53 protein-coding genes are annotated in these 56,410 nt (G+C 59.6%); 28 read left to right on the top strand and 25 right to left on the bottom strand.

What is annotated here, in order from left to right:
* Positions 1 to 183: 183 nt before the first annotated feature.
* Positions 184 to 1,143 carry a MerR family transcriptional regulator gene (locus ASE80_RS07380; RefSeq protein WP_056858333.1) on the top strand — a complete coding sequence of 320 codons (960 nt, stop codon included), beginning with the start codon at positions 184 to 186 and terminating at the stop codon, positions 1,141 to 1,143.
* Between the two features lie 2 nt (positions 1,144 to 1,145).
* Here the strand turns inward: ASE80_RS07380 and ASE80_RS07375 are convergent, their stop codons facing one another.
* Both ASE80_RS07375 and ASE80_RS07370 read right to left on the bottom strand, forming a co-directional pair.
* A complete protein-coding gene (locus tag ASE80_RS07375) occupies positions 1,146 to 1,751 on the bottom strand; it encodes a hypothetical protein (protein WP_056858332.1) in 606 nt (201 codons plus the stop codon).
* A gap of 58 nt (positions 1,752 to 1,809) precedes the next feature.
* Entirely contained in the window at positions 1,810 to 2,277 is a 468-nt protein-coding gene (locus ASE80_RS07370; RefSeq protein ID WP_056858331.1) for a PAS domain-containing protein, read from the bottom strand.
* A gap of 129 nt (positions 2,278 to 2,406) precedes the next feature.
* On the opposite strand from ASE80_RS07370, the gene ASE80_RS07365 reads away from it, so the two are divergent.
* The 7 genes from ASE80_RS07365 (at position 2,407) to ASE80_RS07335 (ending at position 12,248) form a co-directional block, all read left to right on the top strand.
* Positions 2,407 to 2,862, top strand: a complete 456-nt coding sequence (locus tag ASE80_RS07365) for a flavodoxin (protein ID WP_056858330.1) — start codon at positions 2,407 to 2,409, stop codon at positions 2,860 to 2,862.
* 277 nt (positions 2,863 to 3,139) lie between these two features.
* Positions 3,140 to 3,922: a class II aldolase/adducin family protein gene (locus ASE80_RS07360; RefSeq protein ID WP_017135082.1), complete on the top strand. Its 783-nt coding sequence runs from the start codon at positions 3,140 to 3,142 to the stop codon at positions 3,920 to 3,922.
* Positions 3,922 to 4,824 carry an alpha/beta fold hydrolase gene (locus ASE80_RS07355; protein WP_056858329.1) on the top strand — a complete coding sequence of 301 codons (903 nt, stop codon included), beginning with the start codon at positions 3,922 to 3,924 and terminating at the stop codon, positions 4,822 to 4,824. Before ASE80_RS07360 ends, ASE80_RS07355 begins: the two co-directional genes overlap by 1 nt.
* Positions 4,825 to 4,942: 118 nt before the next feature.
* Positions 4,943 to 5,854, top strand: a complete 912-nt coding sequence (locus tag ASE80_RS07350; RefSeq protein WP_056858328.1) for an SDR family oxidoreductase — start codon at positions 4,943 to 4,945, stop codon at positions 5,852 to 5,854.
* 482 nt (positions 5,855 to 6,336) lie between these two features.
* On the top strand, positions 6,337 to 8,127 hold the full coding sequence (locus ASE80_RS07345) for a DUF1302 domain-containing protein (RefSeq protein ID WP_056858327.1): 1,791 nt from the start codon (positions 6,337 to 6,339) through the stop codon (positions 8,125 to 8,127).
* Between the two features lie 26 nt (positions 8,128 to 8,153).
* Complete coding sequence (locus ASE80_RS07340) at positions 8,154 to 9,512, top strand: DUF1329 domain-containing protein (protein WP_056858326.1); 1,359 nt, start codon at positions 8,154 to 8,156, stop codon at positions 9,510 to 9,512.
* Between the two features lie 240 nt (positions 9,513 to 9,752).
* Complete coding sequence (locus ASE80_RS07335) at positions 9,753 to 12,248, top strand: LuxR C-terminal-related transcriptional regulator (RefSeq protein ID WP_056858325.1); 2,496 nt, start codon at positions 9,753 to 9,755, stop codon at positions 12,246 to 12,248.
* Here the strand turns inward: ASE80_RS07335 and ASE80_RS07330 are convergent.
* Positions 12,245 to 13,120 (bottom strand): helix-turn-helix domain-containing protein, encoded by an 876-nt coding sequence (locus ASE80_RS07330; RefSeq protein ID WP_056858324.1) that lies wholly within the window; start codon positions 13,118 to 13,120, stop codon positions 12,245 to 12,247. The genes ASE80_RS07335 and ASE80_RS07330 overlap by 4 nt on opposite strands.
* A gap of 137 nt (positions 13,121 to 13,257) precedes the next feature.
* Here ASE80_RS07330 and ASE80_RS07325 point away from each other — a divergent pair, with 137 nt between their 5' ends.
* Complete coding sequence (locus ASE80_RS07325; protein WP_056858323.1) at positions 13,258 to 14,160, top strand: DMT family transporter; 903 nt, start codon at positions 13,258 to 13,260, stop codon at positions 14,158 to 14,160.
* Positions 14,161 to 14,268: 108 nt separating this feature from the next.
* Here ASE80_RS07325 and norR read toward each other — a convergent pair whose 3' ends face one another.
* On the bottom strand, positions 14,269 to 15,813 hold the full coding sequence (gene norR, locus ASE80_RS07320; RefSeq protein ID WP_056858322.1) for a nitric oxide reductase transcriptional regulator NorR: 1,545 nt from the start codon (positions 15,811 to 15,813) through the stop codon (positions 14,269 to 14,271).
* Positions 15,814 to 15,960: 147 nt separating this feature from the next.
* On the opposite strand from norR, the gene hmpA reads away from it, so the two are divergent.
* From hmpA to queC, 8 genes are all read left to right on the top strand, one after another.
* A complete protein-coding gene (hmpA, locus tag ASE80_RS07315) occupies positions 15,961 to 17,142 on the top strand; it encodes an NO-inducible flavohemoprotein (RefSeq protein WP_056858321.1) in 1,182 nt (393 codons plus the stop codon).
* Between the two features lie 212 nt (positions 17,143 to 17,354).
* Positions 17,355 to 17,861 (top strand): disulfide bond formation protein B, encoded by a 507-nt coding sequence (locus ASE80_RS07310; RefSeq protein ID WP_056858320.1) that lies wholly within the window; start codon positions 17,355 to 17,357, stop codon positions 17,859 to 17,861.
* A 793-nt stretch (positions 17,862 to 18,654) separates the two neighbouring features.
* A complete protein-coding gene (cyoA, locus tag ASE80_RS07305; protein WP_056858319.1) occupies positions 18,655 to 19,596 on the top strand; it encodes a ubiquinol oxidase subunit II in 942 nt (313 codons plus the stop codon).
* Positions 19,597 to 19,599: 3 nt separating this feature from the next.
* Entirely contained in the window at positions 19,600 to 21,618 is a 2,019-nt protein-coding gene (gene cyoB / locus ASE80_RS07300; protein WP_017135070.1) for a cytochrome o ubiquinol oxidase subunit I, read from the top strand.
* Positions 21,619 to 21,621: 3 nt separating this feature from the next.
* Positions 21,622 to 22,248: a cytochrome o ubiquinol oxidase subunit III gene (locus tag ASE80_RS07295; protein ID WP_056858318.1), complete on the top strand. Its 627-nt coding sequence runs from the start codon at positions 21,622 to 21,624 to the stop codon at positions 22,246 to 22,248.
* Positions 22,248 to 22,589 carry a cytochrome o ubiquinol oxidase subunit IV gene (cyoD, locus tag ASE80_RS07290; protein ID WP_010206434.1) on the top strand — a complete coding sequence of 114 codons (342 nt, stop codon included), beginning with the start codon at positions 22,248 to 22,250 and terminating at the stop codon, positions 22,587 to 22,589. The genes ASE80_RS07295 and cyoD overlap by 1 nt, the downstream gene beginning before the upstream one ends.
* 11 nt (positions 22,590 to 22,600) lie before the next feature.
* Positions 22,601 to 23,488, top strand: coding sequence for a heme o synthase (gene cyoE, locus ASE80_RS07285; protein ID WP_017135069.1), 888 nt, complete (start codon positions 22,601 to 22,603; stop codon positions 23,486 to 23,488).
* A 103-nt stretch (positions 23,489 to 23,591) separates the two neighbouring features.
* Positions 23,592 to 24,290 (top strand): 7-cyano-7-deazaguanine synthase QueC, encoded by a 699-nt coding sequence (queC, locus tag ASE80_RS07280; RefSeq protein WP_056858317.1) that lies wholly within the window; start codon positions 23,592 to 23,594, stop codon positions 24,288 to 24,290.
* 125 nt (positions 24,291 to 24,415) lie between these two features.
* Here the strand turns inward: queC and ASE80_RS07275 are convergent, their stop codons facing one another.
* Together ASE80_RS07275 and ASE80_RS07270 are read right to left on the bottom strand one after the other, a co-directional pair.
* Positions 24,416 to 25,294 carry a queuosine precursor transporter gene (locus ASE80_RS07275; protein WP_056858316.1) on the bottom strand — a complete coding sequence of 293 codons (879 nt, stop codon included), beginning with the start codon at positions 25,292 to 25,294 and terminating at the stop codon, positions 24,416 to 24,418.
* A complete protein-coding gene (locus tag ASE80_RS07270; RefSeq protein WP_082463577.1) occupies positions 25,281 to 25,886 on the bottom strand; it encodes a helix-turn-helix transcriptional regulator in 606 nt (201 codons plus the stop codon). The genes ASE80_RS07275 and ASE80_RS07270 overlap by 14 nt, the downstream gene beginning before the upstream one ends.
* A gap of 274 nt (positions 25,887 to 26,160) precedes the next feature.
* Here ASE80_RS07270 and glyA point away from each other — a divergent pair, with 274 nt between their 5' ends.
* Positions 26,161 to 27,516: a serine hydroxymethyltransferase gene (gene glyA, locus ASE80_RS07265; protein ID WP_056858315.1), complete on the top strand. Its 1,356-nt coding sequence runs from the start codon at positions 26,161 to 26,163 to the stop codon at positions 27,514 to 27,516.
* A gap of 96 nt (positions 27,517 to 27,612) precedes the next feature.
* Positions 27,613 to 28,692, top strand: a complete 1,080-nt coding sequence (gene ptaA / locus ASE80_RS07260; RefSeq protein WP_056858314.1) for a pyoverdine biosynthesis transaminase PtaA — start codon at positions 27,613 to 27,615, stop codon at positions 28,690 to 28,692.
* A gap of 136 nt (positions 28,693 to 28,828) precedes the next feature.
* On the opposite strand, the gene ASE80_RS07255 is transcribed toward ptaA, so the two are convergent.
* Both ASE80_RS07255 and ASE80_RS07250 read right to left on the bottom strand, forming a co-directional pair.
* Positions 28,829 to 29,545, bottom strand: coding sequence for a hypothetical protein (locus ASE80_RS07255; protein ID WP_056858313.1), 717 nt, complete (start codon positions 29,543 to 29,545; stop codon positions 28,829 to 28,831).
* 71 nt (positions 29,546 to 29,616) lie between these two features.
* Entirely contained in the window at positions 29,617 to 30,120 is a 504-nt protein-coding gene (locus ASE80_RS07250) for a DUF6622 family protein (protein WP_056858312.1), read from the bottom strand.
* Between the two features lie 199 nt (positions 30,121 to 30,319).
* Between ASE80_RS07250 and ASE80_RS07245 the strand changes: the two genes are divergently transcribed.
* A complete protein-coding gene (locus tag ASE80_RS07245) occupies positions 30,320 to 32,335 on the top strand; it encodes a c-type cytochrome (RefSeq protein ID WP_056858311.1) in 2,016 nt (671 codons plus the stop codon).
* On the opposite strand, the gene ASE80_RS07240 is transcribed toward ASE80_RS07245, so the two are convergent.
* Positions 32,332 to 33,582, bottom strand: a complete 1,251-nt coding sequence (locus ASE80_RS07240; RefSeq protein WP_056858310.1) for a 2-aminoadipate transaminase — start codon at positions 33,580 to 33,582, stop codon at positions 32,332 to 32,334. The two genes, ASE80_RS07245 and ASE80_RS07240, sit on opposite strands and share 4 nt — an antisense overlap.
* 223 nt (positions 33,583 to 33,805) lie before the next feature.
* On the opposite strand from ASE80_RS07240, the gene ASE80_RS07235 reads away from it, so the two are divergent.
* Positions 33,806 to 34,822 carry an amino acid ABC transporter substrate-binding protein gene (locus ASE80_RS07235; RefSeq protein ID WP_056858309.1) on the top strand — a complete coding sequence of 339 codons (1,017 nt, stop codon included), beginning with the start codon at positions 33,806 to 33,808 and terminating at the stop codon, positions 34,820 to 34,822.
* Between the two features lie 43 nt (positions 34,823 to 34,865).
* On the opposite strand, the gene ASE80_RS07230 is transcribed toward ASE80_RS07235, so the two are convergent.
* The 8 genes from ASE80_RS07230 to ASE80_RS07195 form a co-directional block, all read right to left on the bottom strand.
* The gene (locus ASE80_RS07230) at positions 34,866 to 35,879 is read right to left on the bottom strand and encodes a sensor domain-containing diguanylate cyclase (protein WP_056858308.1); all 1,014 of its coding nucleotides are present in this window, start codon (positions 35,877 to 35,879) and stop codon (positions 34,866 to 34,868) included.
* 190 nt (positions 35,880 to 36,069) lie between these two features.
* Complete coding sequence (locus ASE80_RS07225; RefSeq protein WP_056858307.1) at positions 36,070 to 36,378, bottom strand: XRE family transcriptional regulator; 309 nt, start codon at positions 36,376 to 36,378, stop codon at positions 36,070 to 36,072.
* Between the two features lie 10 nt (positions 36,379 to 36,388).
* Entirely contained in the window at positions 36,389 to 36,730 is a 342-nt protein-coding gene (locus ASE80_RS07220; RefSeq protein ID WP_177336509.1) for a type II toxin-antitoxin system RelE/ParE family toxin, read from the bottom strand.
* Between the two features lie 190 nt (positions 36,731 to 36,920).
* Positions 36,921 to 38,819 carry an alkaline phosphatase D family protein gene (locus tag ASE80_RS07215; RefSeq protein WP_056858306.1) on the bottom strand — a complete coding sequence of 633 codons (1,899 nt, stop codon included), beginning with the start codon at positions 38,817 to 38,819 and terminating at the stop codon, positions 36,921 to 36,923.
* Positions 38,820 to 38,928: 109 nt separating this feature from the next.
* Complete coding sequence (locus ASE80_RS07210; protein ID WP_056858305.1) at positions 38,929 to 39,114, bottom strand: hypothetical protein; 186 nt, start codon at positions 39,112 to 39,114, stop codon at positions 38,929 to 38,931.
* 141 nt (positions 39,115 to 39,255) lie between these two features.
* Complete coding sequence (locus tag ASE80_RS07205) at positions 39,256 to 41,484, bottom strand: ATP-binding protein (protein WP_056858304.1); 2,229 nt, start codon at positions 41,482 to 41,484, stop codon at positions 39,256 to 39,258.
* Positions 41,481 to 42,095, bottom strand: coding sequence for a biliverdin-producing heme oxygenase (locus ASE80_RS07200; protein ID WP_056858303.1), 615 nt, complete (start codon positions 42,093 to 42,095; stop codon positions 41,481 to 41,483). The genes ASE80_RS07205 and ASE80_RS07200 overlap by 4 nt, the downstream gene beginning before the upstream one ends.
* A gap of 194 nt (positions 42,096 to 42,289) precedes the next feature.
* Complete coding sequence (locus ASE80_RS07195; protein ID WP_056858302.1) at positions 42,290 to 42,670, bottom strand: response regulator; 381 nt, start codon at positions 42,668 to 42,670, stop codon at positions 42,290 to 42,292.
* Between the two features lie 181 nt (positions 42,671 to 42,851).
* On the opposite strand from ASE80_RS07195, the gene ASE80_RS07190 reads away from it, so the two are divergent.
* Positions 42,852 to 43,226 carry a c-type cytochrome gene (locus ASE80_RS07190; RefSeq protein ID WP_056858301.1) on the top strand — a complete coding sequence of 125 codons (375 nt, stop codon included), beginning with the start codon at positions 42,852 to 42,854 and terminating at the stop codon, positions 43,224 to 43,226.
* On the opposite strand, the gene ASE80_RS07185 is transcribed toward ASE80_RS07190, so the two are convergent.
* The 3 genes from ASE80_RS07185 to ASE80_RS07175 form a co-directional block, all read right to left on the bottom strand.
* Positions 43,227 to 45,248 (bottom strand): LTA synthase family protein, encoded by a 2,022-nt coding sequence (locus ASE80_RS07185; RefSeq protein WP_056858380.1) that lies wholly within the window; start codon positions 45,246 to 45,248, stop codon positions 43,227 to 43,229. It lies immediately after the preceding gene.
* A 72-nt stretch (positions 45,249 to 45,320) separates the two neighbouring features.
* Positions 45,321 to 45,932, bottom strand: coding sequence for a hypothetical protein (locus ASE80_RS07180; protein WP_056858300.1), 612 nt, complete (start codon positions 45,930 to 45,932; stop codon positions 45,321 to 45,323).
* Positions 45,932 to 47,200, bottom strand: coding sequence for a sialidase family protein (locus ASE80_RS07175; RefSeq protein ID WP_056858299.1), 1,269 nt, complete (start codon positions 47,198 to 47,200; stop codon positions 45,932 to 45,934). The genes ASE80_RS07180 and ASE80_RS07175 overlap by 1 nt, the downstream gene beginning before the upstream one ends.
* Positions 47,201 to 47,419: 219 nt before the next feature.
* On the opposite strand from ASE80_RS07175, the gene ASE80_RS07170 reads away from it, so the two are divergent.
* Complete coding sequence (locus ASE80_RS07170; protein WP_056858298.1) at positions 47,420 to 48,082, top strand: response regulator; 663 nt, start codon at positions 47,420 to 47,422, stop codon at positions 48,080 to 48,082.
* Positions 48,079 to 49,461, top strand: coding sequence for an ATP-binding protein (locus tag ASE80_RS07165; protein WP_056858297.1), 1,383 nt, complete (start codon positions 48,079 to 48,081; stop codon positions 49,459 to 49,461). Before ASE80_RS07170 ends, ASE80_RS07165 begins: the two co-directional genes overlap by 4 nt.
* On the opposite strand, the gene ASE80_RS07160 is transcribed toward ASE80_RS07165, so the two are convergent.
* Genes ASE80_RS07160 through ASE80_RS07150 form a run of 3 tightly spaced genes read right to left on the bottom strand, consistent with a single transcriptional unit; the run spans position 49,418 to position 51,359 of the window.
* Positions 49,418 to 49,888, bottom strand: coding sequence for a hypothetical protein (locus tag ASE80_RS07160; RefSeq protein ID WP_056858296.1), 471 nt, complete (start codon positions 49,886 to 49,888; stop codon positions 49,418 to 49,420). The two genes, ASE80_RS07165 and ASE80_RS07160, sit on opposite strands and share 44 nt — an antisense overlap.
* 4 nt (positions 49,889 to 49,892) lie before the next feature.
* A complete protein-coding gene (locus ASE80_RS07155) occupies positions 49,893 to 50,180 on the bottom strand; it encodes a colicin E3-like toxin immunity protein (RefSeq protein ID WP_056858295.1) in 288 nt (95 codons plus the stop codon).
* Positions 50,181 to 50,195: 15 nt separating this feature from the next.
* Positions 50,196 to 51,359: an S-type pyocin domain-containing protein gene (locus ASE80_RS07150; protein WP_056858294.1), complete on the bottom strand. Its 1,164-nt coding sequence runs from the start codon at positions 51,357 to 51,359 to the stop codon at positions 50,196 to 50,198.
* Between the two features lie 568 nt (positions 51,360 to 51,927).
* On the opposite strand from ASE80_RS07150, the gene ASE80_RS07145 reads away from it, so the two are divergent.
* A complete protein-coding gene (locus ASE80_RS07145) occupies positions 51,928 to 52,236 on the top strand; it encodes a DUF3077 domain-containing protein (protein WP_056858293.1) in 309 nt (102 codons plus the stop codon).
* Between the two features lie 298 nt (positions 52,237 to 52,534).
* Positions 52,535 to 53,170 (top strand): LysE family translocator, encoded by a 636-nt coding sequence (locus tag ASE80_RS07140; RefSeq protein WP_056858292.1) that lies wholly within the window; start codon positions 52,535 to 52,537, stop codon positions 53,168 to 53,170.
* A gap of 6 nt (positions 53,171 to 53,176) precedes the next feature.
* On the opposite strand, the gene ASE80_RS07135 is transcribed toward ASE80_RS07140, so the two are convergent.
* On the bottom strand, positions 53,177 to 53,929 hold the full coding sequence (locus tag ASE80_RS07135; protein WP_256598354.1) for an NBR1-Ig-like domain-containing protein: 753 nt from the start codon (positions 53,927 to 53,929) through the stop codon (positions 53,177 to 53,179).
* A gap of 169 nt (positions 53,930 to 54,098) precedes the next feature.
* On the opposite strand from ASE80_RS07135, the gene ASE80_RS07130 reads away from it, so the two are divergent.
* Both ASE80_RS07130 and ASE80_RS29930 read left to right on the top strand, forming a co-directional pair.
* Positions 54,099 to 54,905 carry a 2OG-Fe(II) oxygenase family protein gene (locus ASE80_RS07130; RefSeq protein ID WP_056858291.1) on the top strand — a complete coding sequence of 269 codons (807 nt, stop codon included), beginning with the start codon at positions 54,099 to 54,101 and terminating at the stop codon, positions 54,903 to 54,905.
* A 24-nt stretch (positions 54,906 to 54,929) separates the two neighbouring features.
* A complete protein-coding gene (locus ASE80_RS29930) occupies positions 54,930 to 55,589 on the top strand; it encodes a LysE/ArgO family amino acid transporter (protein ID WP_082463576.1) in 660 nt (219 codons plus the stop codon).
* Here the strand turns inward: ASE80_RS29930 and ASE80_RS07125 are convergent.
* Positions 55,539 to 55,868 (bottom strand): hypothetical protein, encoded by a 330-nt coding sequence (locus ASE80_RS07125; protein ID WP_017134664.1) that lies wholly within the window; start codon positions 55,866 to 55,868, stop codon positions 55,539 to 55,541. The genes ASE80_RS29930 and ASE80_RS07125 overlap by 51 nt on opposite strands.
* Between the last annotated feature and the right edge of the window lie 542 nt (positions 55,869 to 56,410).

The following is a 56,410-nucleotide window of genomic DNA, read 5'->3' as shown; positions in this document are numbered from 1 at the left end:
GAGCCGGGTAGGCGGCGCACACAGGTGGCGACCGGGTAAGGTCATCACCAAAAAACAGGCAAGGATTATTCCTGTTTTTAAAAAATACGCCAGTGACATTGGTCTGACAGGGGCGCCCTTGAAAAAGACAAGTCTAAAAGCGTTAAATGGGATCCACACTTAGATGGATGTTTCTGACCTCTGATGCCTGAAATAACTGCTCAAACTCGCGAAATGGCCCAGGCTCACATCGCTGACCCGGACGAGCTGTACCCGATTCGTGATGTCTCGAGAATGACAGGTGTCAACCCGGTCACCCTGCGTGCCTGGGAGCGTCGCTATGGCCTGATCCAGCCAACACGCACCGAAAGCGGGCATCGGCTCTATTCCAGTGCCGATATTGTGACCGTCAATCGCATTCTCGATTGGATTGAGCGTGGCGTGGCCGTCAGCAAGGTCGGCAAGATCCTCGCACGCGACGATCTACAGGCTGTGGCGCTTCATGCCGAGGGCAATGGCGCCGACGAACATGAGTGGTCACAGTGGCGGGCGCGGTTGCTGCAGGCGATCAGCGCCTTTGACGACCGCCAGTTGGAGAGCCTTTATGGCCAGGTTTTTGCGACCTACCCACTGAGCGTGGCATTCCAGGACATCTTTATGCCGCTGTGGGGTGACCTGCTGCGCCACCAGGGCCGTTTCGGCCAGGCCAGTGAATGGCTTTTTTACGACACCTTCCTGCGCATGCATACCTTTGAGCGCTTAAGACTCGCGAGCAGCTCTCTGGCGCCGCGGGTGTTACTGGCGGCCATGCCGGGCGAATGCCGTAAATTGGAACTGCTGGTGGCGGCGCTGATGCTCAGCCACGAGAACACGCCGGTTAAAGTGCTGGGCATGGGCCAGCCGTTTGATGAACTGACACTGGTGTGTGAAAAGATCCGTCCCCAGGCGCTGGTGATTTTCTCCAACCATGCGCACAACCATGAACTGGCAGCGCGCCTGAGTCGCCTGGCGCTGACACTGGATTGCCCGCTGTTGCTGGCCGGTGCCGCAGCGGACCTGGCCGAGCAGGACCTGGCCGGCTCGCCCATCGGCTGCCTAGGCAGCGAAGGGCGCCAGATGCAGAGCCGCTTGCAGCAGTTTCTCGCAGGCAGCCTGGATAGCTGATTTCAGGCGTGTACGTGCGGGTGGACCAACCGGTGCTGATGCAGAATGAACTGGCGTAGCCGTTCGATCTCATCCGCGTCACTCTGGCTCAAGCGATAAGCGAACAGGCCGCGCGCGGTTTCCCGTTCCAGCGTGCCGCGCAAGGCAATACGCTCGTAACCGGACGGGCTGAACCACAGGGAAAAGGTTTTCGGCGGTTTGACCCGCCCACGAATCTCCACCAGCACACCCTTGAATGACACTTCATGCACCCATAGCGCAGCAGGGTTGCCCCGCACGTTTTCCAACGCCACGGGGGCTTCAAGGGCCAGGCGCCATGGGCGGATCATCGGCCCGTCTTCAAAAATGCTCGGCACGCCCAGGCGCAGATGCACCGCATGAAACTCGTCTTCCACCAGGTGCAGCGGGAAGGTCAGTTGCTGGTTATCGAACTGCGCCTGGATGGTGACATGGTCGTGCGCCGCCAGCCGCGTGAGCAAATCGCGAATCTGCGCACCGCCATTTACTGTCAGGCTCGACCAGGCATCCCGCAGGTTGAGCTGCGGGTTGTGCTGCATGTCCTGGATAAAATCCAGCTCGTCCTGCGTCAATAGAGCGTCGCGGTGCATTGATGTAGCTCAAGGAGGAGGCATTAAAAAGCCATTATCGCCCTAACGGCCGCATTTTTTACACTTTGTTATTTCCGCTCGTCGTCTTCAGTGCTGCCAGCTCATCTTTAAGCTCGGCCACTTGCGCTTCCAACTGGGCGACGCGTTGCTGCGCCTTCACCTGAGCCGTGACGTCTTTTTGCACACCGACAAAATATGTTTGCTTGTCGGCCTCGTTGTAAACCGTGGAAAGCGACAGCTCATTCCAGAAGTGCGTGCCGTCCTTACGGTAATTGCGCAGGATCTCCCGGCAGGCACCCCCGCTGTCGAGGGCTTCACGAATGGCCATCAGAGCAGGCTGGTCACGGTCACCCGACTGCAGGAAGCGGCAGTCCTGATACAGGATCTCGTCCAGGGTGTAACCGGTCATGCGCTCGAACGCCGGGTTCACGTAGATCAGCGGCTTGTCCTGGCCTTCACGTTCGGCGACGACGATGCCGTCGTTAGAAGCGTTAATCACCAGTTGCATCAGTTTGGCGTTGATCATTGAGCAGTCCATCGCATGTTTTTAAAGTCTGAATTCTATGGCAACTTTTGAATGTCGCACGGTGTGCGCTGAAATAGTTGCGTCAGCTGCTAATATCCCACGCTTTCGCTCAACCACAGGATCAGATTGATGAAAGTCGCCATCCTTTCCGGCTCGGTCTACGGCACGGCTGAAGAAGTCGCTCGCCACGCCGCCGATATCCTCAATGCGGCCGGTTTTGAAGCCTGGCACAACTCACGCGCCACCCTGGCCGACGTGCAGGCCTTTGCCCCCGAGGCGTTCCTGGCGGTCACATCGACCACCGGCATGGGCGAACTGCCGGATAACCTGCAACCGCTGTATTCGACTATTCGCGACCAACTGCCAGCCGCCTGGCGCGGCCTGCCCGGTGCGGTGATCGGCCTGGGCGACGCCAGCTATGGCGACACGTTCTGCGGTGGCGGCGAGCAAATGCGCGAACTGTTCGGTGAGCTGGGCGTGCGCGAAGTGCTGCCGATGCTGCGCCTGGACGCCAGCGAAAGCGTGACCCCGGAAGCCGACGCCGAGCCCTGGCTGGCCGAATTGGTCACTGCGCTGCGCGCTTGACCGGGAACTCACGCAGCCAGGCGCCGTCATGCCAGATAAAGGCAATGCCCCAGGGCAAGCGGATGCCGGTGTTCTGGCTCGTGCTCACGGGCTTGCTCAACCTGTTTGCCGCGCCTTTATTGGCGGCACTTCTCTGACACCACTTGTACTATTCTCATGACTGACTCGCTCAGTCATCAAGCTGGCTGCCAAGGCAACTCCTTGCGTCACGGCGTCTGACTAGACTGGCCCCTCATCCAGAAAAATAATAAGAACACGAACCAAGGAGGTTGTTGCCGTGAGCCTAGCCCCTGTTCTATCGCCACAGAATGTCAAAGACCAGGTCAGCGCTGCCGAATGGCAGACCCGCGTCGACCTGGCGGCCTGCTATCGCCTGGTGGCGCTGCATGGCTGGGATGACCTGATCTTCACGCATATCTCCGCCAAGGTGCCGGGCACCGATGACTTCCTGATCAACCCTTATGGCTTGATGTTCCATGAGATAACGGCGTCGAGCCTGGTCAAGGTCGATCAGGCCGGCAACAAGCTGATGGACAGCCCCTACGAGATCAACCCCGCCGGCTACACCATCCACAGTGCCATCCATGAAGTGCGCCACGACGTGGTCTGTGTGCTGCATACCCACACCGCCGCGGGCGTTGCGGTATCGGCGCAGAAACAGGGCGTGCTGCCGATCAGCCAGCAATCCACCTTTGTCTTGTCCAGCCTGGCCTATCACGCCTATGAAGGCGTGGCGCTCAACCCTGAAGAAAAAGCCCGCTTGCAGGCAGACCTGGGCGACAACAATTTCCTCATGCTGCACAACCACGGCCTGTTGACCTGCGCCGGCTCGATCGCCGACACGTTTTTAATGATGTTCACCTTCCAGCGCGCGTGCGACATCCAGGTACTGGCGCAAAACGGCGGCGCCGAATTGATTGCCATCGAGCCGCAGATTCTGGCGGGGGCCAAGGCGATGGTGGCAGTTGTCACAAAGAGCGCCCAAGGTATGGGCGGTGCACTGGCGTGGCCGGCGCTGTTGCGTAAATTGGACCTGCAAGATCCCGGGTATAAAAGCTGATGCCACTCGCCGAGATACCGCTCAGAGCCTGGCGCAAACGTAGTCAGGAATTTCTCTTTCGTGGCCACGTGATCCGTTACTGGGTGGCGGGGCAGGGCGAGCCGTTGCTGTTGATTCATGGCTTTCCCACCGCCAGTTGGGACTGGCATTACCTGTGGCAGCCCCTGGCCCAGCGCAACTTGGTGATCGCCTGCGACATGCTCGGGTTTGGCGATTCGGCCAAGCCGCTGAACCACGATTATTGCCTGCTGGAGCAGGCGGACCTGCAACAGGCGCTGCTCGAACACTTGCGCGTGGAGCGGCCGGTGCATGTGTTGGCCCATGACTATGGTGACAGCGTGGCCCAGGAATTACTGGCGCGCCACTACGACGGCCGCTTTCGGATGGCCAGTTGCGTGTTCCTCAATGGTGGGCTGTTTCCCGAGACCCATCGCCCGGCGCTGGTGCAGAAACTCTTGCTCAGCCCACTCGGCTGGATGATCGGCCGCGCTTTTGGGCGCAATGCCTTGTCGGACAGTTTCAGCCAGATTTTCGGCCCGAACACGCGGCCCAGTGAAAGTGCACTGGATGACTTCTGGAGCCTGCTCAACTGCCATGATGGCCCGCGTATCCTGCATAAGTTGATTGCTTACATTCCCCAGCGCCGACGTATGCGTGAACGTTGGGTGGCGGCGATGCAACGCGAAGAGGTGCCGCTGCGGGTGATCGACGGCGAGGTCGATCCCATTTCCGGTGCGCATATGGTGGAGCGTTATCACCAGTTGGTGCCCAATGCCGACTCGGTGTCGCTGGCCAATATCGGCCATTACCCGCAGATCGAAGCGCCGGTGCTGGTGCTCAAGCATTACCTGGCGTTTCGGGAACGCATCGGTCAGCCGGCACCGCGTTTGGCCTATTCCTGAGCCGGGCAATCATCCCCCTGCCTTATTGAGCACCATTCAGCCTCGGCCGTATTTATTGTGACCAAAGGCTGCCTGCGTGACACTCAGCCCATTGCCATTGTCGCCAACGGAGTTCGGTATGAGTGAGTCAGTGCAGTTCCAGGATAAGGTCGTGATCGTCACCGGTGCCGGCGGCGGGTTGGGCCGTGCCCATGCGCTGCTGTTTGCCAGGCACGGGGCCAAAGTGCTGGTCAACGACCTCGGCGGTTCGGCCCAGGGCGAAGGCGCCAATGCCTCGGCCGCCGACCGTGTAGTGGCTGAGATTCGTGAGGCCGGCGGTATTGCCGAGGCCAACCATGACTCCGTAACCGATGGTGACAAGATCGTCCAGCACGCCCTCGACGTGTTCGGCCGTGTCGACGTGGTGGTCAACAACGCCGGCATCCTGCGTGACAAGACCTTCCACAAAATGGACGACAGTGATTGGGACCTGGTGTACCGCGTGCATGTCGAAGGCGCTTACAAAGTTACCCGCGCCGCCTGGCCGCACATGCGCGAGCAGGGTTATGGCCGCGTGATCTTTACCGCGTCCACCTCGGGTATCTATGGCAACTTCGGCCAGTCCAACTACGGCATGGCCAAGCTGGGCCTCTATGGTTTGACCCGTACCCTGGCGCTGGAAGGGCGCAAGAACAACATCCTGGTCAACGCCATCGCCCCCACCGGCGCCACGCGCATGACCGAAGGCCTGATCCCGCCGCAGGTCTTCGAGCGCCTCAAGCCGGAACTGGTCAGCCCGTTGGTGGTGTACCTGGGCAGCGAGGCGTGCCAGGACACCTCGGGGTTATTTGAAGTCGGTGGCGGCTGGATCGGCAAGACCCGCTGGGAACGCAGCCTGGGCGTGGGGTTTGACCCTGAGGCCGGCTTCTCACCCGACGATGTGGCCGCGCACTGGGCGCAGATCTGCGACTTCGAAGGCGCCGCGCACCCCAAGGACAACATCGAAGCGTTGAAAGAGATGATGGCCAATTTACAGAAGTTCAGCCTCTGATCGTTGCTTGAACACCGTTGAATGCTACGGGGCGCTAAAAGCGCCCCGTTTTATTTTGGGCATAAAAAAGGCCGCTGCAAACGCAGCGGCCGAAGTAAGACGTTGGATCAAGGAGCGACAAATCAACGTCAGTGAACAGCGGTAATAGATTGAAAAATTAGGCCAATCTATTGGAATCAGACTTTTCCTGGATTTACCCAAGCGGGCCATTCGCCCTGAAAGTGCGTTAAGAATAGTCGGTTGTAACAAGATGAGTAATAGCAGTTCAGGACAAGGACTGTTGCAATTTCAGTAATGATCGCCTGCGCGCTATCCATCCTCCTGATAATCCCCCATCTGCCTGATCCATGGCGGCGTGCAAACCGCGGCCAGAGCGCCTGTTCATCCTTTCGAGCGACGCCCCGAATACCCCTTTGGTGCGCTTATCGCTCCCGAGGGGCGGCAGTAGGGTGGGGCCTTCTGTCACTCACCGGGGAAGACGCATGACAAAAACAACAATGCGCGCCATCTTCACGCCACAGGCGCTGGCCACGGCAGTTGCGCTGGGCTGTTGCGCCCAGGCACAGGCTGTTTCATTCAACATCGGCGAGATCGAAGGGCAATTCGATTCCTCGCTGTCGGTCGGCGCCAGCTGGGGCATGCGCGATGCCGACAAGAAGCTGGTGGGCATTCCCAACGGCGGCACGGGGCAGGCGTCCACCGGTGATGACGGGCGGCTGAACTTCAAGAAAGGCGAGACCTTCTCCAAGATCTTCAAGGGCATTCACGACCTGGAGCTCAAGTACGGCGACAGCGGCATCTTTGTGCGCGGCAAGTACTGGTACGACTTCGAACTGCAGGACGAAAACCGCGAGTTCAAGCAAATCAGCAACAACCACCGCGACGAAGGCGCGCGCTCGTCCGGCTATGAGTTGCTGGATGCCTTCGTGTACCACAACTATTCCATCGGCGATTTGCCGGGCGCCGTACGGGTCGGCAAACAGGTGGTGAGCTGGGGCGAAAGTACGTTTATCGGTAACTCGATCAACAGCATCAACCCCATCGACGTCTCGGCGTTCCGCCGTCCGGGCGCCGAGATCAAGGAAGGCCTGATTCCGGTCAACATGTTGTTCGCGTCCCAAAGCCTCACCAACCAGCTGTCGGTAGAAGGTTTCTACCAACTCAACTGGGAAAACACCGTGGTGGATAACTGCGGTACCTTCTTCGGTAACGACGTGGTGGCCCACGGCTGCAACGGCAACTACACGGTCGGCAGCCCGGCGATTGCGCCGTTGCAACCGGTGGCCGCAGCGTTTGGCCAGGGCTTTCAGGTGACCCGCGAAGGCGTGGTGGTGCAGCGCGCCAACGACCGCGAAGCGCGCGATGGTGGCCAATTCGGCGCGGCGTTGCGCTGGCTCGGCGATGACACCGAGTACGGCCTCTACTTCATGAACTACCACAGCCGCACGCCCACCGTGGGCACGATCACCGCCAACACCAACCTGGCCACCATCGGCCGTATCGTCAGCACTGCCAACGCCATCGCGCCCGGCAGTGGCTCGGGCCTGGCCCAGAGCACCATGCTCGGGCGTGGCCAGTATTACCTCGATTACCCGGAAGACATCCGCCTCTACGGCGCCAGCTTTTCCACCACCTTGCCCACCGGCACGGCCTGGACCGGCGAAATCAGCTACCGGCCGAATGCGCCGGTGCAACTCAACACTACCGACCTGACCCTGGCGTTGGTTAACCCGATTGCCGGCCAAACCGCCTCGCCGATCCGCAGTTCGTTCGGCTCCGACAACTCAGGCTACCGCCGCAAGGAAATCACCCAGATCCAGAGCACCATGACCCAATTCTTCGACCAGGTGCTGGGGGCCGAACGCCTGACGCTGGTGGGCGAGGCGGCCTTTGTGCACGTCGGCGGGCTGGAAGCCAAGACCAAACTGCGCTACGGCCGCGATTCGGTGTATGGCGCCTATGGGTTTGGCGGCGATACCGACGGCTTCGTCACCGCCAACTCCTGGGGTTACCGCGCCCGCGCGATCCTCGACTACAACAACGTGTTCGCCGGGGTGAACCTCAAGCCCAACCTGTCCTGGTCCCATGACGTCAGCGGCTACGGCCCCAACGGCATTTTCAACGAAGGCGCCAAGGCGATCAGCGTCGGCGTGGATGCGGACTACCGCAACACCTACACCGCGAGCCTGAGCTACACCGACTTTTTTGGCGGTGACTACAACACCCTCACCGACCGCGACTTTATCGCCCTCAGCTTCGGCGTGAACTTCTGACTTGGTTTAAGGAAGGACAACAACCTATGCGTAAGCTATTTGCAGTGATGGCCCTGAGTGTACTGGCCGCCCACGTTATGGCCGCCGTCTCGCCCGAAGAGGCCGCCAAGCTCGGCACGACCCTGACGCCGGTCGGCGCCGAAAAAGCCGGCAACGCCGACGGCTCGATCCCGGCCTGGACCGGCGGCATCCCGAAAAATGCCGGCGCGGTGGACAGCAAAGGCTTTCTGGCCGACCCGTTCGCCAATGAAAAACCGCTGTTCGTGATCACCGCCGCCACGGTCGACAAGTACAAAGACAAGCTTTCCGACGGCCAGGTGGCGATGTTCAAGCGTTACCCCGAAACCTACAAGATCCCGGTGTACCCGAGCCATCGCACGGTCAACCTGCCGCCGGATATCTACGAGTCGATCAAGCGCAGCGCGCTGAACGTGCACGCGATCAACGACGGTAACGGCCTGGAAAACTTCACCGGCAACCGTTACTACGCGTTCCCGATCCCGAAAAATGGCGTGGAAGTGCTGTGGAACCACATCACCCGTTACCACGGCGGGAACCTCAAGCGCATCATCACCCAGGCCACCCCGCAAACGAATGGCAGCTACACGCCGATCCGCTTCGAAGAAGAAGTGGCGGTGCCGCAAGCCATCCCGGACATCGACGCGGCCAAGGCGGCCAACGTGCTGAGCTTCTTCAAGCAGTCGGTGACGGCGCCCGCACGCCTGGCGGGCAACGTGCTGCTGGTGCACGAAACCCTCGACCAGGTGAAGGAGCCACGCCTGGCCTGGATCTACAACGCCGGTCAACGCCGCGTGCGCCGTGCACCGCAAGTCTCGTATGACGGCCCGGGCACCGCCTCCGACGGCCTGCGCACCACCGACAACTTCGACATGTTCTCCGGCGCGCCCGACCGCTACGACTGGAAACTGGTCGGCAAAAAAGAGATGTACATCCCCTACAACAGCTACAAGCTCGATTCGCCGACCCTCAAGTACGACGACATCATCAAGGCCGGGCACATTAACCAGGACCTCACCCGCTACGAGCTGCACCGCGTGTGGGAAGTGGTTGGCACGGTCAAGCCAAGCGAGCGGCACATCTACGCCAAGCGCCACATGTACATCGACGAAGACAGCTGGCAGGTCGCACTGGTGGATCACTACGACGGGCGTGGCCAACTGTGGCGCGTTGCTGAAGGCCATGCGCAGTTCTACTACGACCACCAGGTGCCGGCCTACACCGTGGAAACCCTGTACGACATCATCGCCGGGCGCTACATCGCCCTCGGTATGAAGAATGAGGAAAAGCACAGTTTCGTGTTCGGCTTCGCGGCCAAGGCGGCGGATTACACGCCAGCGGCGTTGCGGTCCGAGGGCGTTCGCTGATCTCCATTTGAAATGCAATCAACCTGTGGGAGCTGGCTTGCCTGCGATAGCATCACCTCTGTATGGCTGTGAGACCGAGGTGTCTGCATCGCAGGCAAGCCAGCTCCCACACAAGCCAGCTCCCACATTTAGTTTTACGCATGGCCTTCAATCACCCCGCTGAATACTTCTTCAACAACCGCCAACCACAGGACTAGGGTGGCGTCAGGTTGCATAACAATAAAAACGCAGGATGCAGCAATGACTGCCATGACCCGCTGCCTGGACCGTCCTGGATTCATGCCACGGCTGTCCGCCCATCACCTGTTACGGCCGCAATTGACCGAGCCGTTGCTCGCAGCAACCGTAAGGGTGAAGTTGCTGTGCGCGCCGGGCGGCAGTGGCAAAAGTGCGCTATTGGCCGAGTGTGCCTTGCAGGCGCCCAAGGGTTGCCAGGTTTATTGGCTGCCACTCAATGGCGCGGCCTTGAGCCCCGATGAGTTGTGCCGGCGCTTGGCGCACAACCTGGGCCTGACATTTTTCGATGAAGCCACCTTGTTGCTCGACCTCAGCCGCTGGCAGCCCACGGCGTGGTTGTTCCTCGATGATTACTGCCGCCTGCCCGCGCCCGAGCTGGATGCTTTGCTCGACCGCCTGCTCAGTGTCGCCAGCCCGGCGCTGACCTGGTGGCTGGGGGCGCGGCGGCGCCCGGCGTGCAACTGGCCGCGGCTGTTGCTCGACGATGAACTGTTGACGTGCAGTGAGCTGAACTTCAGCCCGGCGCAGGTCCAGCAATTGCTCGGCCCCGAGCAAAGTCTCGACAGCGTGATGCAGTTCAGCGGCGGCTGGTGCGCCGGGGTGCGTATCGCCTTGTTGGGTGATGGTCACCCGGACAAGACCTTGCTCGACTACCTGCAACACGAACTGCTGCGCACCTTGCCGGTAGAGTTGGCTGAGGCCTGGCGGGTATTGGCGCACCTGCCGCGTTTCAACCCGAGCCTGTGCGAGCACCTGTTCGGCGCTGGCGACGGCGACCACTACCTGCGGGAATTGCAGGCTTTGGGCGCGTTTATCCAGCCCTGGGAAGACACCGCCGATTGGCTGCAGGTATTCCCGCCGCTCGCACGCTTGCTGCGCGATGAACCCTGGCCGGCCAAGCGCTCCTGGCATCGGCGCGCCTGCCAATGGTTTACCACCGAGTGCGACTGGCAAGCTGCGTTTGAGCAGGCCTTGCTGGCCGAAGCGTTTGAGGTGGCGGTGAGCCTGTTGCAGCACTTCAGTTTTGAAGACCTGTTCCGTCAGCAGAATGCGCAACTGCTGCTGCGCCTGCATGAGCAGCATGGCGATGAATTGATGCTGGGCTCGGCGCAACTGGTGGGGCTGGTGACGGCCGCATTACTGTTCGCCGGGCGCTTTGAGCAAGCGGGTGTGTGCATCGACCAACTGGCCCGGTTTGCACCGCAGCCGACGGCGGCGAAACAGCGGCACTTATTGGCGCGCTGGCAGGCGCAATGGGGCTGGTTGTTGCACCTCAATGGCGATGCCGAGCGCTCCCGCGAGCATTTTCTGGAGGCTTTGCAAGCGTTGCCCGACAGCGCCTGGACTTCCCGGCTGATGTGCCTGTCGGGCCTGACCCAGCAAGCCTTGCTGCGCGGCGAGTTGGACGTCAGCCAGGCCTTGAACCGCGAGGCGCTGTGCCTGGCGCGTGCCCATGGTTCATTGGTGCTGGAGGCATTGCTGGAGCTGGATCACGCCCAGTTGTTGGAGCAGCGCGGCGCACCGTATCGAGCGCAAAGCCTGCTGGAAAATGTGCAGGCGATGCTGGCGTGCCAGCGCCTCAAGGCCGGGCCACTGGTGGGACGCATCGCCCTGCGGCGCGGGCATCTGGCGCTGCGCCAAGGCCAGGACACGCTCGCCGGTGAATGTTTCGAGACCGGTTTGAGCCTGTGCCTGCACAGCCAGGACAAGCGCGTGCTCTACGGGTTTCTCGGCCTGGCGTTGCTGGCGGCCAACCATGGCGATTATGCCCAGGCGTTTGCCCAACTGCGCGAAGCGGAGCGCTTGATGCAGCAGCGCCATGTGCCGGACTCGGTCTACCGCGCGGTGCTGCTGTTGGTCAGTGGGCACTTCTGGTTGCAGCAGGGCCGTGCCGAACTGACTGTGGAGGCAGTACGCCGGGTGCTGCGCCACTTCCGTGGGCCACAGGCCCGGCAGGCACCGCCGGCTACGCTGGAGCTGATTCCACGGCTGGAGTACCTGCTGGTGTTGGCCGAAGTGAAGCTGGGTGTGGCCGTTCAGCCCATGGAACGCCTGTATGCCTTGCTCGACACCACCCAGCAACGCGGCATGCTCTGCCTGGAAACCGAACTGCATTTGGTGTTGGGCGAAGTGGCCTGGCAGTTGGGCGACTCGGCCGTGGCCCGGCGCGCCCTGCAAACCGGGTTGGAACTGGCGCAGCGCTGCCAGGTGCAGCAGGCGATTCGCGAGCTGCGTTTGCGTGCGCCGGGGCTATTGAGTGAGCTGGGCCTGGAAACCCCGGCGGCGCCCAGCGGCGTGGTGGAAAACCCGCTGAGCCAACGCGAACTGGAAGTGCTGCAGCTGATCGCCCAAGGCAACTCCAACCTGGAAATCGCCGACCGGCTGTTTATCTCGCTGCACACCGTCAAGACCCACGCGCGGCGCATCCACAGCAAGCTTGGCGTCGAGCGGCGCACCCAAGCGGTGGCCAAGGCCAAGACATTGGGCTTGATGGTCTAGGCGCAGAACGCCTGGCGGTATTCCCCGGGCGTGGCGCCCATGGCCTGGCGAAAACGGTGGGTAAAGTGGCTGGCGCTGGAGAAGCCACACCGCCAGGCAATTTCGCCAAGGGGCAGGGCGCCGCCACGCAGCAAGGCTTGCGCACGCGCCAGGCGACGCGCCAACAGGTACTGGTGGGGCGGCAGGCCGAAGCTTTGGCGGAACATCCGCGCAAAATGGTATTCCGACAGCGCGCACATGCCGGCCAGTTGCCCGAGGCTGATCGGGTCTTCCAGGTGGTGGTCGATAAATTCCACCAGCAGCCGGCGCTGATGTGCCGCCAACCCGCCTTTCAAGCGCAGGCCGTCGCGTGCGCCGACTTGGCTGAGCAAGGTGTGGCTGAGCATCTCGTGGGCCAGGCTGCTGGTCAGCAGGCGCTCGGCGGGCTCCTGCCAGTTGAGGGCGATCAGTTGGTGGAAGCGTTGGGCCTGGCTGGCGTCTTCGAGGAAGGTGCTTTCACGCAATTGCAATTCGCGCGGCTCGCGGTCAAGCAGCGTGACGCAACCGAGGGCAAATTGCTCCGGGCTGAAATACACGTGGGCCAGGCGAATCTCTCCGTTGATCACCCAGGCCGACTGGTGCTCGGCGGGCAGGATGCAGAGTTTGTCCGGGCCGCCCTTGGTGCCTGGCTGATCGCGCCGAAACGTGCCGGTGCCGCCGCCGATGTAGCAGGACAAGGTGTGATGGGTCGGTGCCTGGTAATCCTGTGAATCGTGATGGTTGCTCCACAAGGCCGCAGACAAGCCGTCACCGAGCTCGGCGCAGGCTTCCAGGCGTGCGTTGGGCGAGCGGTTAAGGGCTTGAAAGACTTGCAGGGATTCCAGATCAGGCATGGTTGTGCTCTCCGACGCCTTGCATCCTACTCCCGCCAGTGATGGCTGTGATCCCTGCGCCCGACAAAAGCGCAAGAATGTGCAAGAGCGCCGGCTGGCCGGCAAGGGACACTGTGGCTCAACCGACGGAGCCCGCTATGAACCTTTTCCTGTATTTACTCACCGTGCTGATCTGGGGCACCACCTGGATCGCCCTCAAGTGGCAATTGGGTGTGGTGGCGATTCCCGTGTCGATCGTCTACCGCTTTGGTTTGGCGGCGCTGCTGCTGTTTGCGCTGTTGCTGCTCAGCCGCAAGTTGCAGGTGATGAACCGGCGCGGGCATCTGATCTGCCTGGCGCAGGGGCTGTGCCTGTTCTGCGTCAACTTCATGTGCTTCCTGACTGCCAGCCAATGGATCCCGAGCGGTCTGGTGGCCGTCGTGTTTTCCACCGCCACGTTGTGGAACGCCCTCAATGCCCGGGTGTTTTTTGGCCAACGCGTAGCGCGCAACGTGTTGATGGGCGGCGCGCTGGGGTTGCTGGGGCTGGGCTTTCTGTTCTGGCCGGAACTGGCAGGGCACACCGCCAGCCCGCAGACCTTGCTCGGCCTGGGCCTGGCATTGCTGGGGACCCTGTGTTTCTCGGCGGGCAATATGTTGTCGAGCCTGCAACAGAAGGCCGGGCTCAAGCCGCTGACTACCAATGCGTGGGGCATGGCCTACGGCGCCGCGATGCTGGCGACTTACTGCGCGGTACGCGGCATTCCCTTCGACATGGACTGGAGTGCGCGGTATATCGGCGCGTTGTGGTACCTGGTGATTCCAGGGTCGGTGATCGGCTTTACCGCCTACCTCACCCTGGTTGGGCGCATGGGGCCGGAGCGGGCGGCGTATTGCACGGTGTTGTTTCCGGTGGTGGCGTTGAACGTGTCGGCGTTTGCCGAGGGTTACCAGTGGACCGCCCCGGCGCTGATGGGGCTGGTGCTGGTGATGTTGGGGAATGTGTTGGTGTTCAGAAAGCCTCGGTCGGTTCACCCAGTCTTACAGGCTAAGGCTATCTAATGTGGGAGCTGGCTTGCCTGCGATAGCGGTGGATCAGTCAAAGTTGAGCTAGCTGACCCACCGCCATCGCAGGCAAGCCAGCTCCCACAGTTGACTGAGTTGATCGTCCTATTTGAGGCCCAGGCGCTTGGCCATGCGCCCGAGGTTGGCGCGGTCCAGGCCGAGTTCGCGGGCGGCGCTGGCCCAGTTGTGCTGGTGGCGCTCCAGGCAAGCGCTGATGACCTGGCGCTGGTAATGCTCGGTGGCCTGGCGCAGGTCGCCGTTCACGGCCACCGGCGCTGGCAGCGGTGCTTCGATAGCCGGCGCGCTGACATCCGGCAGGTCCAGGTCCTGGGCGCTCAGGCTCAGAATTTTCGGACGCTCGCGGCAGTTACCCAGAGCTTTGAGCGCGCTGCGCCCGATCAAATGTTCCAGCTCCCGCACATTGCCCGGCCAGTTGTAGGCCAGCAGTGCAGCCTGGGCGTCGCTGGTCAGGCGCAGGCTGCCCAGCCCCATACGTGAGCGGTTCTGCTCCAGGAAGTAGCCCGCCAGCAGCAACACATCCCGCCCGCGCTCGCGCAGCGCCGGCACTTGCAGCGGGTACACGCTCAGGCGGTGGTAGAAGTCGGCGCGGTAGCGGCCATTGCGCACTTCTTCGGCGAGGTCGCGGTTGGTGGCGGCGATCAGGCGCACATCCACCTGGTGTTCCTTGTCCGAGCCGAGGCGTTGCAATTGGCCGCTTTGCAGCACGCGCAGCAATTTGGCCTGCACGGTCAACGACAACTCGCCGACTTCATCCAGGAATAGGGTGCCGCCATTGGCCAGCTCGAACTTGCCACGGCGTTCATTCAGCGCGCCGGTAAAGGCGCCGCGCACGTGGCCGAACAGTTCGCTTTCCACCAGGGTTTCCGGCAGCGCGGCGCAGTTGAGGCTGATCAGCGGCTTGTCAGCACGCGGGGAGGCGGCGTGGATGGCTTGGGCGACCAGCTCCTTGCCGACCCCGGTTTCGCCGGTGATCAGCACGGTCAGGTCGCTGCCGCCCACCAGCTTGATCTCCTCGACCAGACGCTTGTGCGCCTTGCTCTGGCCGATCATTTCCTTGTGCTGCTGGCCGCTGGCCTGGCGGTAGATCTCGGCACGCTGATGTTCGTCTTCGGCGCGCAATGCCAGGCGCTCGATGCGTTCGGCGACATTGACGGTGGCCGCCGCCAGGCTGGCAAAGGCTTGCAAGGCATCCAGCTCGACGCGTTCGAAACGTTCGGTGTCCAGCGCATCGAGGGTCAGCAGGCCCCAGGGCTGGTCGTCGATAAACAGCGGGCAGCCCATGCAGTCGTGGACTTCCAGGTGCCCGTGCAGACCATCAACCAAACCGTCGTAGGGGTCGGGCAGTTCGCTGTCGCTGTCAAAACGGGTAGGGCCGGCGCTGCTCAGCAACACTGCAAAACGCGGGTGTTCGCTGACCTTGAAGCGTCGACCGAGGGTGTCGGTGCTCAAACCATCCACTGCCAGCGGCACCAGCCACTCACCATCCAGGCGTAACAACGCGGCGGCATCGCACGGCAACAGCGCGCGCATGGCGTGCAGCAGGCGTCGATAGCGCTCGCCTTCGGACAGCTCGCGAGACAGGTCGGCGACCAGGGGCAGCAGAGTGGTGAGCAGCGATTGTGCAGTCATAATGACTCCTTGCAGTCCTTATGACTATAAAGTGTAGGCAGTCATACTGACTACATAATCTTTAAGCTATTGAAAAATAACGATTAATAAGTTGGCACGAATACTGAGAAGGTCCAGGCAATCAGTAAAGAGACCCAGGAGTCTGCCATGCTTAGTGCCCAAGACCGTGCCATCGTCAAATCCACTGTGCCCCTGCTGGAAAGCGGCGGCGAAGCGCTGATCACGCATTTTTATCGCATGATGCTCAGCGAATACCCAGAAGTTCGCCCGCTGTTCAACCAGGCCCACCAGGCCAGCGGCGATCAGCCCCGTGCCCTGGCCAATGGCGTGCTGATGTATGCGCGGCATATCGATCAACTCGACCAACTGGGTGATCTGGTCGCCAAGATCATCAACAAGCATGTGGCCTTGCAGATTCTGCCGGAACACTACCCGATTGTGGGCGCGTGCCTGCTGCGGGCCATCTCTGAAGTGCTCGGCAGCGAGATCGCCACGCCTGAGGTGATGAGTGCCTGGGGCGCGGCCTACGGCCAGTTGGCCGACATTCTGATTGGCGCCGAAGCCGCCATCTACGCTGAAAAAGCCCAGGCGCCGGGCGGCTGGCGCGGTGCGCGGCCATTCCTGTTGGTCAAGCGTGTGGAGGAGAGCGACGAAATCATCTCCTTCTACTTTGCGCCCGTGGATAACGGCCCGATCCTGCAAGCCGCGCCGGGCCAGTACATCGGCATGAAGCTGGTGCTGGACGGCGAAGAAGTGCGCCGCAACTATTCCCTGTCGGCCTTGAGCGATGCGGGCCTGTACCGCATCAGCGTCAAACGCGAGGCCGGTGGGCGGGTGTCCAACTACCTGCATGACCAGATGCACGTCGGTGCAACCATCGACCTGTTCCCTCCATCGGGTGAGTTCACCCTGGCGGACAGCGATAAACCGCTGGTGCTGATCAGTGGCGGGGTAGGCATTACCCCGACATTGCCCATGCTTGAAGCGGCCCTGGCAACCGAGCGCCCGGTGCACTTTATCCACTGCGCGCGCAACGGCGGCGTGCATGCGTTTCGTGATTGGGTCGACGCCCTGGCGGCCAGGCACCCGCAGCTCAAGCGTTTTTATTGCTATGCCGAGGACGATGGCGTGAGCCCGGCGGCCGACAAGGTGGGGCTGTTGAGCCAGGAGCAATTGGCGGCGTGGTTGCCCGAGGAGCGTGACCTGGACGCTTACTTCCTGGGGCCTAAAGGCTTTATGGCGGCGATCAAGCGTCACCTGAAGGCGCTGGGTGTGCCGGAGCAGCAGGCGCGCTACGAGTTCTTTGGCCCGGCGGCGGCGCTGGAATAACATTCGGCCTCACACCGAGGCGGCATCATCGCGGGCAAGCCCGGCTCCCACATTGGAATGCGATTCCCTGTGGGAGCCGGGCTTGCCCGCGATGGCGTCTGTTCAGGCGCAACAATTTCCTGGGATTAATCCGCAGTTAACCGCCCTCTGTTTTAACCATGCTCTGTGTGTAAACTTGCCGGCATTGGCACAACGACAAAGGGAAAATGGGGATGAGTGACGAATTGCGTTTAGGCAGGGAGCGGCGCTTTCTGGTGTTGCTGGGCATCATCTGCCTGGCGCTGATCGGCGGTGCGCTGTACATGCAAGTGGTATTGGGCGAGGCCCCGTGCCCGCTGTGTATCCTGCAGCGCTACGCTTTGCTGTTGATTGCGATCTTTGCCTTCATCGGCGCCGCCATGCGCCGCAAAGGTGCGGTCACCTTGTTTGAAGGGCTGGTAGTACTCAGTGCCCTGGGCGGCGTCGCTGCCGCAGGCCACCACGTGTATACGCAGTTTTTCCCGGAAGTGAGCTGCGGCGTCGATGTGCTGCAGCCGATTGTCGATGAGCTGCCACTGGCCAAGGTGTTCCCACTGGGCTTCCAGGTCGACGGCTTCTGCAGCACGCCGTACCCGCCCATCCTTGGGCTGTCCCTGGCGCAATGGGCGCTGGTGGCGTTTGTGCTGACGGTGATCCTGGTGCCGCTGGGCATCTATCGCAATCGCCAACGCCAGGCCTGAGCCTGTTCCCCAAAACGCCCCGGTCTTCCTTGAAGGAAGTCCGGGGCGTTTTTGTTCGTAGGGATTTGTGAAAGGGCCGTGACGAGGGGCAACAATAGGTGCGCGCAGCGTGCGACATGTTGTCACACGGACGTTGTCGCAGGACGTTTCTGACCCATCAAACCGCCGCCTGAATTTGCACCCGAAGGCTAAATTGTGCTGTCAGTTCATCGTTTGGGCGATGCCGCGAATGTCACGCCTTTCGAGCCGTTGGGTGATGTCCGAATGCCTTGTTTTATGGGGGCTTGGATCCGTTTTGCAAGCCCTTACAAGGTGTAAGGGAAGTGGCGTTCTGCCCAATAACACGGCAATTTTTGTGGTTTTTGTTGAGAATCGAACACGATAAGATCGCGAACCTTTGCAGGTTTAGTGAAGGATTGTTGCTGTAATCGATAAAAATTATTTCTTTATAAGACATGGTTTATACATCGCTAGCTAACTACAATCGCCCGCACTGAATGTCCGGTGCTGTTCAATATTTGAGCACCGGAGCGGTCGAGGGGCAGATGGACGGCTCTGTGCGACCCCAAGGTTCCGGCAGCCTTTCAACTATCCGCACCAAATGGAATTGGTCTGTAACAAGGCCTTTAACCACGAAATCGAATAAGAACTCACCGCAGGTCCGTGAAACGTACAGTTATGGCGTGACGGGCAGGCTCTTATTCAATCGAAGAGAAATGCCAACCCTTGGCAGGGTGAAGTGTTGGCGATCAAAACCCAACTGCATTGCGCAAGCTGCTTTAGAGGTCGTGAGATGAGTAAAAACAGGTACCCCCGATTACTAGGCTTTTTGCCGCTGATTGGCATGCTGTTAATGCTGGGAGGCTGCAAGTGGACCTTGATGGACCCAAAAGGACAGATCGGTCTGGATCAACGAAACCTGATCATCACCGCTACCCTGCTGATGCTGCTGGTCGTGGTCCCTGTGATCATCATGACCTTCGCCTTCGCCTGGAAATACCGCGCGTCGAACACCAGCGCTACCTACGCGCCCAAGTGGTCGCACTCCACCAAGATCGAAATCGCGGTGTGGCTGGTGCCGGTCCTCATCATCATCGCCCTGGGTTACATCACCTATAAGTCGACCCACGAGCTGGACCCTTACCGTCCGCTGGAATCCAACGTCAAGCCGATCAACATCGAAGTGGTCGCGCTGGACTGGAAGTGGCTGTTCATCTACCCGGACCTGGGTATCGCCACGGTCAACGAGATCCAGTTCCCTGAGAACACTCCGCTTAATTTCCGGATCACCTCCGATGCCGTGATGAACTCGTTCTTCATCCCTGCGCTGGGCGGCCAGATTTACGCGATGGCGGGCATGCAGACTCGCCTGCACCTGATCGCCAACGAAAAAGCTGAAATGGAAGGCATCTCCGCGAACTACAGCGGCGCTGGCTTCACCGGCATGAAATTCAAAGCGATCTCGACGAGCCAGGAAGACTTCAACGCCTGGGTAGCCGCAGTCAAGGCCGCACCTAAACAGCTTGATCAAGCTGAATACGACGCCCTGACCAAACCAAGCCAGAACAACCCAGTCGCTCTGTACTCCGCGTATGAGCCGGACCTGTTTCAGAAAATCGTCGACAAGTACGAAGGTATGAAGCCAGGCAAGCCGGTCAAGCACGAGAAGAAAGAAGTGGCCGTGGTTGAAGGTTCTGACACGGGCTCGCATTCAACTGCTGGGGCAGAGGAGTAAACGATGTTTGGTAAATTAAGTTGGGATGCGGTCCCGTTCCACGAGCCGATCGTAATGGTGACCATCGCCATGATCGCGCTGGGTGGTCTGGCACTGTTTGCTGCAATCACGTATTTCAAGAAATGGACCTACCTGTGGACCGAGTGGCTGACGTCTGTCGACCACAAGAAAATCGGTGTCATGTACGTCATCGTTGCCATGGTCATGCTGCTGCGTGGTTTTGCCGACGCCATCATGATGCGTACCCAGTTGGCCATGGCCACCGAGGGTTCGCCGGGCTACCTGCCGCCTGAACACTATGACCAGATCTTCACCGCTCACGGTGTGATCATGATCATCTTCATGGCGATGCCATTCTTCACCGGCTTGATGAACCTGGCCTTGCCGCTGCAGATCGGTGCGCGTGACGTTGCCTACCCGTTCCTGAACTCCCTGAGCTTCTGGCTGCTGGTTTCCGGCGTGGTGCTGATCAACCTGTCCCTGGGCGTCGGCGAATTCGCCAAGACCGGTTGGGTTGCGTATCCGCCATTGTCGGGCATTCAGTACAGTCCGGGCGTGGGTGTGGATTACTACATCTGGGCGCTACAGTTATCAGGACTCGGGACGACATTGACGGGGGTCAACTTCCTGGCCACCGTGCTGAAAATGCGCGCCCCTGGCATGAAACTGATGGACATGCCGATCTTCACCTGGACCTGCACCTGGGCCAACGTCCTGATCGTGGCTTCGTTCCCGATCCTGGCCGCTACCATGGCGCTGCTGTCGCTTGACCGTTACCTGGATTTCCACATTTTCACCAATGAACTTGGTGGCAATCCAATGATGTACGTGAACCTGTTCTGGGCATGGGGGCACCCTGAGGTGTACATCCTGATCCTGCCAGCGTTCGGTATCTTCTCTGAAGTGATCTCGACCTTTACCGGCAAGCGCCTGTTCGGTCACCACTCGATGGTTTACGCATCGGGCGCAATTTCCGTACTGGGCTTCATGGTGTGGCTGCACCACTTCTTCACCATGGGCTCGGGGGCCAGCGTCAACGCCTTCTTCGGCCTGGCGACGATGTTGATTTCGATCCCGACGGGGGTGAAGCTATTTAACTGGCTATTCACCATCTACCACGGCCGTCTGCGTATCACCAGCCAGGTTCTGTGGACCCTGGGCTTCATGGTGACCTTCGCCATCGGCGGCATGACCGGCGTACTGCTGGCCATTCCGGGTGCTGACTTCGTACTGCACAACAGCCTGTTCGTGATCGCGCACTTCCACAACGTGATCATCGGTGGTGCCGTATTCGGTTACATCGCTGGTTTCAGCTTCTACTTCCCGAAAGCGTTCGGCTTCAAGCTGCACGAAGGTTGGGGCAAGGCTGCATTCTGGTTCTGGATCTCGGGCTTCTTCGTCGCGTTCATGCCGCTCTACGCGCTGGGCTTCATGGGCATGACCCGTCGTCTGAACGCCACTACCAACCCTGAGTGGGTGCCGTACCTGTACGTCGCCATGTTCGGTGCGTTGATGATTGCTGCCGGTATCGCCTGCCAGCTGATCCAACTGTACGTGAGCATCCGTGACCGTAAGCAGAACGCTTGCGACTCCGGTGACCCATGGAATGGCCACACCCTGGAATGGTCGACCTCGTCGCCTCCACCGTTCTACAACTTCGCCGTGATTCCTACTGCGAACACCATTGATGCGTTCACCGAAGCCAAGGAAGACGGTACTGCGTACCAGCGTCCCAAGCACTACGAGCCGATCCACATGCCGAACAACACCGCCACTGGCGTGGTGATGGGCGCGCTGTTGACCGTGTTCGGTTTCGCGATGATCTGGCACATCTGGTGGCTGGCAATCGTGGGCCTGGTAGGCACTATCGGTTACTTCATCATTCACGCTGCCCGTGATGATCAAGGCTACATGGTGCCGGTCGAGACGATCGAACGCATCGAAGCCGAGCAACACGCTCGCCTGGTAGCCGAGAAGAAAATCCCGGCCAACCGTGTAGAAACCTCGTTGGAACAGGCTTAAACCATGTCGAACTTAGTGACCAATGCTGGACACGCCCATGTCGATGACCATGGGCACGATGACCATCACCACGACTCGGGGCCAATGACCGTATTCGGTTTCTGGCTCTACCTGATGACCGACTGCATCTTGTTTGCGTCGATCTTCGCGGTGTACGCGGTACTGGTAAACAACGTAGCGGGTGGCCCGTCGGGCCACGACATCTTCGAACTGCCTTACGTGCTCGGCGAAACCGCCTTGCTGTTGTTCAGTTCGATCACCTACGGCTTCGCCATGCTGGCCTTCTACAAGGGCAGCAAGAAGGGCGTACTGAGCTGGTTGGCACTGACCTTCCTGTTCGGCCTGGGCTTCATCGGCATGGAGATCAACGAGTTCCACCTGCTGATCTCCGAAGGCTACGGCCCGCACCGTTCCGGCTTCCTGTCCGCGTTCTTCACGCTGGTAGGCACCCACGGTCTGCACGTATCTGCCGGCCTGCTGTGGATGGCGGTGATGATGTATCAGGTCAATAAACACGGCCTGACCAACACCAACAAGACTCGCCTGAGCTGCCTGAGCCTGTTCTGGCACTTCCTGGACGTGGTCTGGATCTGCGTATTCACCGTCGTTTACTTGATGGGGACTCTGTAATGGCTAATGCACACTCCCATGACCATGACAGCCATGATGCGAGCCACGGCAGCGTAAAGTCTTACGCTATCGGCTTCATCCTGTCGGTCATCCTGACCCTGATCCCGTTCGGCCTGGTGATGTACCCAACCTTGCCGAAGTCGATCACCTTGATGATCGTCCTGGCGTTCGCGGTGATTCAGGTTCTGGTTCACCTGGTGTACTTCCTGCACCTGGATCGCTCGAAAGAGCAGCGCGATAACGTGATTGCGTTCGTGTTCGCAGGTCTTGTGATCCTGCTGCTGGTTGGCCTGTCGATATGGATCATGTTCAGCATCCATACGTTCATGATGGCGAAGTGAGGTAAGACCCGATGTCGCTTAAGCACTTTATCCAAATCACCAAACCGGGGATCATTTTCGGTAACGTGCTTTCTGTGGCAGGCGGTTTCTTCCTGGCCTCCAAGGGGCATGTCGATCTGGCCATCTTCTTGGCTGCGATGATCGGCACGTCCCTGGTGGTAGCTTCCGGTTGTGTGTTCAACAACTGCATCGACCGTGACATCGATTTGAAGATGGAACGCACCAAGAATCGTGTGCTGGTGCAGGGCCTTATCTCCCTGAAACTGGCATTGATCTATGCGACCGTCCTGGGTGTTGCCGGTGTGGCCCTGTTGTACAAGGTGGCCAACCCGTTGGCGGCGCTGTTTGCCGTGATCGGTTTTGTCATCTACGTCGGCCTTTACAGCCTGTACCTCAAGCGCAAGTCGGTTCACGGCACGCTGGTGGGCAGTCTGTCTGGGGCGATGCCGCCGGTGATTGGTTATGTGGCTGTGACCAATAGCTTCGACATGGCTGCGCTGGTGCTGCTGGTGATGTTCAGCCTGTGGCAGATGCCGCACTCCTATGCCATCGCGATCTTCCGCTTCAATGACTACCTGGCTGCGTCGATTCCGGTTCTGCCGGTTAAACGTGGCATTCAGGTGGCCAAGAAACACATTTTGCTCTACATCCTGGCCTTCCTCGTGGCGACCTTGATGTTGACCTTCAGTGGCTACGCCGGCATGAGCTACCTCGCCGTCGCCGCCGCCATGGGCATGTACTGGTTGTACATGGCCTGGACCGGCTACAAGGCGGTGGATGACACCGTCTGGGCGCGCAAGCTGTTCGTGTTCTCGATCTTCACCATCACCGCGCTCAGCGTGATGATGTCCCTGGATTTCCAAGTGCCGAAAGAGCTGTTGCTGACCTACGCACACTGAGTCATCGAGCAACAAAAAGCCCCGCCTTCGCAAGAAGCGCGGGGTTTTTTATGGCGTGGCCTTTAAACTATTCCCACATTCTACAAATGCAGGAAGCAACGTGATGACGAAAAAAGCCGTGATGGTATTCAGTGGCGGGCAGGACTCGACCACCTGCCTGATCCAGGCGCTGGGGCAGTATGACGAAGTGCACTGCATCACCTTCGATTATGGCCAGCGCCATGTCGCCGAAGTTGAAGTCGCGCACAAGTTGGCCAAGCAGCTGGGCGCCACCGTTCACAAGGTGATGGATGTGTCTTTGCTCAATGAGCTGGCGATCAGCAGCCTGACCCGCGACAACATTCCGGTGCCGACCGTGAACAGCTCGGGCGAAAGCCTGCCGAGTACTTTTGTACCGGGGCGCAATATCCTGTTTCTGACCCTGGCGGCGATCTACGCCTATCAGGTCAAAGCTGAAAGCGTGATTACCGGTGTGTGCGAAACCGACTTCTCGGGTTACCCCGATTGCCGCGATGACTTTGTCAAAGCGCTGAACACGGCGCTCCAACTGGGCATGGACTATAAGCTGCGCCTGGACACGCCGTTGATGTGGCTGAACAAGGCTGAGACCTGGGCTTTGGCAGACTACCACCAGCAACTGGACCTGGTTCAGCACCAGACCCTGACCTGCTACAACGGCATCATCGGCACCGGCTGCGGTAATTGCGATGCATGCAACCTGCGGGCGCGGGGCTTGAATGAGTATTTGCAGGACAAGGCGGGTGTGATGAGCAGCCTGAAGCAGAAGTTGCAGTTGAGCTAGTTGTAGGAGTCATACTCGGTCATGTGGGAGCTGGCTTGCCTGCGATAGCATCAACTGAATGTCACTGACATACCGAGGTGTCTGCATCGCAGGCAAGCCAGCTCCCACATTTAGAGCGCATTACATCAGGCAGCACTACCGGTAATCCAGCGTTTGAACAACGCCCGCGCGCCATAGGCCGGCAGGATATTGAAAAACGCAAAGCCGACTTTGATCGCGATCTGCACGTAGATCATGCTCAAGATGTCGCTGGTCTGCATCGCGCCATAGAACGCAATAAAGCAGAACAGGAAACTGTCGATAATCACCGCAAAGAACGTACTGAGGAAAATCCGCAGGTACAGGTATTTGGAGTTGGTCAGTTCCTTGATCTTGCACAGCAAGTAGGAATTTATATTCTCCGACACCAGGAACGACACCGAGGACGCGACCAGTACCGAGGACACCTGAATGATCACATCGTTGTAAGGGCCATCGAGTTTCCAGCCGGGCAGCCCGGGCAGAAACGTTGAGCCGAACAGCAGGATAATGATCATCGCGTTACTGGCGAACGCAAACAAAATGGCGCGTCTGGCCAACCGCAGGCCGAACTGCTCGTTGAGCAAGTCCACGATCAAAAAGGTCAGCGGGTACAGAAACGTGCCTGGCGTGACGATGATGCCCATCGACTCCAGGTAAATAGGCTTGGTCGCGGCAATGCTGGTGAAGATATAAAACGTGAACAGCAACAGGTTCAGGATGATGTAGATCATCCAGGAGTTTTCGTTGCGGTCGTTGATATCGTAGGCCGTCAGCGTCCCTCCCTGTGAATAGAACTTCTTGTACATGTTCTTAACTTCCATTTTATTGAGGTTGTCCATGATTTCGCTGTTGATGACTTCACTCAGCTTCATCTTGATGACCTTGCCGGTGGCGATCACCATGATCACCGCCAGGCTTTTGTCATTCTCAAAGCCCAGCAGTTTGTATTTGCTGTTTTCGATGCCCGCTTCATAGGTTGTCATTGAAGCGCTCCTCGATGATGTCGCCGATCACGCACAAGCGCTCTGAACCGACGCAGGCTTCAAGGGTGATAAACATCTTTTGGGTGGCCCGGTCGTACACCAGCTTTTCTTTGCCCAGCGTGGACGCGCCTTTTTTCACAATGAGCAAATCGCCCGGCTCGTTGATGCCGGGGATGCCACGTTCCAGGCGCACGCCGATCAGGTTGTAGGAAGAGCCGAAGTAGTAGGTCAGCGGATACAGCGTGGCCAATTCGCCAATGCGCTTGTCCAGGTTCTGGATAACCAGGCTTTCCTTGAGCACCGGCACGGCGGCCGGGTTCATGTTGCCCTGTGGGGAAACACTGCTCTCGATAATTTCCTTGGCTTCAAAATCGAGGGTCTCGATTTCATCGTAGGAGACGCCGAAGAAGTCCGAGATCTTGCGGACAGTGGACTGCTGCACGTTGACGACCTTGCCTTCCAGGATGTTGTAGATGGTGGTCCTGGTCAGGCCGGCGGCATTGGATAGCGACAGCTGAGTTTCGCCGCGGCTTTTGATCAAGTACTTGATGTTGCTCTTCAAGTGCTCGGTTTTTTCGCGTCTGTGTATCACGTGCTCACCACTTCCTTTTAGTCGTTAACGTCCGTTGTTTGCGCAACCACAACAGGGAGCGCCCGTTCCGGGGGCGCTTGTGGTTTTGCGGCGGCGGGAGTGTTGCATGCGTCGGGCCTAACAATAAAGTCCGGATGCGCTGCGGGCGTGCTTTTGATGGGGTAGGTACGGGAGAAATGAACATTTGATTTGGAAAATGTTTAATTTCCTGTTTAATTGATCCTCTCGGTTCAGGACGGACCGGCACGCAACGCCCAGGAAGGGACCCGCACTGATGGCATTCAATACCGTACCTCTGAAAGACCAGGCCGACCTGCTGCGTCGTGGCCTGGCGGATCTGCGTGCAGAAGACTTCGAGCTCGCCAGCCTGCTGGATGCTGAAGTCACTCGTCAGCATCGCACCCTCTCACTGGTGGCTTCCTCCTGTGCGGTCAAACCACGCACTCTGGTGGCCTGTGCCTCGGCCTTGGTCAATGTGAGCGCCGAAGGCACACCCGGCAAACGCCATCGCACCGGCTGCGAAAATGTCGATTTGGTCGAGTCCCTGGCTATCCGCAGAGCGCTTGAGCTGTTCGACGCGCATTACGCCGGCGTGCAGCCTCATTCGGCGTCCAATGCCATCTCCCAAGTGCTGTCGGCGCTGCTTGAGCCGGGCGATACGCTACTGGGGATGGCCCACGACCATGGCGGCGAACTCACCCTTGGCAGCCCGGCGGTGTTCACCGGCGCCTATTACAAGGCTATCCGCTACGGCACCACCGGCGAAGGCCTTATCGATTATGAGCAGGTGCGCAGCCTGGCCCTGGCCCATCGCCCACGCATCATTATTTGCGGTGCGGGTGCGTACTCAAGGGTGGTGGATTTTGAGCGGTTTCGCGCGATTGCCGACGAGGCGGGCGCCATCCTGTTGGCGGATATTTCCGCTATCGCCGGGTTGGTGGTGACGGGGCGCCACCCGAGCCCGATCAACGCTGCACACGTCACCATCACCTGCACGCACAAGCAATTGGGCGGCCCACGGGGCGGGTTGATTTTGTGCGGCCGCGACGCCGAGACCAAGGTGCCAGGCCTGCGGTCGACGTTCAGCCGTGTGCTGGATCAAGCCGTGTTCCCGCGCATGCAAGGGGCGCCGGCGGTCAATATGATCGCGGCAAAAGCGGCTGCCTTCGGGTATGCGAAGTCAGCGCAGTTTGATGCCTGCATGGGGCGTGGTCGTGCGCTTGCCGATGAAGTGGCCAGTGCGTTTGCGGCCCAGGGTTACGACGTGGTGGGCGGGCGCAGTGACAACCATACGGTACTGATCCGGTTGCAGGGTGCCATGACCGGCGCCATCGCCGAGGCGGCCCTGGAGTCTTGCGCCATTGTGGTGAGCAAGCACCGCGTACCGGGCGAGACACGCTCGAAGTTGGTCACCAGCGGTTTGTGTCTCGGCACCGGCTCAATGGCGCAACGCGAAATCGACAGCGACGGCTGTCGGCAGGTGATTGAGCTGATTTGTCGGGTGTTGGAAAACGTCACCCCGCTGGGCGAACAGGACTATCGGCTTGCGCCTGAGGTGCGCGAGCAGGTGCGCGTAGCGGTAGAAGCCCTGTGCATGAATTATCCGATCGCCGACTACCTGGAGAGCTGATCACCGCGCCGGTGGCTAAATCAGCTGGGCTCCACCTCGTCATACTTCTTTGTACGCACCGTGAGAAACCATCACCCGTCTACAAGGAGTCGCGCCATGTTCAGCGTAAGTCGTCGGTCTCTTCTCGCCTTTGGCGCGGCCCTGCCGGTGCTGGGCCGCCTGGACTGGGCGGTCGCCAGCCCGCCACCGGCCCCGGCGGACACGGTGCGGCTCAATTACAACGAAAGCCCCTACGGCCCTTGCGCCTCCGCCCGCGAGGCGATGCAGCGCGGCATCGCCCTCTCCGGGCTGTACCCCTATGGTTACATGTACGGCTTGGCCGAACAGTTCGCCAAGGCGCACGGGCTTGTCGAAGAACAGGTCGCTGTATTTGCCGGCTCCATGGCCGCCCTGCGCTACGCGGTGTTGGCGTTTACCAACCAGACTCGTGCTCTGGTGATGGCCACGCCGTCCTATGAAGTACCGCGTCAGGCCGCCGAAGCCTGGCAGGCGCCGGTGCACGAAGTGAGCCTTAATGCCAACCACGCCCATGACGTGCCGGCCATGCTCGCCGCGAATCCTCAGGCGGGCATGCTGTACCTGTGCAACCCCAACAACCCGACCGGCACCCTGACGCCCACCGCAGCGATCCGTCAGGCGCTGGCGAACAAACCCAAAGGCTGCGTGCTGGTGGTGGACGAGGCCTACATCGACTTCTGCGATGCCCCAAGCTGCGTGAGCTGGGTCAAGGATCACGACGATTTGCTGGTGCTGCGCACTTTCTCGAAAATCTACGGCATGGCCGGCGCGCGCCTGGGCTTGGCGGTAGGCCACCCAGCGTTGCTGGAACGCCTGGCAGTGTTTGGTGGCGACAATGTGCCGGCGGCGTCCACGTTACTCGGTGCCCGGGCAAGCCTGGAAGACCTCAAGCTGGTACCGCAACGCAAGGCGCTCAATGCCCAACTGCGTGACGAAACCGTGGCCTGGCTCAAGGCGCGGGGTTTTACCTGCACCGCGTCGCAAAGCAACTGTTTCATGATTAACGTAAAGCAACCTGCAGAACAGGTGATTGAGAAGCTGGCTGCACAGGGCGTATTGGTCGGGCGGGTGTGGAAGGGTTGGCCGCAGTGGGTGCGGGTGACGGTGGGCAACAAACAGGAGATGGCGCGGTTTCGTGAGGTGTTTGCGAGTCTTTAAATCAACACAAAACCCATGTGGGAGCGGGCTTGCTCGCGAAGGCGGTGTGTCAGTAAAAAATGTTCTGACTGATACATCGCTTTCGCGAGCAAGCCCGCTCCCACATTTTTAGTCCAGCTGTGTTGCAGGTAATGCGTTACTGCTGCGCGATGCTGTACCCATCAAACGCCGTCTGCTGCTGCAGTGCAGTAATTACACTCTTGCGGCTCAACGGCTGCTCGGCGCCGGCGTTATCCACAAAGCTTTCGGTTTCAAGCTCAGCCTCGTCACCTTCACCCACAAAGCTGAAGCCTAAAAACTCGAATGCCTCGCGGTCAACGTTGAGCTTGGAGCGCGGCGTGCGCAGCGGCAGGGTGACGCTGATGCCATCCTTGCTGATCACAAACACTTCGGCTTCTTTCTTGGCCCGTGCAGCCTTGCCCTTGCCGGCGCTTGGGTTGCTGATGGCCTGGTGAGACTGGTTCAGCACCTTGAGGGCCAGGCCGTAGACCAGCTCCTGAAACTCGGGGTCGTCCTTGAAACTGGAGAGGATGCGGCTGATCGAGAACTTACTGCTCAAGTCTTCCAGGGCGATATTGTCGGCCGCCTCGGCATCCTTGAGTTGCTTGAGCTGGCCCATCAGGTCGTAGGCCTTGTCGTCGTCGAAAGCGTCATGGGCCTGGCGAATGGCCACGCGCAGTTCACGGATCTGGTCGCTTTCCTTGGAGGTGTGGAACGCGTCCAGCACCATCTCGCTGATGATCTTGGCCGCAGGCACATGCTGTGAAAGATTGATGGCGTTTTCGTATTCGGCCTTCGAGTGCAGGGCGACTACGGATTCTTCGGCGGCGTGTTCGGTGTAAGAATCAGGCATTGAAATTTCACTACTTCAGTAAACGGGGGACAAAAAAGCGTCGCGCATTTTCGGCGGCCACGCAGGTCAGGTCAAGGCAGCACACTGCCCTTATCGCGGCGCAAGGCGCTCAGCGCCCGCTGCAAGCGCACGGCCCGCCCGCAGAACAGACCAACGGTAAACCCTGACACACCGCCCACCGCCATCAACATTTCAGGTGTGTTCAACAGCAATGGATGCACGGCCTGCTGATAGCCGAAGTAGTACTTCACCGCAAAGAACAGCTGCGAGATCAGCAGGGTTTTCCAGGTACCCGCCAGCACCAGCGTTTCGCCATTGGCATCGAGCCGGGCGCCGTCGGCGTTGAACAGCAGCAACCCCAGCAGGCTGCCCGCCAGCGCACCCGCGACCCAGGCGCTGCTCGACAGGATCGAGGGCGCCAGCGACATCAGCGACCACACCACCAGCACCACCGGCAAAATCATCAATGAGCGGCGATTCTCACGCCCGCCCAGGCAGGCCTTGATGCCGTAATAACAAATCCACAGGTAGATGGCGTACACCCACAGGGGCGTGCCTTGGAGGATATCGAGCATGGGTGCTTCCTTGCAGGGGCGGGATGCGCTGATAGTCTTTGAGCCATCATCGTTTTGTCCAATGATTTGCTGCTGACCCACATCAACACCCTCCACCGCAAAACCCGTTACAACACAACGGCCTGATGAACCCATAAAAACAACCGCTGGCCTGCGCCGAGGGGGCTACTCCACGCCAGGTTATTAAAGGATTAATGCGATGGCCTTTTCATTGTCCCGCCTGGCCTTGCTGGGGGCGACGCTGTGTCTTGCGCTACCTCTGCACGCCGCCCCAACCCAAATCGAGCAGGGTCAATACGTGGCCCAACTGGGCGACTGCATCGCCTGCCATACCGCCAGGCAAGGTCAGGTGATGGCTGGCGGGCTGGAGCTGAGCACGCCGATGGGCACGATTTATTCGAGCAACATCACACCGGACCGCGACACCGGTATCGGCAACTACAGTTTCGAGCAGTTCGACAAGGTGATGCGCGAAGGTGTGACGCCAGCGGGCATGAACCTTTACCCGGCGATGCCGTATCCGTCCTACGCGAAGATGAGTGAAGGGGATATGCGCGCCCTGTACGCCTACCTGATGCAAGGCGTCGAGCCGGTGCGACAGGCCAACCTTGAGGCGGACATGGGCTTCCCGTTCAATCAGCGCTGGGGCCTGGCGCTGTGGAATGTTGCCTTTCTCGACAAGCAGCCGTTCCAACCCGACCCGCAGCGTAGCGCGGTGCTCAATCGTGGCGCCTATCTGGTCCAGGGCCTGGGGCATTGCGGCTCGTGCCACACGCCACGGGGCATCGCTTTCCAGGAAAAGGCCATGAGCGATGCGGGCCGCAGTGGCCGGCATTACCTGGCGGGTGAAACCGTCGAACACTGGCGGGCCCTGAGCCTGCGCAACCTGTGGACGGTCGAAGACACTGTGCAACTGCTCAAGACCGGGCAGAACCGCTTTGCCACGGTCGCCGGCAACATGGCCGATGTGATCCACCACAGCACCCAGCATTTCAGTGATGACGACCTCACGGCCATCGCCAGTTACCTCAAGTCCCTGCCGCCGGGCAAAGACGACCTGCCAATGCCATCGGTCGCCCATGCACCTGCCGCGCCGCCAGCCGACCTGTTCACCAGCCGTGGCGGCCTGGGTTATATGCAGTTTTGCAGTGATTGCCACCGCAGTGACGGCACTGGTGTAAAAGGCCTGTTTCCACCTTTGGCCGGGAACCCGAGCATTGCCTCGAACAACCCGACTTCGCTGTTGCATATCACCCTGACCGGCTGGGAAACCGCGCAAACTGCCGCGCACCCACGGGTCTATACCATGCCCGGTTTCAGCCGACTGGCTGATCAGGAAATCGCCGAAATTCTCACGTTCGTGCGCACCCGTTGGGGCAACGAAGGCACGCCAATCAATGCGGGCCAGGTGAGGAAACTGCGTGACCAACTCAACCCTGACACCACCGATTCGTCAGCCTTCGAAACCCCAAGGCTGGCGGATTTGCTCGCCGCACCCAACGCCGACCAGGTTATTCGCGGCATGCGCCTGCACCTGCAAACCAAGGCGCTGCTGCCGGATAACGTCGGCAATTCGCTTAACTGCACCAGCTGCCACCTCAACGCCGGCACCGTGGCGGACGGTTCGCCCTTTGTGGGCGTGTCGGCGTTTTTCCCCGGTTACGCGCCGCGTGCGGGCAAAGTGGTTACGCTGGAGGAGCGCATCAACGGTTGTTTCCGCCGCTCGATGAACGGCAAGCCATTGGCGCCGCAGTCAGCGGATATGCAGGCGATGGTCGCGTATTTTGACTGGATGAAAAACAACACCCGCCCTGAAGATAAAGTCGCCGGGCGCGGGGTGGGCAAGATCGACCCGGCGATCAAGCCGGACCTGGACAACGGCAAGCAGGTGTATGCCAGGCAATGTGCGGTGTGCCATGGCGATAACGGTCAGGGCCTGGCGCGTGCCGACGGCGAGCTGGTGTACCCGCCACTGTGGGGCGAGCAGTCGTTCAACATCGGCGCCGGTATGGCACGGCCTTACACCGCGGCGGCGTTTGTGAAGCGCAACATGCCGATCGGCTTCCACGAAAAATTCCCGTTGGGGCAGGGCGGCTTGTCGGATCAGGAAGCGGTGGACGTGGCGGCGTACTTTTCTGGCCAACCGCGCCCGGATTTCCCGGACAAGGTCAAAGACTGGCCCAACGGCGGCAAACCGGTGGATGCGCGCTACTAGTTCAACTGTCTAAGGCATGCCTCGAGAATATCCAGGCCTTGCTCCAGCACCGCAGGCTCCGTGGTCAGCGGTGCCAGCAGGCGGATGATATGCCGCGACTTGCCGCTGGGCATCAGCAGCAAGCCGGCCTCGCGTGCCAGGCTGAGCAGTCGGGTCAGTTGCTGGGGCGCGGGCGTGCCGTCGGCATGGGCCAGCTCGATGCCGCGCATGGCACCCACTCCGGTCAGGCGCCCCAGATAGGGCGACAGCTGTTGCTCGCGCCAGGCGGCATAACGGCGAACGATGGCGGCTTCCTGCTGTGACCCCCAGGTTTTCAATTGCTCGTCGTTCATCGCATCCAATGTTGCCAAAGCAGCCGCGCAGGCAATTGGGTTTCCGGAATAGGTGCCACCGAGGCCACCTTTGGGCAAGTTGTCGAGCAGCGCCTTGCGCCCGACCACCGCACCCAATGGCACGCCACCGGCGATGCTTTTGCCGAGCAGGATCAGATCCGGCTCGATGCCCAGGCGCGAGAAGGCAAAACGCTGGCCGGTACGCCCGAAGCCGGACTGGATTTCATCGGCAATCAGCAGGATGTTTTTCTCATCACAGAAGCGGTGCAGGGCCTGGGCGAACTCGATGTCCAGGGCCAGAAAGCCGCCTTCGCCCTGCACCGGCTCGATGATGAAACAGGCCACATCGTTTACGTCGATTTCCACGCTGAACAGACGGTCCATGGCCTTCAGGGCTTCGGTGCAGGTCACACCGTTATCGGCGCTGGGGTAGGGCAGGTGATACACCGGGCCGGGGAGTACGCCGACCTTTTGCTTGTAGGGCGCCACCTTGCCATTGAGGTTAAGGGTGGCCAGGGTGCGGCCGTGGAAGGCGCCGTCAAAGGCGATCACCGCCGTGCGGCCGGTGGCGCCGCGCACGATTTTCAAGGCGTTTTCCGCCGCTTCCGCGCCGCTGTTGGTGAGCATGCCGCTTACCGCGTAATCCACCGGGATAAACGCACAAAGGCGATCAATCAGCTCGATGTAGGGCGCGTGCGGCGCGGCGTTGAACGCATAGTGGGTAAGCCGCGTGGCTTGCTCGCGAATCGCTTCCACCACGGCTGGGTGACAATGGCCGAGGTTGAGCACGCCAATACCGCCGACAAAATCGATATAGCGCTTGCCCGTGGTGTCCCAGACTTCGGCATTTTTACCGTGGCTGAGGCTGATGGGGTGAACGATGGAAATCGACTGGCTGATGGTTTCGCGGCTCATGAATCGGGGACTCGGCAATGGCGGGCGTGTATTTATCTAAGCCGCGCAGCCGGCCTTGCCGCAAACGAAATAAAGTCGCTGGGTCATTCCAAATGGGAAGGAGCTGTTGCCTAAAGGTCGTTTGTGGCCACGCTGCAAACCTGACAATACTGCCGGGCAACCTCAGAAACCGGCGCGGGCAGCGCGGCGCCGAATAATAAAAGATTCACAGGGAGTGCCTCGCATGAACCACCTCAAAACCCTCATCGCGGCCACGGCCGTGGCGCTTGCCGGCAGTGCCCACGCGGGCGTGACCCTGGACGCGATCCAGAAAAAAGGCTTTATCCAGTGTGGCGTCAGCGACGGCTTGCCGGGCTTTGGCGTGCCGGACAGCCAGGGCAAGATGACCGGCCTCGATGTGGACGTGTGCCACGCTGTTGCCGCCGCCGTGTTCGGCGATGCCTCAAAAGTGAAGTTCACCCAGTTGACCGCCAAGGAGCGATTCACCGCGTTGCAATCGGGCGAAATAGACCTGATTTCGCGCAACACCACCTGGACCAGCTCCCGCGATTCCGGCATGGGCCTGGTGTTTACCGGCGTGACCTATTACGACGGCATCGGCTTTCTGGTCAACAACAAGCTGGGCGTGACCGGCGCCAGGCAACTCGATGGCGCCACCGTCTGCATCCAGGCCGGCACCACCACTGAACTCAACGTTTCGGATTACTTTCGCACCCACGGCATGAAGTACACGCCGATCACCTTCGACACCGCCGACGAGAGCGCCAAAGGCCTGGAAGCCGGGCGTTGCGACGTGCTCACTACCGACCAGTCGGGCCTGTATGCCCAGCGCATCAAGATGGCCCACCCGGATGAGTTCGTGGTGCTGCCGGAGGTGATCTCCAAAGAACCCTTGGGGCCGCTGGTACGCAAGGGCGACGACGAGTGGTTCAGCATCGTCAAGTGGACCCTGTTCGCCATGCTCAATGCTGAGGAAATGGGCATCACCTCGCAGAATGTCGAGGAGCAGGCCAAGTCCACCCAGAACCCCGACGTTGCGCGGCTGCTGGGGGCCGACGGCGATTACGGCAAAGACCTGAAGCTGCGCAAGGATTGGGTGGTGCAGATCGTCAAGCAAGTGGGCAACTACGACGAAGTGTTCGAGCGCAATATCGGCCAGGGCAGCGTGCTGAAGATCAAGCGCGGGCTTAATGCGTTGTGGAGCAATGGCGGCATTCAGTACGCACCGCCGGTGCGTTGACTGAACATTGCCTCAGGTGGGAGTTGGCTTGCCAGCTCCCACATCACTCCGACACCGCATCCTTGCCCGCCGCCTTGGACCGGTAGAGTGCTTGATCGGCACGTGCCATCAGCGCGGCGGGCGTTTCGCCCATCCGGCGCTCCACGACGCCCAGGCTCAGGGTGACTTTGACGTCGCCCACGGCGGGCATCTCGGCGATGGCCTGACGGATGCGTTCAGCCAATTGCCTGGCGGTATTCACCGTGCTTTTGGGCAGGACCACCATAAACTCATCGCCCCCCCAACGCGCGAGCAAATCACCCTGGCGCACACAGGTTTCCAGCCTCTCTACCACGCTCACCAAGGTCTGATCGCCGACGCCATGACCCTGTTTGTCGTTGATCGGCTTGAAGTCATCGATATCCATCGCCACCAAGGCCAGCGGTACGCGGAAGCGCTCGGCACGATCGCACTCCTCGAGTAGCACCTTCTCCAGGCGATAACGGTTGGCGATGCGCGTCAAGGCGTCCTGTTCGGCCAGGGAACGGTTCTCGTCCAACTGCAATTGCAGTTGCTGATTGACCCGTGACAATTCAAGGGTGCGTTCGGCCACCAGCGCTTCCAGCGACTGGTTGCGCTGTTGCAGCTGTTCGATGGAAATTTTGCGTGTATGGATATCGCGGTGCGCGCCGACCATGCGCGCTACTGAGTTGTCGGGGTTACGTGCAATGACGTAGCCACGGTCTTCGATCCACAAGTAAGTGCCGTCAGCCTTGCGGCAACGATACTCGGCTTGGTAATGGGGCGCGCGTTGGCTGATGTAGTCATCAAATACGGCCATGACGCGTGGATAATCGTCGGGGTGGATCACGTTCTCCCAGGTGAACACGCTGTTCTCCAGGGAGTGGCGGGGATAGCCAAGCATCATGTACCAGCCGGGGCTGCGGTACACGAACCCGGTGTTGGCATTCCAGTCCCAGATGCCGTCGCTGGCCAGTTCCATCACCGCATGCAACATGTCGGCGTTGAGTTCGGTAAAGTTATTGTGCAGCGGTTTATTGCCGGATGTCTCGTTCATCTGTGCACTTCCCTGCCGATGCTGGCTCCTACGGCCAGTCTTCATTGACGCCGGAACACCGTGGCTGACGTTACTCTACATCGCGGCTTGCGCGCTTTGAATAGGATGAGTGTGCTGCTTTAGTGGTGTGGCTATAGGCCATTATTCGGCAGGCGAAGAGACATGCGTTGTGCTCGCCTGGCACGAGCTTTCACGCCCTGGCGGGCCTTGCTTGGGTGTTCGATACGAGGCGAATTTCCACCTGTTGACCCAAAGCCCTTGCCGCACTGGCCAGGGTGGACAGGGTCATGCCCGCGTCATTTTGGTCCAGTGCTCGATCTACGGCGGTACGGCTGGTATGCATACGTTCGGCCAGCGCTTTCTTGCTGACCTTCTGCACTTTCATCGCCTCTGCCAACTGCCAGGCAATCACACGCTTCAACGCCCCGGCAGAGACTTCTTCTATGAGCCCTTCATCGTTGAGAAAATCATCAAAGTTGGAGCCGATATGCTTATTCATGGGATGTTCCTCAAAGCTTGTTTTTGCGATGTCTGGCGGTGTTCAGGTCGACTAAAGGTGTTTTTTGACTTTTTTTGATAAAGCCATGCAGCAAAACCATTTGGCTGGCAACCAAGGTAAAAATGACTCGTGCAGCATTCTCACCAAGATCGGTTCGGACCTCCCCAAGGCGATGCTCCAGCTTCCTGACCAACGGCATCCCTTGTGGCCATCCGAGTTGGACCGATTTTATGTCAGTGCCTATAAGCTTTTTTGATTCCCTGGGCAGTTCCATCAGCCATTCACGCACGGGTTCGTTGCCAGCCTCGGTTCGGTAAAATGCGACGTTCAACACGAGAGGTAGGTCGTTCACAGAGATTGCACCAAAATAGGTTCATAAGGCAATCAGCGATTGAAGGGGCTTTTCGCGAAGATTGGTCAGAGCCTGGCACTTATTTTGTGAGTTGCTGGGGTTGAAGCGTTTCAAAAAAAATCAGTAAAAATAAAGAGTTGTGAGTTTTCTGAAAGGTAGTGCGAGATTGATTTGCCGTGCGTAAGAAAACTCACTCCGGCGCCACCATCCGAGTTCGCGGCTTACCATCCGCGTTGTGCTGGTAAATCCCCTCCGGCTGGCCCTGCTCATTGAAAAACACTTGGCCGATGCCCGCCGAATTCCACAGCCGTTCACCCGCCTCGGCATGCTCCGGGATATGCGGCACCACCTGCATGGTGCGCCGGCGCGTGAAACCGTTGAGGGGCGAGCGCGGAGAGTAGAGCCAGCGGTTGAGGCGGTCGAACCACTCCAGCAAGCGCGCCGGGAACTGGTTCTTGATGCCGCTGCTGGTGATCTGCCAGATTTTTGGGCCGGCGCTGCGGTGGCGGATCAGCACTTCATAGACGAACGAGTAATGCACATCGCCCGACAGGATCACGTAGTTACCCGGCGTGCGCGAGTGGCGGAAGATATTCAGGATCACCTGGGCGGCGCCGCGATGGGCCATCCAGTTTTCGGCGTCTACCAACAGCGGGTAGCCGCACCAACTGAAGACCTTCTGCACGGTCTCGATCAGCTTGACGCCAAAGATAGGCGCGGGCGAAACGATGATGGCCGACGGGTGGTCCAGCAGGGCCTGTTGCAGTTCGCTCAAGGCTTCCCAGTCCAGCAGGCCGGAGGGTTGCTTGAGCGCAAACTCACTGCGCCAACGCCGGGTGCGCGTGTCGAGCACTACCAGTGCGGGCGTGGTGGGCAGCACGTAATGCCAGTGCTGAAATTTCAGCAGGCGCTGCAGCAGCTCATCGTGCGCAGCGGCGTGCAGGTGGTTGTTTTGAGTCTTGGCGGCCAGCGCCTGGGTGTGTTCCAGCAGTTCGCCAAACACATCCGGCTGGTTGCCCCAGCCCTGGCACAGCATATAAGCGAGCAGGGCATTGCCGATGATGCGTTGGGAGAATGGATGGCCGTAGGCGGTGGCTTCCCATTGGGCGCTGAGGTTCCAGTCGTCGGTGATGTCGTGATCGTCAAAGATCATCAGCGTCGACAGGTGCGCGAAAACCCGCGCAACACCGGGCAGGCCGTCACGGAACCGATCGACCTGCACCTGCTCACGGTCATAGCGCAGTTGTTCCGGCGCACTCAATGACGGCGGCTGTGGCGTGATCAGAGCCCAGGGCGTGGGTGACCACACCAGCAGGTACATCGCCACGACTTCGGCAAAGGTCACCAGGTGGTTGTCGGCGGTGCTGCTGGTAAAGATCGGTTTTTTCACACCGCCGAAAAACCGTTCGCGCAGGGTTTCGTTGCTGTCCAGTGCGGGCAGCAGATCCGCGCGGTGGTAATAGCTGGCGCGATGCTCGTAGAGGCTGGCGCTGTCATCTACCACGGCGCCTTCCAGGTATTCGTCGAACAATTCTAAACGCGCGATCAGCGCATGAATCGCCCGCAGCATGGGGCCGGCCACATCGTCGGCGTAGACCTGGTCGCCGCTCATCATCAACAGCGCCGGGCGTTCAGCCGGTGAGTGCGCATCGGCCAGCAGGCGGTCTACGCACAGCAAACCGTCATCGGCGTGGTGATGGGGTTTGCGGCACGAGCCATGCACCAACTGGTGGATGCGGCTGTGCACCACGAAATTTGCGCAGGCGGCGTCGGCATACAGCAGGTGCGGGGCCCATTGCGCAATACCACAGCCGTCGACCAGCAGGTCATAGTCGATGACCACATCCAGCGGCAGGGCGTCGCTCAGGGAAACGTCGATCAGATGGATAAAGGCGTGGCGGCCAACGGGCACGACCTGGCACTGCTGGGGGCCCAGATCGATCGTCAGGGCTTGGCCTTGAGGTGCTTGCAGCCTCAAGGCCAATCGCAGGGCACGGCTGCCCACCAGCCAGATCACCAGGCGCTTGGGTTCCAGGCGCCGAAGCAGTGGGCCGGCAATGACGGCGGGCAGTGTGTCGGATTGCGGCATGAAGCAAGCAGCTCATACAAGGTAGGGCTGAAAAGGTTAACGCAGAGGATGTCAGTGTTTTGTTAACCGCTTGCAGCGGACACCTGGCAGCCAATTGCCCCTTAATGCATCAGAGCTCGAAGCCACGTCCCAGGGAGACCAGGGACGAGCGAGAGGGCTTGGGCTTGGGCGGTAGGTTTTGCATCATTGGGACATTGTCGGGACTTTTGGGTTTTTCAGCGGGCTTGGTGTTCTGGTTAGCCAGGTGGGTGACCAGGTCGATGGCATAGCCAGGGAAAATGTTGCCGGTAATCATGGTAAAACCTCTTGCTCAAGTGGAGGATTGTTCTCGCATCAATACTCCCTTTGATTGCGCACCCCTTCAGTGGCATTGGCCGGGTTTACGTTCCCGGCCATAGGTTTCTGCATGTTTGATATTTGTAGGACTGAATGTGTTTCAGACAGGCTTGGGTACCGTAAACCTGAACTCGCTGCCGCGCCCCAACTCACTCTGCGCCTCAATCCGTCCGCCGTGGGCTTGCACGATACCTTGGGTGATATACAGCCCCAAGCCACTGCCGGTGGGGTTGTTTTCGGTCTTGGTCCAGTAGCGATCAAACACATGGGGCAATTGTTCGGGCGCAATGCCTTCGCCGGAGTCGCGTACCGAAAACACGATATCTTCACCATTGCTCATGGCGCTGATGCCGATATTGCCCTGGCGCGGGGTGAACTTGATGGCATTGCCGATCAGGTTCGACAGCACCTGGAACAGGCGCTCCGGGTCGGCATGGATCTGCAGGCCGGGTTCGGCGTTGAACGACAGGTCGATGCCTTTTTCCATCGCTAACGGCGCGAGCAGCGAATAGGCCTCTTCGAACATCTGGCTGACGTCCAGCGACACGGGCTTGACCACATAACGCCCGGCCTCGATTTTCGAGGTGTCGAGCAGGTCTTCCAACAGCACATTCATGCGCCCGGCGGCCTGTTGCATCGTGTCGATGGCCGAGGAAATTCGCCGTGAGGTATGTGGGCCATCGGAGCTGAAGGCCTTTTGCATCATGCCGCAGAGCATCGAGATGACCGTCATCGGGTTGCGCAGGTCGTGGGACACCACCGCCACCAGTTCATCACGGGCACGCACGGCTTGCTGTTCGCGCAGGACTTGGCGGGCCAGGTCATTTTCCAGGGCGGAGCGGCGCAGGTCGTTGGCGGCAAACCGGTCGCCGTGGCTCCACTTGGTGGAGATGCCGGCCATCTCGACTTTCCAGATTTCAAACGAGGTGCGTGGGCGCAGGCGCAAACCGGCGTCGGAGCTTTCCAGGTTCAGCGGCTTGTTCGGGTCGCCGCTCCAGTTGATGTTCTCCTTGACCTCTGGGCGGAACCACAACACGCCGTTATCCACAGGCTTGGGCAGGCTCATGGCCAGAACGCCACTGGCCACTGGCTGGAATTCGGCAGCTGGCGGGTACACCGATGTCAGGTTATGGCTGGAAAATACCGGCTCGCCACTTTCTTGCAGCCACCTGTGCAGCGCACGAATCTGCGCAGGCTCGGGGCAATTACCGTAACGGTGCAATTGCTTGTCTTCAATGATCGCCACGCCGCCCGACTGGGTCAGGTCCATCAGTACCTGCGGCTGCTGGGCCAGGCCATCGAAAACGTTTTGCTCCGAGGCTTTCATCGCGCGGTCCAGCAATGCCAGGGCTTCGACTTTCTCTTCGCGCTGGCGGATCAGGTCCAGGGCTTCCATGGCGCTGATCTGCAGCGACAACACCTGGCCGATGGTCTGGCAGGCAACACGCAGGTCGTTGGGCACCAGCAAGGGCTCGCGATTGCCGCAGCTGATCAGGCCCCACAGCTTATCGCCGGCCATCAACGAGATGCTCATGGACGACAGCACGCCCATGTTTTGCATGTATTGGCAGTGAATCGGCGACACACTGCGCAGGGTGGCGAAGCTCAGGTCCAGCGGCTGGTCAGTGCCCGGCCGCAGTTTGGGCAGCAACGGCACCGGCTTATAGGCAGCGTTCGGGATGATGCGCAGCCAGTTGGTGCGGTACAGCTCGCGGGCCTGTTCGGGAATGTCGGACGCGGGGAAGAACAACCCGTTGAACTGCTCCATGGACGGCGCCGACGCTTCGGCAATCACTTGGCCGTGGCCTTCTTCTTCGAAGCGATAGATCAGCACCCGGTCGTAACCGGTCATGGCCTGGATTTCAGTCACGCTGATTTCGTACAGCGCCTGCAGGGTTTTCGCCGACTGCAAGCGTTGCAGCATCTTGCCCAGGTCACTGGTGCGGCCATTCAGGGCGCGGGGTTTGAAGTTTTCAAGGCGCGGTTCGAATTCGAGCACCAGCACGTTCTGATGGCGATGCAGCAAGCCTTCAAATTGCGCACCATTGAGCGTGACATGCAGCGCCGGAGCATCGAGAAACCCGTTGTTTTCGGCGATCGATTGCACGGCTTGGGCAGGCTCAACGCCAATTAACTGGTGCAGCGGTTGGCCCAGCAGCGCCTCGGGCGCGTGGCCGAACAGGCTGCCCACGTTGGCGCTCACCTGAGTGATGTGCAGCTCAGGCTCCGACAACGTCAACAGCACGCCGTGGGGCTGGATGGCGCCCGGGAAGCGAATCGGTTCGTCGGCACAGTTGGCAAGCAGCTCTTCAAAATCGTCGGGTTTCATAGCAGTACCTCCTGGCGGGCGAGCCATTGCTCAAAGCCACTGAATGTAGAACAGGCGGCATCGACCGCGCGCTGTTTTGCGTCAGCATCCAGCGGCAGGCGGCCCAAATAATCGAGAAAGTTTTTCCAGTGGCGACCGGTTTCGGTGCCGTACACATCAAGGAACGCTCCGCCGTTATCGGCGTGTATGTCCAGGCGTCGGGCCATTTCCCGGCGCAGCACTTGGCCGCCCAGGGTGGCGCCTTCCAGTACATACAGGGCACCGAGGCAGGCCTCTGGGGTGTCGAAGGTCGGGTGTTGGGTGCAACGGGGCAGGGCGTTGATGGCGTAATCATTCAAGCCAAGGGCGCGCAAGTCGCCCAGCAGTGTGGGTGTTTTCACACGCAGTACAGCGTCATATCCGTCGGGGATCAAGCCACTGTCGAACAGCGCTGCTTCCATCGGCGCATAAAACCCGTAGTACGCCTGGAGCAAGCGCCGATACCAGCCGGCATTCAACTGATCGGAGAAAAACGGCAAGCGCTTTTCCAGCGCCACATGCAGCAAACCCGTGCCTGTGCGCAACGCTTCCAGCAATGAGGGCGCACTGACGTCATGGGCCTGTGAATGCATTCAATAAGCTCGAACTGTGGGCCTGAAGGCCATGAATGACGCGTGAAATGGGCGACGATTCTACACAAGTCAATGCCGTCAACCGTACGCACAAGGCGAAAAGCCTGACGGGTGGATCAGAAAAGTCGCTCCTTACGTAATAAATGACCACAGCGCATTGCAGCAAGTTCGGCTTAAGTGATGTCGCGACGCTATTAGTGCATGGAGGCGCCTTGCTGGGTCAGTGCCGTTTGCACGCACTCAACCAGGTGTTGCGCACTCCAGGGCTTGGGTAAAAACCGCACCGAGCCACCCAGTTGCGCCGCCAGTTTGGTATTGCCCGAGGTCAGCACCACCGGCACCGACGGCCAACGATGCGCGACCACCTTGCTCAAGTCATAGCCATTGAGTAACCCCGGCATCTGGATATCACTGACGATCAGGTCTACCGGGTCATCGCCGCGTTCCAGGTAAATCATGCCTTCATCCGCCGAAGGAAACGACGTCACATGCGCGCCGAAGTCCTCCAATACATCCACCATCAACGCACGAATGATTTCGTCGTCTTCCAATACCAAAATCGATGGCTGAGCCATGATCCTTACTCCTCCATCAGGGTTCAGTAGGGTGGAGTGGGCGCTGATTGATTAGGTTCGATTGGATGTTTTTTAAACGATGGGTGGTCGTTTTAGAGCGGTCGCGCGGGGTTACCCACAGCGGCACGCCGAATCGGATACAGGCATAATTACCGCATCGTTGCCCGCTGTGGAGCCCTGCATGAAGTACGCCTTACTGACCCTCGCCTTGATCCTCAACACCGCCCCGGCCTTGGCGGCCGGTGATGCCGAGGCCGGCGGCAAACTGTTCAGCAAGACCTGCGGCGGCTGCCACAGCATTGGTGAAGGCGCTCGCGGCGGCTTCGGGCCTGAACTGAACGGCATCATCGGCCGGCCTGCCGGCACCACCACCGACTATCAATATTCCGACGCGATGAAAAACTCCGGCGTGGTCTGGACCCGCGACAAACTCGCCGCCTATATCGAGGCGCCGAAGAAGGTGGTGAGCGGTACGCGCATGATCTTCTGGGGCATCAGCGACCCGGAAAAGATCGAAAACATCCTGGCCTACCTGGAAACCTTCCAGCCCAAGTAATCATTCGCGCACGTTCCTGAACAGCATCAAACGCGCACTTTCATGCAGCCCACGGGTCAGCCCCTGCAGGCGCTGAAACTCTTCGGGATGCTGCTCGGCCACATCGTCGCGCGGTGTTTGCGACGCCAGGTCATGCAAGGTCGGTGAGCCGCCGTCGTGCTGCATCTGCAACAGAAAGTGCTGGGTCACGCCGCCGATAATCGGGAAGGTGCCTTCGTGCAACACCAGTGGCACCACACGTTCGCCTTCCGGCGCCGGCTGCTGGATATCGCGGCCCATCGCACCATTACGGAACGGCACGCCCGCCATGCCGGCCACGGTCGGCAGCAAGTCCGCCAACCCCACGGCCTCCTCAATAACGCGTGGCTCAAGCCCCGGCGCATGGATCAGCAGTGGCACGTTGTTGCTTTCCAGGCCCAGTTGCTCGAAGGCAGGCGCCATGTGCGGGATCTGGCTGATGCGCGTGTTGTGGTCGCCAAAGAACACAAAAATGCTGTTGTCGTACCAGCCACCCGCCTTGGCGATGTCCATCAGGCGGCCGATGTTGTAATCCAGCAGGCGCACCGCGTTGTATTGCTCGACGCTGCGCGAACCGGCAGCCTGGGCTTGCTCCAGCGTTACGTTGTTAAGTTGGAAACCATCGTTTTGTTTGGGAATGGTGAAGGGCCGATGGTTGCCGGAGGTTTGCAGGTAGGCAAAGAACGGCTGGCCCTTGGGCACCGCGCTTAGCAGTTGGTCGCCTTCCTTGAACAGGTCCAGGTCAGAGATGCCCCACACGTCCACCCGGGGCGAGCGCCAGTGGCTTTCGTCAAACAGCTGCACGTCGTCGATGCTCTGGCGGATCAGTGCGTTGATATTCGCCCAGCCGGCGTTGCCGCCGATCATGTAGAACTTCTGGTAACCCTCGAAGGCGTTGATCAACGTGTGTTGCCGCGTGATCAGCGGGTTGCGCGTGGCGGTCTCCTGGCGGGTCACGTCGGGCACGCCGGTGATGCTCGCCCACACGGTTTTCGCGGTACCGGTGACCGGCACATAGAAGTGTTTGAAGAACCAGCTTTGGGTTGCCAGCTTGTCCAGGTTCGGCGTGGGGTTCAGCGGGTTGCCATAGGCGCCGACCGCACTGGTGCCCAAGGACTCGAGCATAACGAAGACCACGTTGGGCGGGCGCTCGCCGGCCAGTTTGTAAGGCTGCACACCTTGTTCACGGCTGAAATTCAGCTGTTGCGCGTCAGGCCGCTCAACGCCCAGGTACTCGGCCACTTGCGGGTAATGCCTGCGCACCTGGGTTTCATCGAATTGCGACTGGCCAACCTTGAGCGTGTCGTACAAAAACAGCACCGGGTTCAGGCCGACGGCGGCGACCTGGCTGTTGCCGGAGAAGAACGCATCGCTCCAGCGCAGCGGCACCGGGTTTTCCAGGTTGAGATTGGCCACCCGGCCAAGCAGGGCCAGCAACACAATGACCACACCGATCACGGACACCGACGCCACTGTAAGTTTGCCGATGGTTTTTGGCGCACGATCCAGCGTCAATCGCTCCAGGCACACCAGCGCCCACACCCACACGGCCACCGCCGCCAACCAACAGGCAGTTATCCACAGCACCGGGTAGGTTTCCCACACCATCTGTTGAGAAATCTGCGCGTCTTGCAGGTAGCGCAGCACCGTCGCGTTGATGCGCACGCCTAGATAGGCGTAGTGGCCGAAGTCGATGATGTAGATCAGGCCCACCGCGGCCAGTGCAATCAGCAGATAGCCGCGTGCCAGCCAGCGCAGGGCGGGCAGGGTGATAAGATTCCAGCGCGGCAGCCAGGCGAGCGCGGCCAGTGGCAGCAGAAGCAACACCGCCAGGCGCAGGTCGAAACGCAGGCCGATGCCGAAGGTTTCCAGCAAGCCCTCGGTGTTTAAATCCAGGCCGGAGAAGCTGATTAGAAACACCAGCCGCAACGCCGCCAGCAACACAAACACCAACCCGATCGCGCCCACGCCGTAGCGCAGGCGGCGTGATTGCAACGCAGTCATCATTAACCTTCCCAATTTCGAAAAACGACGCAGGCCAAATGTGGGAGCTGGCTTGCCTGCGATAGCGGTGTGTCAGTGCCCGATGTGCTGCCTGAGGCGGCGCATTCGCAGGCAAGCCAGCTCCCACAGTTTGAGTTGCATTAATCCAGCTACCAGGCAGTAACCCATCAACAGCGGGTCGACCAGGTAATCCCAATAGTTTTCCGACGCCTTGAGCCGCAGCGCAAATGCCAGCGTGCCCACCGCCAGCATCCACACCGCCAGCCTGTTGCGCAGCGCCAGCATCAACAGCGTCAATGCGCCTATCAACACAATCATCGGCCGAGGGTTAAACCCCCAACGGTAGGGATCGAAATACGTCAGCCCCATCGCCGCCGGGTACAGCACCAGGCACAGCCCGCCAAACAGCACCAGCAGTTGCACCTGATGTGGCCGGCCAAGCGGCTGCACCAGCCCCAACCGGCACACCGCCACCCACGCCAACAACACCAAGGTGCTGATCGCCAGGTCATCGGTAAAACTGCGCACATACGCCGCCAACGGCAGTTCATTCACCGGGATAAAGCTCAACGCCACCAACACCGGCAACAACCATGGCCGCCACGGCGCGGTAAACCGGAAGGTGCTGAGCAGCACAAACCCCAGCAATACAAAACTCAAATGGGCTTGCCACAACGCCATCATCACAAGCGCTCCGCCAGCCAGGCTTCGTTGAAGCTGACATGTTTGATAAAGGTGTTATTCCACGAGTACACCAAGTGGTACATGCCGTCCGGGCTGCGGCTGAAGTACGGGTATTCGTATTCGAAATCACAGCCACGGGGTTTGCACACGCGGTAATCCAGGTTGCTCAGAAAGCGCTGTTCCAGTGGCAGGCGCTTGGCGCCGCTGGAGGCACGGAAGCCTTCGCCGATGATTTCTTTATAAGCCTCTGGAGAGAACGGTTGGCCGAGCGGGTCCGGCGACTGGTCCAATTGCACCACCGTGCGCCATTGCGTCATTTGCGCGTCGGTGCCGTAGAGGCTGAGCTTGAAGCGACCGTCTTGCAGGTCGTTGAGGGCGACGAGTAAACCGTCGTCTTCAGTCCCTACGGCCGCCAGCGATGAATTGGGGTTGGCCGGTTCCAGCGGGAACGGCTCGCTCCAGGTTTGCCCGGCATCCTCGGTGCGGCTGGCGAGCACGCGGTGATGGGTTTCACCGGCGTAGCGCAGCATCGCCACGGCCCGCTGGCCGTCTTGCGCCACGATGGTTGGCTGCAGCGAATGTTTGCCGCGGCTGATGCGGAATTTGTCGATCACCGCGCCGTCGGCACTCAAGTACAGGTACTCGGCAAACTTGCCCATGAACTCGTGATACACCGGCAACCCGATGGAGCCATCGGCATGGAACACCGGTGCGGCGCGCACCAAGGTGCTGATATTGAAAAACGGCGAGGTCACCAATTGCCGAGGCGCCGACCAGTTCGCGCCGAGGTCATCGGAGACCATCACGTTGATTGCACTGGTGGCCCAGCCGCCGACTGACACCGACACGTAAAACATCCACAGGCGTTTATCCGGCCCCAGGGCAATGACCGGGTTGCCCAGTTTGCGAATGTAACGCTGGGTGCCGTCGCGGGTGCTTTCCCGCGTGGCCAGCACCTGCTCGCCGCCCCATTCGCCACTGCGTGCATCAAACCGTGCCGTGCGCACCTGCACATCGGCGGCGCCTTCGCGCGAACCGGCAAACCACACGGCCATCAAGTCGCCGCCGGGCAGGGCGGTCACGGAGGAGGAGTGCACAAAGTCGGTGAGCTGTGACGACACAAAACGGCTGGTGTATTGCGGGGCTGCCGCCACCTTCGCCGGGCTCGGGTTCGCCTGGGCGAACGGCGCCAACACGTGGGGCGGATGGCTCAGCCAGGCGGCGACAAAGACGCCTAGCAGGCTGAAGATCAGTAGAGCGCAGCGCATAGGAAACCTGTGAGAAGAAAGGATGACAGCGCACGTTCACCCGGCAGGCGCTTCCTGCGGCCGGTGAGCATGCTTAACGACAGGTGGTCCCGTACCTGCCGGCACAGTGCAAAACCAACCTTAGTGCAACCTTAGTTGGCAACGCGCCGTAACATCTTTCCCCGGATAGCCCGTACCGGAACCCGGCATGATTCCGCCGTTTCCTACAGAGATTTCGCTATGCGCTTGCTCCTCGTCGAAGATGACCGCGCCCTCGGCCAAGGCATTCGCGTGGCGTTGGGCGCCGAAGGCTACACCCTGGATTGGCTGCAAGATGGCCTCAGCGCCTTGCACGCCCTGCGTACCGAAAGCTTCGACCTGCTGCTGCTCGACCTCGGCCTGCCGCGCCTCGATGGGCTCGATCTGTTGCAGCAACTGCGCGCCGGGCAACACGACTTGCCGGTGCTGGTCCTCACCGCCCGCGATGGCACCGCCGAACGCATTGCCGGCCTGGATGCCGGCGCCGACGACTACCTGATCAAACCCTTCGACGTCGAAGAACTCAAAGCCCGCGTGCGCGCCCTGTTGCGCCGCAGTCAGGGCCGCGCCCAACCGATGCTCGAACACGCCGGCATCAGCCTCGACCCGGCCACCCAGCAAGTGCGCTATCAGGGCGATGAAATCATCGTCACCCCGATGGAGTACCAACTGCTGCACCAGCTGATGGTGCGCCCCGGCAAAGTGGTGACCCGCGAGCGGCTGTCCCGTGCTTTGTATGGTTGGCAGGACCGGGTTGAGAGCAACACGTTGGAAGTGTTGATCCATAACCTGCGCAAGAAGTTATCCACAGAGCTGATCCGCACCGTGCGCGGCGTCGGCTATGTGCTGGCGCTCAAACCATGAATTCGGTCCGCGCACGTATCCTTATTCCGGTGCTGGTATTGATCCTGCTCGGCGACGCCCTGATCAGCTGGCTGGTGCTGCGCGACAGCCACCATGAAATCGAAGAAGTCTACGACGCCCAACTCGCCCAAAGTGCCCGCCTGCTGCAAGGCGTACTGCGCCAGCGCGATCCTGGCGACGCAGACTGGGGCCGCCTGTATGAGGCGTTCGACCAGGCCATGAGCCGCGTGGGCGAGGAGGGCGTGGCTCATCCTTACGAGACCCGGCTGACCTTCCAGGTCTGGCGCAGCGACGGGCAACTGCTCATGCGGTCCGCCGAAGCACCGATCCTCACCGCACCGCCCACCACACTCGGCGCCCATGACCTGATGGACAGCGGCAACGACTGGTGCGCCTTCCTCCTCGCCGACGCGCAACAAGGCCTGCTGATTTGGGTGGGCGAGCGTGACGACATTCGCCAGAGCGTGATCGAGCGCATCGTGCGCCACACGCTCTGGCCCAGCATGATTGGCGTGCCGCTGCTGACCTTGCTGATCTGGCTGGCCATCGGCTGGGGGCTGACGCCCTTGCGCACCATGGCCCGCAAGCTGCGTGGGCGTAACACCAACGCCCTGCAACCGTTGCACGTGAACCCACTGCCGAGCGAACTGGAGCCGATGCAAACCGCGCTCAACCGGCTGCTGGTGCAGATGGACGACCTGCTGGAGCGCGAACGCCGCTTCATCGCCGACGCCGCCCATGAACTGCGCACGCCGTTGGCGATCCTGCGCATTCACGCACAAAACGCGCAAAACGCTGCGACTGAAGAACAACGGCGCGAGGCCCTGGACTTTTTGGTCAACGGCGTAGACCGCGCCACGCGTATTGGCAGCCAACTGCTGACCATGGCGCGCATCGAGCCACAACTGAGCAACCCCGTGCGCAAGCCCGTGCAACTGACGGAACTGGTGCGCGAAGAACTCGCTGAACTTACGCCGCTGGCCATGGAGAAAGGCGTGGAGTTGGTGCTGGAAGGCGATGAGGAATGCTGGGTGCAGACCGAGCCGGTGGCGTTGGCGATTGCACTGCAAAATCTGGTCACCAATGCACTTAACTTTTCGCCGGTGGGTGGCGAGGTGCGGGTGGTGATCGGCGCGCAGGGTTTGAGCGTGGAAGACCAAGGGCCGGGGATTGATGAGGCGGAGACGGGGCGCTTGTTTGAGCGGTTTTACAGCCGGGATAACGCCAATGGCGCGGGGTTGGGGTTGGCGATTGTGGAGATGATTGTGGGGAAGATTGGCAGTACGTTGAGCCTGCGCAATTTGGAGCAGGGCGGATTGTGCGCGCAACTGAACTTCACGGCTTGCATGGAAGCGCCTGCGGAAATACCACACCGTTGAACGTGTGGGTGCAGCAATCACAACCGGGCTTCATCTGTTCGGGCGTCAATTGGGGGTTAACCTTTTGCAGCAGGCCTGCCTCGTCGACCCACAAGCCGCTGTAATAGCTGGACTCACCTATTCGCACGTATTCGTCTTTGTCATTTTCATGCAGCGCAACCATCCAGAACACGGGCTCCGGGCGATCCAGGCGAGCGTTGGCTTGGCTGAATACTTTGTCCCATGGCTGACCGACTTTGGATAAGAGAAACCGAAATAGTGGTGTGTAATCGAAGCCGTGTCGTTGATGGCTATGCATTGAAGCGCGTGTGGACAGTGAGCGCTTTGCGCTTTTGGTATGCCGTTCATAGCGATAAGCGAAACAGCTGCCGTGGTGCACACCATGGGTCCGGGTGTTGACTGAGCGGTAGAGGAGGGGCTTTTTCATTACCTCAGAATTCCTTCTGGAGATGCTTTGTAGATGGCGGCCAGGCGCCTTGGTATTGGAATGAAATTTGATAGTCGAATCGGTTGGGCTCTATCACATGTTGGAAGAGGGGTTGGAGAATAGTTATCCAGCTTGGGAGAACGTTGTAAACGTCTGCATATATTGCGCTTTCCTCGCTCAAACCGAGTGCTTCAAAAGAACGGTCTGCGTCGACGATCTCCGCTGAGTACTCGTCCGCTTTCAAGTCGTCGCTGTGTTTTTCGTACCAGCGCAATCTGATTTTCATAACCATTTTTGGCACTCCTCTTTATCTGTAGATTCGACGTTTTGGGTCCGCCGGCCCGCGACGTTCGGCGGTATAAGGATCAAATGCGCCGAGGTGTTCCAAATCACTCTTTCGATAGACTTCCAGCTCACCTTTCTTGGCGTCCCATTCAAGTACCTTCCTCCTTTTTGCATCGATCCACCGCTCACGTAAGCCAGCCCCGCCTAGTCGTGATGTCACCGGCCTTTGGGGGATCAACCCTGGGAAGCCAGTTATATCTTCGGTTTTTGGTGCTGGAAAGTAATCATGGTCCGGATTTCTCAGGCCTTTGCGTGGCTCATTAACCACCACATACAGCGGCCGAACCCCCGACTCCACCGGGAACACCAGAATAAAATCCCGGTACTCCGGTGGATAAATCGGGTTCACCAGAATCTGCGCCGCCTTCTCCGTCGGCGGATAAATCCAGATCACCGGCGCTTGCGGCGCAGCCTCCAACGCCGGGATCCCCAGCGTGTCGCCCGGATCAACCGCAGGCGTCCAGATCAGCTCCACGCCCTCACCCAAATCCGCCACAAACTGATCGCCACGGCTTTGGAACTGCACCACATCGATCATCTGCCAGTCGGGGTTGTTGCCCGTGTAAAACCCATAACCCTTTAGAGTGCCATCCTCACGCTGCTCGACATGCAAACGCATCTGCGACCGTGCCCGTTGCAGCGAGCGTAATTGCTCCTCGCTGTAGAGCGCGCTATCGCCCAGCGTCGATGGCCACAACAACGCGACCAACCCAGTCAGCAGCCCACCGGCGACAGTGCCAACCGCAGTCGCTGCCGACTCCATTGCCGCCGAACGTAACGCCAACTGCCCCAAGCCGACGGGCAGGGCACTGCCGCTGATCTTGCGCAAGGCCACGGCGCCACGGCTGTCTACCTCGCGGCCACCCAACAGGCTGAAATGGCCGTAGTCCTTGATCAACTCCAGCGGTACGTAACCGGTGGGGTCGTTGTAGCGAATGATGCCGTTGGGCAGTTGGCAGGGTTTGGTAAAAACGCAGCCGGGCGGTTTGGCGGGTATTGGCGCTGGGGTGGGAGGCGGCTCAAATAAATCAAACGGCGGTGAATAAGGCACGCGCTTCGGCTGCGGTGTCAGGATCCGCCGTTTGAGTTGTTCTTCTTCGGTGATGGGGTACGAGCGTTCTGACATGACTGGCTCACTTCCTTGTGTGGGAGTGAGCCTATGAGGTGGGAGCGAAGGCTTATGTCGGCGTCGTTCGATGGTTGGTGTGGGAAAAGGAGACTGGCGTCTGATTAGTTATCGCCAGTTTTGATTATTGCGATTTGGGAGAGGAGGAGAGTGTCGTTTTGTTGTCTTCCTTCGACATCACCTGATCTCGAACGCCCTCGAAATTTTTCGCCACAGATAACGCCTATTAGCCGTGCCGCTTTCTGCGCTACTTTCCGCACGGTCACTGCAAATTCAGTGACCGGGCCTGATAACCCGTGGAACAATAGGCGCTCAAGCGTCTCCAGCACCATGCCGGCGCTTTTTTTGCGTCCGCACATCCGTGTTATGGCGGCTGTGCGCGGGAGGCCTTCGGGCCTGCCGGGTTCCTATTGTCCCGGTTTATCAGCCTGCGCACAGCTGCCACCCTTTCGCCTGATAACGAATGTGGCAGCTTCTCGACATTAGGAGCTAAATCCATGAGCATTTCTGACAGGCCATATCCTTGTAATACTGCAATCCACACCACCGCCCAACCCGGAGGTGCCCAATGATCAACCCACCTCTCAACAAAACCCTCGGCATCATCACCTTCTCCACCTGCGGCAAACAGCCCAACCTGCACCGTCTATTCCGCGTCAATGCCGGCGTGCCCATTCGCGATGCCCTGGAGCATGCTTCCGAGTTGCTGCACTGCTCCAAAATGCTCGCGTTGGATGCTGCCATGGACAAAGACGCGGACCGTTATGCCTGGGCGGCGCATTATTTGGGGGAGATGGCGAAGGCGGTGGTGGATGATTTGGCGAATGGGATGTTGCCCAATGGGGTGATGGAGGAGGGGGACGCTGTTTCGGTGTAAGCGGGTGGTTTGAGGGTGTGGCGGCTGGCGTCATCGCAGGCAAGCCAGCTCCCACATCGGTCGGTGTACATCTGTTGAAGCAGCGTTAGCAGTAAAAAAGACCTTGGGACGCCAGGGTCTTTTTTGCCTGCAGAATCCAGATCAAGCGTGCGCGATGTTTGTGTACGGCAGCGAGGCGAAGTCGATCATGTGCCTTACCGTGAGCGGTGTATGACGTTTTGCTCGCGGATCTGTATCTAACGCCCTGCTTTTCAACGCCCTACCATGGCACCCAGCACAATAATGCAGGAGCGACACCATGCCCGAACTGTCCAGCTGGCTTGCTTATGGCCTGATCTCCCTCGGCATGGTGCTGACGCCCGGGCCGAACATGATTTACCTCATTTCCCGCTCGATCTGCCAGGGGCGCACAGCCGGGTTGATTTCCCTCGGCGGCGTTGCCTTGGGTTTCCTCGTTTATATGTTCTGCGCAGCGCTGGGGATTACCGCATTGGTGATGGCGGTGCCTTTTGCCTACGACGCGCTGCGGCTCGGTGGCGCGTTGTACCTGGTGTACCTGGCCTGGCAGGCGGTGAAGCCGGGTGGCCGGTCGCCGTTTCAAGTCCGGGACTTGCCCCAGGACAGCCCACGCAAGTTGTTCATGATGGGCTTGGTGACCAACCTGCTGAACCCCAAAGTGGCGGTGATGTATTTGTCGTTGTTGCCGCAGTTTATTGACCCGAATGGGCATGGCAGTGTGCTGATGCAATCACTGATCCTGGGCTTTACACAGATTGCCATCAGCGTGAGCGTCAATGCGGTGATTGCAATGATGGCGGGCTCCATCGCGGTGTTCTTCGTCACCCGGCCGAGCTGGCAGGTGGTGCAGCGTTGGGTGATGGGCTCGGTGCTGATGGGCTTGGCTGTGCGGATGGCGGTTGAAGGGCGTCGGTGAGGTCATTCAGCGCGCCATGACGTTGACGATTACATGCAGGATGAACGCGGGGCCGTAACAGGGCTGGCCGTGTTCGTCCTCGATCCGCCATATGGAAGTGACTGTACACGTCTCCTTGGGCGCGGCGAATTCCACCGTGATACGCACCGGCTGGCCGGGCAGTGTTTCTGCAATGGGGATTTCGCTGCTCAGGCTGCGTAGGTGTGTGTCCATCACCACTTCCAACGGCGCGCCCGTGGCGGTGCGTCGGGCGATGATGTATTCGCCGTCCACGCGCACCAACTTTCGACCGCGCCAGGGGCGGGTGCCGAGGTTTTGAAGCTCCCAGGTTTTTTGAAAGATTTCACCGGGCAGCACAACGGTTTGGTCGGGGGTGGTCACGTCTGCGTTGAAGACGGCGATGTCACTTGTGTCACGCAGGCCGGTTGCTCGGTTGGTGATGGCCATTGAGTTGGCGTCCGTCGGCGCGCCCGCCAGGTCAGCGAAATAGCGGAACAACAGCAGCGGTGAAACCTGTAGCGCTTTGGCCAGCTTGATTAGCGTCCGTACCGAGGGATCTTGTGAAGCGCCGCCCGCCAACCCGTAGAGGTAAGTTCTGGAGATGCCTGCTTCCTTGGCCAATGTGGTCATGGGTTTGCCCAGCTCTCTGCTGCGTCTTACGACTAGAGCGCGGAGGGTGTCGCGAGTCTTGATGCTCAATTTAATTGTTAATCCCTGTCCTTGATGTGTCGTCACGTTGTTCGCCAAAAAGGACAACATGCTCGTCGTCAAGTGTATTCGGCAATGCACACTCACACTTCTGCTGGCGACGTTGTGACGGACATGGAAAGGTCCCTTTTGGGTTGGCTGTATCCAGTGTCGCGGTTTCTCACATGCTTGCGAACCTTGTGTGTGTTGCATTCCTTTACATCAATCTTTGGATATAGCTATGACTCAAATAAAAGCGTGCTGTGAATCCATTGCTCGATCAGGCTTTGGCACCCTACAAATATCTGATGCGATGCTGCAGGACTACAGAAAAATCGTTGAGGGGTACGCGGCAATTTCTCAAGCCACCAAAGAGTCATTTTCCTTTGCCTATGAAACGGACGGCTTTTTCCCTTTTGGCGCCGAGTATTCGTGTAACGAAGATCACCCTGATCTATGTGAGCGGTTTTGCTACTGGCCCGCGCACGCGCCGAAACGAAAGGCTTTCGAGTTCACTCGAAGCCCTTTCTACATGGCAGTGGATAGTTTTGAGAGACAGATCAGTGAGGTGGCTCAGGAGTTAATGGATGGCATTTGTCGAGAGTTTGGAGTCGCGCCATTGACGTCCTTTCGCTCTGCGTCCTACCTGCAGCTCTGTGTCTATGGTGCGCAGGCAACAAATTGCGTGCGTCGATTCGCTCAGGACCCTCATGAAGATGGTCATATGTTGTCGTTTATCAAACCTACCCGCGAGGGGCTGGTTTTGGTGAGGGGGCGTTCATTAGAGCCTGTTCGCCTTCTGGAAGGTGAGATTGCAGTGTTGGCGGGTTCCTTGCTCACAGAACTTTCCGATCATGCAATTCCCGCGGCCTACCATGCTGTTATTGCGCCGCATAAACCTGTTGCTAGAAGCTCTTTGATTTACTTTGCTAATCCGAGCCCGGAGCAGTTGTTGACGAGTTTTTTTCGCAGGCAAGCAATCGATCTTACCGGTGCTGTGAATGCTCGTCATACCAGCTTCGGTAATCAGCCTATTCAACCCAGTTAGTATCCTTGCGGACACGAACACTCCATGTTTACTAATGTTAGTGCCCTTTACGTCGAAGGCTTGCTTTTGGGCATCGGATTGTTCGCCGCTCCTGGCCCCAAGGACACTTTGGTCATACGCCAAGGTGTCAGCCGTGGCCCTCTCTGGGGAGTGGTTGCCATCTGCGTGTTCGCCGACATCCTTCTCATTGCTTTTGGCATTTCAGGATTAGGTTCGTTGTTGGGACGTCGCCCAGAGATGATGGCGTTTCTACTGCTATCAGGCGCGGCTTATCTGCTGTGGTTCGGTACCCAGCGCTTACGAGCGTGCATCCGCAATCAATCCATGCCGGACACGCAAGGTGGCAATTCGCAACGCGGACTTTTACGCACGGCGATAGTCCTTGGTTTTGCCAATCCCTACGCCTGGCTCGACACAGTGGTGCTGATCGGCTCTATCGGCGCAGCCAAGCCCGCAGGCCAACAAGCACTGTTCGCGACAGGTGCCATGACGGCGTCATTAATCTGGTTTGTGCTGTTGGCGCTGGGATGTCAGCAGCTGGCGTGGCTGTTTCGCACGCCCGTGGTCTGGCGATGCCTGGACGCTGGCGTAGCCGTATTGATGGTGTACCTGGCCGGTATGTTGATCACCGACTCACTGGATATCTTTCAGATAGTCTTTGAGGGTAATCAGCGGGGTACTTAGCTCATCAAGGCTGCTGGCCTGTTGCACATCTGTAAACAGTTTGAGCAGTTCACGGCCCAGCACCGTGTCGGCGCCGCCTAGCGCATTCAAGGCCTGGGCAATGCACTCATTTAGCTTGCGTTGAATCGTCGCCAAATCCCCCTGGCGCACCAACAACCCAAACACTTCGCGCTCATACCCATCCATCACCAGGTCATCGCGCAGCAACGGGCTCGCACCGTCCGTCTCATGCACCAGCTTGAGAGCAAAAAGCGCAACAGCTTCCAGCGTCAATTCCATGGTTCCGTTTCCTCGTTGTATGCGTTCGCCTGCCTATACTCACTTTTCTGCAGGCGAAAAAAAAGGCCTTGAATTTCAAGGGCTTTCTTTCGAACCTGTGTAAAAGCGGGTGAGAGCCGGTTTGATAGTCAGGGGCTGAAGAGACATTGCGCGTTTATGCAAATGTCAGGTCTGCTGATTCGCCGGCTTTTCCTCGCCGGCGATGGCAAACCGTGACGCCTGGGCAAGGTCGCGCGTTTGGCATTAGCCGCGCTGTCAGGCGATCGAGCACTCTATATAGCTGCAACCCTGGCGCTGTGAACTAATCGAAAAGAATGTCAGGAAGGGGGTTGACCACATATTTGAATGCTGTACTATTCGCCTCCCGCTGACGAGCAGCTTGAAGCCGGTTCTGGTTCAAGTAGTTGATTTTTATAAAGAAATCGCTTGACAGCAAATGAGGTCGCTGTAGAATGCGCGCCTCGGTTGAGACGAAAGATCTTAACCAACCGCTCTTTAACAACTGAATCAAGCAATTCGTGTGGGTGCTTGTGGAGTCAGAC

It is taken from the genome of Pseudomonas sp. Leaf15 (genome assembly GCF_001421425.1).
Classification (GTDB): domain Bacteria; phylum Pseudomonadota; class Gammaproteobacteria; order Pseudomonadales; family Pseudomonadaceae; genus Aquipseudomonas; species Aquipseudomonas salomonii.
Note: the sequence above shows the minus strand (reverse complement) of the source record. Positions and strands in the feature narration are given on the sequence as shown.

Coding starts and splice junctions, on each gene's coding strand:
- ASE80_RS07225 (WP_056858307.1), bottom strand. CDS start 36,378: ATGAATAAGCATATCGGCTCCAACTTTGATGATTTTCTCAACGATGAA.
- ptaA (WP_056858314.1), top strand. CDS start 27,613: ATGTTCAGCGTAAGTCGTCGGTCTCTTCTCGCCTTTGGCGCGGCCCTG.
- ASE80_RS07255 (WP_056858313.1), bottom strand. CDS start 29,545: ATGCCTGATTCTTACACCGAACACGCCGCCGAAGAATCCGTAGTCGCC.
- ASE80_RS07375 (WP_056858332.1), bottom strand. CDS start 1,751: ATGCACCGCGACGCTCTATTGACGCAGGACGAGCTGGATTTTATCCAG.
- ASE80_RS07125 (WP_017134664.1), bottom strand. CDS start 55,868: ATGGAATTGACGCTGGAAGCTGTTGCGCTTTTTGCTCTCAAGCTGGTG.
- ASE80_RS07165 (WP_056858297.1), top strand. CDS start 48,079: ATGAATTCGGTCCGCGCACGTATCCTTATTCCGGTGCTGGTATTGATC.
- ASE80_RS07185 (WP_056858380.1), bottom strand. CDS start 45,248: ATGACTGCGTTGCAATCACGCCGCCTGCGCTACGGCGTGGGCGCGATC.
- ASE80_RS07170 (WP_056858298.1), top strand. CDS start 47,420: ATGCGCTTGCTCCTCGTCGAAGATGACCGCGCCCTCGGCCAAGGCATT.
- ASE80_RS07195 (WP_056858302.1), bottom strand. CDS start 42,670: ATGGCTCAGCCATCGATTTTGGTATTGGAAGACGACGAAATCATTCGT.
- ASE80_RS07215 (WP_056858306.1), bottom strand. CDS start 38,819: ATGCCGCAATCCGACACACTGCCCGCCGTCATTGCCGGCCCACTGCTT.
- ASE80_RS07130 (WP_056858291.1), top strand. CDS start 54,099: ATGACTCAAATAAAAGCGTGCTGTGAATCCATTGCTCGATCAGGCTTT.
- ASE80_RS07330 (WP_056858324.1), bottom strand. CDS start 13,120: ATGCCTGATCTGGAATCCCTGCAAGTCTTTCAAGCCCTTAACCGCTCG.
- ASE80_RS07160 (WP_056858296.1), bottom strand. CDS start 49,888: ATGAAAAAGCCCCTCCTCTACCGCTCAGTCAACACCCGGACCCATGGT.
- ASE80_RS07175 (WP_056858299.1), bottom strand. CDS start 47,200: ATGCGCTGCGCTCTACTGATCTTCAGCCTGCTAGGCGTCTTTGTCGCC.
- ASE80_RS07250 (WP_056858312.1), bottom strand. CDS start 30,120: ATGCTCGATATCCTCCAAGGCACGCCCCTGTGGGTGTACGCCATCTAC.
- ASE80_RS29930 (WP_082463576.1), top strand. CDS start 54,930: ATGTTTACTAATGTTAGTGCCCTTTACGTCGAAGGCTTGCTTTTGGGC.
- cyoD (WP_010206434.1), top strand. CDS start 22,248: ATGGCTAATGCACACTCCCATGACCATGACAGCCATGATGCGAGCCAC.
- ASE80_RS07180 (WP_056858300.1), bottom strand. CDS start 45,932: ATGATGGCGTTGTGGCAAGCCCATTTGAGTTTTGTATTGCTGGGGTTT.
- ASE80_RS07235 (WP_056858309.1), top strand. CDS start 33,806: ATGAACCACCTCAAAACCCTCATCGCGGCCACGGCCGTGGCGCTTGCC.
- ASE80_RS07230 (WP_056858308.1), bottom strand. CDS start 35,879: ATGAACGAGACATCCGGCAATAAACCGCTGCACAATAACTTTACCGAA.
- ASE80_RS07145 (WP_056858293.1), top strand. CDS start 51,928: ATGATCAACCCACCTCTCAACAAAACCCTCGGCATCATCACCTTCTCC.
- ASE80_RS07350 (WP_056858328.1), top strand. CDS start 4,943: ATGAGTGAGTCAGTGCAGTTCCAGGATAAGGTCGTGATCGTCACCGGT.
- ASE80_RS07380 (WP_056858333.1), top strand. CDS start 184: ATGCCTGAAATAACTGCTCAAACTCGCGAAATGGCCCAGGCTCACATC.
- hmpA (WP_056858321.1), top strand. CDS start 15,961: ATGCTTAGTGCCCAAGACCGTGCCATCGTCAAATCCACTGTGCCCCTG.
- ASE80_RS07135 (WP_256598354.1), bottom strand. CDS start 53,929: ATGTTGTCCTTTTTGGCGAACAACGTGACGACACATCAAGGACAGGGA.
- ASE80_RS07150 (WP_056858294.1), bottom strand. CDS start 51,359: ATGTCAGAACGCTCGTACCCCATCACCGAAGAAGAACAACTCAAACGG.
- ASE80_RS07295 (WP_056858318.1), top strand. CDS start 21,622: ATGTCGAACTTAGTGACCAATGCTGGACACGCCCATGTCGATGACCAT.
- cyoE (WP_017135069.1), top strand. CDS start 22,601: ATGTCGCTTAAGCACTTTATCCAAATCACCAAACCGGGGATCATTTTC.
- ASE80_RS07155 (WP_056858295.1), bottom strand. CDS start 50,180: ATGGTTATGAAAATCAGATTGCGCTGGTACGAAAAACACAGCGACGAC.
- ASE80_RS07200 (WP_056858303.1), bottom strand. CDS start 42,095: ATGCATTCACAGGCCCATGACGTCAGTGCGCCCTCATTGCTGGAAGCG.
- norR (WP_056858322.1), bottom strand. CDS start 15,813: ATGACTGCACAATCGCTGCTCACCACTCTGCTGCCCCTGGTCGCCGAC.
- ASE80_RS07275 (WP_056858316.1), bottom strand. CDS start 25,294: ATGACAACCTATGAAGCGGGCATCGAAAACAGCAAATACAAACTGCTG.
- cyoB (WP_017135070.1), top strand. CDS start 19,600: ATGTTTGGTAAATTAAGTTGGGATGCGGTCCCGTTCCACGAGCCGATC.
- ASE80_RS07340 (WP_056858326.1), top strand. CDS start 8,154: ATGCGTAAGCTATTTGCAGTGATGGCCCTGAGTGTACTGGCCGCCCAC.
- ASE80_RS07210 (WP_056858305.1), bottom strand. CDS start 39,114: ATGATTACCGGCAACATTTTCCCTGGCTATGCCATCGACCTGGTCACC.
- ASE80_RS07140 (WP_056858292.1), top strand. CDS start 52,535: ATGCCCGAACTGTCCAGCTGGCTTGCTTATGGCCTGATCTCCCTCGGC.
- ASE80_RS07365 (WP_056858330.1), top strand. CDS start 2,407: ATGAAAGTCGCCATCCTTTCCGGCTCGGTCTACGGCACGGCTGAAGAA.
- ASE80_RS07345 (WP_056858327.1), top strand. CDS start 6,337: ATGACAAAAACAACAATGCGCGCCATCTTCACGCCACAGGCGCTGGCC.
- ASE80_RS07205 (WP_056858304.1), bottom strand. CDS start 41,484: ATGAAACCCGACGATTTTGAAGAGCTGCTTGCCAACTGTGCCGACGAA.
- ASE80_RS07240 (WP_056858310.1), bottom strand. CDS start 33,582: ATGAGCCGCGAAACCATCAGCCAGTCGATTTCCATCGTTCACCCCATC.
- ASE80_RS07370 (WP_056858331.1), bottom strand. CDS start 2,277: ATGATCAACGCCAAACTGATGCAACTGGTGATTAACGCTTCTAACGAC.
- ASE80_RS07335 (WP_056858325.1), top strand. CDS start 9,753: ATGACTGCCATGACCCGCTGCCTGGACCGTCCTGGATTCATGCCACGG.
- glyA (WP_056858315.1), top strand. CDS start 26,161: ATGGCATTCAATACCGTACCTCTGAAAGACCAGGCCGACCTGCTGCGT.
- queC (WP_056858317.1), top strand. CDS start 23,592: ATGACGAAAAAAGCCGTGATGGTATTCAGTGGCGGGCAGGACTCGACC.
- ASE80_RS07245 (WP_056858311.1), top strand. CDS start 30,320: ATGGCCTTTTCATTGTCCCGCCTGGCCTTGCTGGGGGCGACGCTGTGT.
- ASE80_RS07310 (WP_056858320.1), top strand. CDS start 17,355: ATGAGTGACGAATTGCGTTTAGGCAGGGAGCGGCGCTTTCTGGTGTTG.
- cyoA (WP_056858319.1), top strand. CDS start 18,655: ATGAGTAAAAACAGGTACCCCCGATTACTAGGCTTTTTGCCGCTGATT.
- ASE80_RS07190 (WP_056858301.1), top strand. CDS start 42,852: ATGAAGTACGCCTTACTGACCCTCGCCTTGATCCTCAACACCGCCCCG.
- ASE80_RS07355 (WP_056858329.1), top strand. CDS start 3,922: ATGCCACTCGCCGAGATACCGCTCAGAGCCTGGCGCAAACGTAGTCAG.
- ASE80_RS07325 (WP_056858323.1), top strand. CDS start 13,258: ATGAACCTTTTCCTGTATTTACTCACCGTGCTGATCTGGGGCACCACC.